This window comes from Janthinobacterium agaricidamnosum NBRC 102515 = DSM 9628 (genome assembly GCF_000723165.1).
Taxonomy (GTDB): domain Bacteria; phylum Pseudomonadota; class Gammaproteobacteria; order Burkholderiales; family Burkholderiaceae_D; genus Janthinobacterium; species Janthinobacterium agaricidamnosum.
Genome location: NZ_HG322949.1, coordinates 2,107,702 through 2,164,997 on the forward strand (window position 1 = coordinate 2,107,702; position 57,296 = coordinate 2,164,997).

General features: G+C 62.0%; 52 protein-coding genes (1 of these 52 running past the window's edge). 21 read left to right on the plus strand and 31 right to left on the minus strand.

Going from position 1 to position 57,296, the window contains the following annotated elements; genetic code table 11:
- Positions 1-728 precede the first annotated feature (728 nt).
- The 9 genes from GJA_RS08990 to fliE form a co-directional block, all read right to left on the minus strand.
- Positions 729-1,046 (minus strand): hypothetical protein, encoded by a 318-nt coding sequence (locus GJA_RS08990; protein ID WP_038491161.1) that lies wholly within the window; start codon positions 1,044-1,046, stop codon positions 729-731.
- Positions 1,039-1,428 carry a flagellar export chaperone FliS gene (fliS, locus tag GJA_RS08995; protein ID WP_038491166.1) on the minus strand — a complete coding sequence of 130 codons (390 nt, stop codon included), beginning with the start codon at positions 1,426-1,428 and terminating at the stop codon, positions 1,039-1,041. The genes GJA_RS08990 and fliS overlap by 8 nt, the downstream gene beginning before the upstream one ends.
- Before the next feature lie 63 nt (positions 1,429-1,491).
- Entirely contained in the window at positions 1,492-2,901 is a 1,410-nt protein-coding gene (gene fliD / locus GJA_RS09000) for a flagellar filament capping protein FliD (RefSeq protein ID WP_038491169.1), read from the minus strand.
- Between the two features lie 90 nt (positions 2,902-2,991).
- Positions 2,992-3,429: a flagellar FliJ family protein gene (locus GJA_RS09005; RefSeq protein ID WP_038491172.1), complete on the minus strand. Its 438-nt coding sequence runs from the start codon at positions 3,427-3,429 to the stop codon at positions 2,992-2,994.
- A 10-nt stretch (positions 3,430-3,439) separates the two neighbouring features.
- The gene (gene fliI, locus GJA_RS09010; RefSeq protein WP_038491174.1) at positions 3,440-4,750 is read right to left on the minus strand and encodes a flagellar protein export ATPase FliI; all 1,311 of its coding nucleotides are present in this window, start codon (positions 4,748-4,750) and stop codon (positions 3,440-3,442) included.
- Positions 4,747-5,430 (minus strand): flagellar assembly protein FliH, encoded by a 684-nt coding sequence (gene fliH / locus GJA_RS09015; protein WP_038491177.1) that lies wholly within the window; start codon positions 5,428-5,430, stop codon positions 4,747-4,749. Before fliH ends, fliI begins: the two co-directional genes overlap by 4 nt.
- Entirely contained in the window at positions 5,427-6,461 is a 1,035-nt protein-coding gene (locus GJA_RS09020; RefSeq protein ID WP_038491180.1) for a flagellar motor switch protein FliG, read from the minus strand. Before GJA_RS09020 ends, fliH begins: the two co-directional genes overlap by 4 nt.
- On the minus strand, positions 6,445-8,193 hold the full coding sequence (gene fliF / locus GJA_RS09025) for a flagellar basal-body MS-ring/collar protein FliF (protein ID WP_038491183.1): 1,749 nt from the start codon (positions 8,191-8,193) through the stop codon (positions 6,445-6,447). The genes GJA_RS09020 and fliF overlap by 17 nt, the downstream gene beginning before the upstream one ends.
- Before the next feature lie 19 nt (positions 8,194-8,212).
- The gene (gene fliE / locus GJA_RS09030; protein WP_038491186.1) at positions 8,213-8,554 is read right to left on the minus strand and encodes a flagellar hook-basal body complex protein FliE; all 342 of its coding nucleotides are present in this window, start codon (positions 8,552-8,554) and stop codon (positions 8,213-8,215) included.
- A gap of 656 nt (positions 8,555-9,210) precedes the next feature.
- Here fliE and GJA_RS09035 point away from each other — a divergent pair.
- From GJA_RS09035 to GJA_RS09065, 7 genes are read left to right on the plus strand one after another with little or no spacing between them, the layout of a single operon-like run.
- Entirely contained in the window at positions 9,211-10,095 is an 885-nt protein-coding gene (locus tag GJA_RS09035) for a FliM/FliN family flagellar motor switch protein (protein WP_038499227.1), read from the plus strand.
- Positions 10,096-10,102: 7 nt separating this feature from the next.
- Positions 10,103-10,462 carry a FliM/FliN family flagellar motor switch protein gene (locus GJA_RS09040; protein ID WP_197539833.1) on the plus strand — a complete coding sequence of 120 codons (360 nt, stop codon included), beginning with the start codon at positions 10,103-10,105 and terminating at the stop codon, positions 10,460-10,462.
- Positions 10,459-11,229 (plus strand): flagellar type III secretion system pore protein FliP, encoded by a 771-nt coding sequence (gene fliP / locus GJA_RS09045; RefSeq protein WP_038491192.1) that lies wholly within the window; start codon positions 10,459-10,461, stop codon positions 11,227-11,229. The genes GJA_RS09040 and fliP overlap by 4 nt, the downstream gene beginning before the upstream one ends.
- A 2-nt stretch (positions 11,230-11,231) precedes the next feature.
- A complete protein-coding gene (locus tag GJA_RS09050; RefSeq protein WP_038491195.1) occupies positions 11,232-11,504 on the plus strand; it encodes a flagellar biosynthetic protein FliQ in 273 nt (90 codons plus the stop codon).
- A gap of 12 nt (positions 11,505-11,516) precedes the next feature.
- Positions 11,517-12,314: a flagellar biosynthetic protein FliR gene (locus GJA_RS09055; RefSeq protein WP_038491198.1), complete on the plus strand. Its 798-nt coding sequence runs from the start codon at positions 11,517-11,519 to the stop codon at positions 12,312-12,314.
- Positions 12,307-13,446: an EscU/YscU/HrcU family type III secretion system export apparatus switch protein gene (locus GJA_RS09060; RefSeq protein ID WP_038491200.1), complete on the plus strand. Its 1,140-nt coding sequence runs from the start codon at positions 12,307-12,309 to the stop codon at positions 13,444-13,446. Before GJA_RS09055 ends, GJA_RS09060 begins: the two co-directional genes overlap by 8 nt.
- Entirely contained in the window at positions 13,443-15,530 is a 2,088-nt protein-coding gene (locus GJA_RS09065; protein ID WP_038491203.1) for a flagellar biosynthesis protein FlhA, read from the plus strand. Before GJA_RS09060 ends, GJA_RS09065 begins: the two co-directional genes overlap by 4 nt.
- A gap of 230 nt (positions 15,531-15,760) precedes the next feature.
- Here GJA_RS09065 and GJA_RS09070 read toward each other — a convergent pair whose 3' ends face one another.
- The 11 genes from GJA_RS09070 to GJA_RS09120 form a co-directional block, all read right to left on the minus strand.
- Positions 15,761-16,849 carry a hypothetical protein gene (locus GJA_RS09070; protein ID WP_174525956.1) on the minus strand — a complete coding sequence of 363 codons (1,089 nt, stop codon included), beginning with the start codon at positions 16,847-16,849 and terminating at the stop codon, positions 15,761-15,763.
- A 113-nt stretch (positions 16,850-16,962) separates the two neighbouring features.
- Entirely contained in the window at positions 16,963-17,835 is an 873-nt protein-coding gene (locus GJA_RS09075) for a flagellin N-terminal helical domain-containing protein (protein ID WP_038491206.1), read from the minus strand.
- A 191-nt stretch (positions 17,836-18,026) separates the two neighbouring features.
- The gene (locus GJA_RS09080) at positions 18,027-18,671 is read right to left on the minus strand and encodes an acetyltransferase (RefSeq protein ID WP_038491209.1); all 645 of its coding nucleotides are present in this window, start codon (positions 18,669-18,671) and stop codon (positions 18,027-18,029) included.
- A gap of 29 nt (positions 18,672-18,700) precedes the next feature.
- The gene (locus GJA_RS09085; protein WP_038491211.1) at positions 18,701-19,465 is read right to left on the minus strand and encodes an SDR family NAD(P)-dependent oxidoreductase; all 765 of its coding nucleotides are present in this window, start codon (positions 19,463-19,465) and stop codon (positions 18,701-18,703) included.
- A 9-nt stretch (positions 19,466-19,474) separates the two neighbouring features.
- Complete coding sequence (locus tag GJA_RS09090; RefSeq protein ID WP_051780541.1) at positions 19,475-20,533, minus strand: 3-oxoacyl-ACP synthase III family protein; 1,059 nt, start codon at positions 20,531-20,533, stop codon at positions 19,475-19,477.
- Positions 20,534-20,535: 2 nt separating this feature from the next.
- On the minus strand, positions 20,536-20,760 hold the full coding sequence (locus tag GJA_RS09095) for a phosphopantetheine-binding protein (protein WP_038491213.1): 225 nt from the start codon (positions 20,758-20,760) through the stop codon (positions 20,536-20,538).
- A 144-nt stretch (positions 20,761-20,904) separates the two neighbouring features.
- Entirely contained in the window at positions 20,905-21,939 is a 1,035-nt protein-coding gene (locus GJA_RS09100) for a ketoacyl-ACP synthase III (RefSeq protein WP_038491216.1), read from the minus strand.
- A 22-nt stretch (positions 21,940-21,961) separates the two neighbouring features.
- Entirely contained in the window at positions 21,962-22,687 is a 726-nt protein-coding gene (locus GJA_RS09105; protein ID WP_038499236.1) for an LbetaH domain-containing protein, read from the minus strand.
- Positions 22,688-22,722: 35 nt separating this feature from the next.
- The gene (vioA, locus tag GJA_RS09110) at positions 22,723-23,877 is read right to left on the minus strand and encodes a dTDP-4-amino-4,6-dideoxy-D-glucose aminotransferase VioA (RefSeq protein WP_051780544.1); all 1,155 of its coding nucleotides are present in this window, start codon (positions 23,875-23,877) and stop codon (positions 22,723-22,725) included.
- Complete coding sequence (locus GJA_RS26085; RefSeq protein ID WP_081905306.1) at positions 23,874-27,080, minus strand: tetratricopeptide repeat protein; 3,207 nt, start codon at positions 27,078-27,080, stop codon at positions 23,874-23,876. Before GJA_RS26085 ends, vioA begins: the two co-directional genes overlap by 4 nt.
- A gap of 234 nt (positions 27,081-27,314) precedes the next feature.
- A complete protein-coding gene (locus GJA_RS09120; RefSeq protein ID WP_174525955.1) occupies positions 27,315-28,991 on the minus strand; it encodes an electron transfer flavoprotein-ubiquinone oxidoreductase in 1,677 nt (558 codons plus the stop codon).
- A gap of 232 nt (positions 28,992-29,223) precedes the next feature.
- Between GJA_RS09120 and GJA_RS09125 the strand changes: the two genes are divergently transcribed.
- Complete coding sequence (locus tag GJA_RS09125) at positions 29,224-30,000, plus strand: SDR family oxidoreductase (protein ID WP_038491221.1); 777 nt, start codon at positions 29,224-29,226, stop codon at positions 29,998-30,000.
- 78 nt (positions 30,001-30,078) lie between these two features.
- Here GJA_RS09125 and GJA_RS09130 read toward each other — a convergent pair whose 3' ends face one another.
- Positions 30,079-30,645, minus strand: coding sequence for a LuxR C-terminal-related transcriptional regulator (locus GJA_RS09130; protein WP_038491225.1), 567 nt, complete (start codon positions 30,643-30,645; stop codon positions 30,079-30,081).
- A 177-nt stretch (positions 30,646-30,822) separates the two neighbouring features.
- Here GJA_RS09130 and GJA_RS09135 point away from each other — a divergent pair, with 177 nt between their 5' ends.
- Entirely contained in the window at positions 30,823-31,521 is a 699-nt protein-coding gene (locus tag GJA_RS09135) for a CoA transferase subunit A (protein ID WP_038491229.1), read from the plus strand.
- A 27-nt stretch (positions 31,522-31,548) separates the two neighbouring features.
- Positions 31,549-32,199, plus strand: coding sequence for a CoA transferase subunit B (locus GJA_RS09140; protein ID WP_038491232.1), 651 nt, complete (start codon positions 31,549-31,551; stop codon positions 32,197-32,199).
- 200 nt (positions 32,200-32,399) lie between these two features.
- Here GJA_RS09140 and GJA_RS09145 read toward each other — a convergent pair whose 3' ends face one another.
- From GJA_RS09145 to GJA_RS09155, 3 genes are all read right to left on the minus strand, one after another.
- Positions 32,400-32,804 (minus strand): DoxX family protein, encoded by a 405-nt coding sequence (locus tag GJA_RS09145; protein ID WP_038491235.1) that lies wholly within the window; start codon positions 32,802-32,804, stop codon positions 32,400-32,402.
- 162 nt (positions 32,805-32,966) lie between these two features.
- Positions 32,967-33,971 (minus strand): oxidoreductase, encoded by a 1,005-nt coding sequence (locus GJA_RS09150; RefSeq protein ID WP_038491238.1) that lies wholly within the window; start codon positions 33,969-33,971, stop codon positions 32,967-32,969.
- Positions 33,972-34,087: 116 nt separating this feature from the next.
- The gene (locus tag GJA_RS09155; protein WP_051780549.1) at positions 34,088-34,732 is read right to left on the minus strand and encodes an NAD-dependent epimerase/dehydratase family protein; all 645 of its coding nucleotides are present in this window, start codon (positions 34,730-34,732) and stop codon (positions 34,088-34,090) included.
- A gap of 273 nt (positions 34,733-35,005) precedes the next feature.
- Here GJA_RS09155 and GJA_RS09160 point away from each other — a divergent pair, with 273 nt between their 5' ends.
- Positions 35,006-35,929 carry an AraC family transcriptional regulator gene (locus tag GJA_RS09160; protein WP_038491241.1) on the plus strand — a complete coding sequence of 308 codons (924 nt, stop codon included), beginning with the start codon at positions 35,006-35,008 and terminating at the stop codon, positions 35,927-35,929.
- Between the two features lie 134 nt (positions 35,930-36,063).
- Here GJA_RS09160 and GJA_RS09165 read toward each other — a convergent pair whose 3' ends face one another.
- Positions 36,064-37,371: a dicarboxylate/amino acid:cation symporter gene (locus GJA_RS09165; protein ID WP_038491244.1), complete on the minus strand. Its 1,308-nt coding sequence runs from the start codon at positions 37,369-37,371 to the stop codon at positions 36,064-36,066.
- A gap of 343 nt (positions 37,372-37,714) precedes the next feature.
- Here GJA_RS09165 and GJA_RS09170 point away from each other — a divergent pair, with 343 nt between their 5' ends.
- The 3 genes from GJA_RS09170 to GJA_RS09180 are packed head-to-tail and all read left to right on the plus strand — an operon-like array spanning position 37,715 to position 41,278.
- Positions 37,715-38,596: an alpha/beta fold hydrolase gene (locus GJA_RS09170; protein ID WP_038491246.1), complete on the plus strand. Its 882-nt coding sequence runs from the start codon at positions 37,715-37,717 to the stop codon at positions 38,594-38,596.
- A gap of 57 nt (positions 38,597-38,653) precedes the next feature.
- On the plus strand, positions 38,654-39,004 hold the full coding sequence (locus tag GJA_RS09175; RefSeq protein WP_038491249.1) for a RidA family protein: 351 nt from the start codon (positions 38,654-38,656) through the stop codon (positions 39,002-39,004).
- A gap of 15 nt (positions 39,005-39,019) precedes the next feature.
- On the plus strand, positions 39,020-41,278 hold the full coding sequence (locus GJA_RS09180; RefSeq protein WP_038491252.1) for a RelA/SpoT family protein: 2,259 nt from the start codon (positions 39,020-39,022) through the stop codon (positions 41,276-41,278).
- 21 nt (positions 41,279-41,299) lie between these two features.
- On the opposite strand, the gene GJA_RS09185 is transcribed toward GJA_RS09180, so the two are convergent.
- The 3 genes from GJA_RS09185 to GJA_RS09195 all read right to left on the minus strand — a co-directional run bounded on the left by GJA_RS09185 (position 41,300) and on the right by GJA_RS09195 (position 43,900).
- Positions 41,300-42,256 carry a cation diffusion facilitator family transporter gene (locus tag GJA_RS09185; protein ID WP_038491255.1) on the minus strand — a complete coding sequence of 319 codons (957 nt, stop codon included), beginning with the start codon at positions 42,254-42,256 and terminating at the stop codon, positions 41,300-41,302.
- 124 nt (positions 42,257-42,380) lie between these two features.
- Positions 42,381-43,247, minus strand: coding sequence for a pirin family protein (locus GJA_RS09190; RefSeq protein WP_038491258.1), 867 nt, complete (start codon positions 43,245-43,247; stop codon positions 42,381-42,383).
- Between the two features lie 53 nt (positions 43,248-43,300).
- Positions 43,301-43,900, minus strand: a complete 600-nt coding sequence (locus tag GJA_RS09195; protein ID WP_038491261.1) for an FMN-dependent NADH-azoreductase — start codon at positions 43,898-43,900, stop codon at positions 43,301-43,303.
- Positions 43,901-44,042: 142 nt separating this feature from the next.
- Here GJA_RS09195 and GJA_RS09200 point away from each other — a divergent pair, with 142 nt between their 5' ends.
- Positions 44,043-44,948 (plus strand): LysR family transcriptional regulator, encoded by a 906-nt coding sequence (locus tag GJA_RS09200; protein ID WP_038491263.1) that lies wholly within the window; start codon positions 44,043-44,045, stop codon positions 44,946-44,948.
- 28 nt (positions 44,949-44,976) lie between these two features.
- Here the strand turns inward: GJA_RS09200 and asd are convergent, their stop codons facing one another.
- Positions 44,977-45,822: an archaetidylserine decarboxylase gene (gene asd / locus GJA_RS09205; RefSeq protein ID WP_051780551.1), complete on the minus strand. Its 846-nt coding sequence runs from the start codon at positions 45,820-45,822 to the stop codon at positions 44,977-44,979.
- Positions 45,823-45,948: 126 nt separating this feature from the next.
- Positions 45,949-48,810 (minus strand): TonB-dependent receptor domain-containing protein, encoded by a 2,862-nt coding sequence (locus GJA_RS09210; protein ID WP_144241465.1) that lies wholly within the window; start codon positions 48,808-48,810, stop codon positions 45,949-45,951.
- Between the two features lie 289 nt (positions 48,811-49,099).
- Between GJA_RS09210 and GJA_RS09215 the strand changes: the two genes are divergently transcribed.
- The 5 genes from GJA_RS09215 (at position 49,100) to GJA_RS09235 (ending at position 55,449) form a co-directional block, all read left to right on the plus strand.
- Positions 49,100-51,289: a TonB-dependent receptor plug domain-containing protein gene (locus tag GJA_RS09215; RefSeq protein WP_242404494.1), complete on the plus strand. Its 2,190-nt coding sequence runs from the start codon at positions 49,100-49,102 to the stop codon at positions 51,287-51,289.
- A 117-nt stretch (positions 51,290-51,406) separates the two neighbouring features.
- Positions 51,407-52,648, plus strand: a complete 1,242-nt coding sequence (locus GJA_RS09220) for a DEAD/DEAH box helicase (protein WP_038491269.1) — start codon at positions 51,407-51,409, stop codon at positions 52,646-52,648.
- A gap of 58 nt (positions 52,649-52,706) precedes the next feature.
- The gene (locus tag GJA_RS09225; protein ID WP_038491272.1) at positions 52,707-53,321 is read left to right on the plus strand and encodes an LON peptidase substrate-binding domain-containing protein; all 615 of its coding nucleotides are present in this window, start codon (positions 52,707-52,709) and stop codon (positions 53,319-53,321) included.
- A 251-nt stretch (positions 53,322-53,572) separates the two neighbouring features.
- Positions 53,573-54,370: a polysaccharide lyase family 7 protein gene (locus GJA_RS09230; protein WP_038491275.1), complete on the plus strand. Its 798-nt coding sequence runs from the start codon at positions 53,573-53,575 to the stop codon at positions 54,368-54,370.
- A 272-nt stretch (positions 54,371-54,642) separates the two neighbouring features.
- Positions 54,643-55,449 carry a polysaccharide lyase family 7 protein gene (locus GJA_RS09235; protein ID WP_038491278.1) on the plus strand — a complete coding sequence of 269 codons (807 nt, stop codon included), beginning with the start codon at positions 54,643-54,645 and terminating at the stop codon, positions 55,447-55,449.
- 56 nt (positions 55,450-55,505) lie between these two features.
- Here GJA_RS09235 and GJA_RS09240 read toward each other — a convergent pair whose 3' ends face one another.
- Positions 55,506-56,660, minus strand: coding sequence for an alginate lyase family protein (locus GJA_RS09240; protein ID WP_051780553.1), 1,155 nt, complete (start codon positions 56,658-56,660; stop codon positions 55,506-55,508).
- Positions 56,661-56,985: 325 nt separating this feature from the next.
- On the opposite strand from GJA_RS09240, the gene GJA_RS09245 reads away from it, so the two are divergent.
- Positions 56,986-57,296, plus strand: partial view of a DNA-binding protein gene (locus GJA_RS09245; RefSeq protein WP_038491281.1) — the start only. 445 nt of this gene lie beyond the right edge of the window; 311 of the gene's 756 nt are visible here — the first part of the coding sequence; the start codon lies at positions 56,986-56,988; its stop codon lies beyond the right edge, outside the window.

Below are 57,296 nucleotides of genomic sequence, written 5' to 3' on the forward strand. Positions count from 1 at the left end.
CGCAGCGGCCGTCACTGGCACCGGCGCGGCAACGCTCTGGGCGGCCGCCAGCGGCAGGCTGAAACCGCCCGTCGCCGCTGGCGCGCTAGTGGTGTTGCCGGCCTGGCCAGCACCGGAAGCGGCGCCGGCATCGGTGTCGCCCGGCTTGGCGGCGGCCAGCGCTTCGCGCAGCAAATGGCTGGCGGCCGGCGCTGGCGCGGCGCCGGCGCCGTTGAGCGCGATGGCGGCCGGGTTCAAGCTGATAGTCAAGGCCGGATTGGCTTGGGCCGGGCTGTTTTGCAGCGCGCTGGCGGCGGCCTGGCCGGCGCCGTCGGGCGCGCCGTCGGCGGGCGCCGCGGCTGGCGCTGGCGGGGTCAATCCGGGCGCCATCGGCGCAATCAACGGCGCGCTCATCGCGGCCAGCAGCGCATCGTTGGCGCCTTGCTGGGCGGCTTGCGCGATATCCGCGGCATCGCCCGCATCAGCCGGCTTGGCCGGAGTGGCGGTCGCCGCGTCGTCATCGCGACCGTCGTTGGCGGCGTCGGCCAAACCGAGCAGGCGCGCAAATAGCGGCAATGGCGGCGGCAGCGGGGCAGGATTCGGCGCCGCTGAAGGCTGCGGCTGCGGCTGCGCGCCAGCCGGCGCGGCGCCGGACGGATCGAGCGGCGCAGCAGCGCCGGCCAGGATTTGCGCGGCGCCAGGGGCGGACGCCGCTGTTGCTGTATTGGAACTGATATTGGAACTGATTATCATGCTTGAATCCCGTCTGCATCGATTGCGCCATTGAGGGCGTAGGCGATCCATCCTTCTTTATTTGCCTGCAATGAACCCAGATGTTTTTCCAGGCGGTCTTTTTCTTCAGAGCAAATTTTAACCGCTTGCGCGAATATTTTGCGCAATTGCAACAAAACTGTTTGTTCGGCGTCATTCCAGCCGCCTTGCGCGGCCAGCAGCGGCAAGCTCCCGGCCAGTTCCTGGTTCAGCGTTTCCAGCGCAGTCCAGTCGGCTTGCGCGCTGGCGGCGGCCAGCCGCCGGGCCAGGCCCAGCAACTCGGGGCGCCTATCCATGGTTGGCCTGTACGCCGAGCCAGCCGCGCTTGATGGTGGTCATCAGCGTGGTCACTTCGTCGATCAGCGTCGGATCGAGCTTGATGCCGGCGGTGTACAGGCGCGCCACGCAATAGTCGTACAGGCGCGCCAGATTGACCACCACTTCGCCGCCATCGTCGAAATTGAGCGAACTCGACAAGCCATTGATGATTTGCGTGCATTTGTCGAGGCTGATTGCCTTTTGCTCATAGCGCTTGCCGACGATGTGGCCGCGCGCGCGCGCCAATTCTTCCAGCAGGCCATCGGTCAGCACCAGCACCAGTTCGACCGGCGTGGCGCGGGCCGTCTGGGCGTCCAGGTTGACCGCATGGTAATTGCCGTAAGCATCATTATTTAACATTTTTTATCATCTCACTGTCAAAAACGAGGCAGCGCGCCGGCATCGGTGTCAGGCACGCTATCCTCAGGATTTATTGCTTCCAAACATGGCGTCGAACATGTCGAGCGTCTTTTGCATATTGGCTTGCAATACTTGCAGGCGGGTAAATTGGTCCAGGTAACGCAGGCGGTTACTTTCGTACACGTCATCCAGGTGATCCGAGGTCTGGCCGTACTCTTTTTGCAGTTTCGCGTTGCCGGCCAGGCGCTGGGTAATCTGGCCCTGGGTGTCGCTGCTCCACTGGTTCATCAGCTTGTCGAGCGAGCCCAGCACGCCGGTTTGCCGGCCGATGGTGTTATTGCCGAACAAACTATCCAGGTTGCCCGGCGAGTTGGCCAGCCTGGCGGTCAGCTTGCCGGCATCCAGGGTCAGGCTGCCGTCGCGCGCGCTGGTGATGCCGTAGTCCACCAGCGACACGCCGCCGACGTTTTGGCGCAGCAACTGGCCGATGCTGTTGCGCAGCGAAGCCATGCCCGAATCGCTGTAAAAGATTCCTGGAGCAACACCTTTTTCAGGCTTGCCGGGCGAGGTCAGCGTGTCCAGCGTCGTCTTGAGCTTGTTATAGGCGTCGACGAAGGCTTGCACATTGGCCGTGGTGGCGGTGGAGTCGGTCGCCACCGCCAGCGTAACCGGCGCGTCGCCGTCGGCCATCGCCTTGGTGAAGGTGATCTTGACGTCCTGCAGGTTGGTGAAGGTGTTGGACGCTTGCTGGATGCGGGTGCCGGTGCCTTTCGCGCCCAGCCATACCACCGCGTCCCTGGCCTGCACCACTTGCTTGATATTGGTCGCCGCGTCGGTCACCAGCGCCTTGGTCAGCGCGCTGTTGGTGACGCCGCTGGCGTCCAGCGACACCGCGTTGGCGGCGCCGGTGCTGTTCGATGTCAAAACCAGTTGCGCCTGGTTATCGACGGTCACGATCGAGGCCGTGACCCGCGAGTTATTCTTGCTGCTGGCATTGATGGCGGCCGCGATTTCCTGCGGCGTCAGGGTGCCGTCGCCATTCTTGTCGGCGGCCGACAGGTCGATGTCGAAGCGGTTGTTGCCGGTGCCGTCGCCGATCTTGACGGTCAGCGTGCCGCTGCCGGCCGCCGGGGAGCTGCCCAGGCCGCCATACGAGGTCTGGCTGGCGGTGGCCAGCTGTTCCACGAAGAAGCTGTAGGTGCCCGGCGCCGCCGTCACGCCGGCGGTGGCGCTGCCGTAGGCCGTGTTGCCGAAGGTCGCGGACTGGCTCAGTACCGATTTGTTCTTGCTCATCGCCGTCATCGCGGCCTGGAACGTGGCCATCGCCGACTTCAGGTCGTTCAGCGCCTTGTCGGTCTTGGTCGCCAGGTCGGTCTTGGCTTTTAATGCGTCGACTTGCGCCTGGACGGACAGTGCCGCCAGTTTTTTTGCGGTATCGACCGGGTCGTAAACCGGTGAGGTGATGCTGGTCATGTCGAACTCCAATGGAAGGGGATATGCCTTGATAAGGCGACCCGGATTCCGGTTTTGTGAAGTTTTCCTATAAGAAATTTATAGCAAAACTTATTTTACTTGCCCGCGAAACCAGAATTGGGTAGCCAGCTCATCCTGGCGCTTGGCATCGCGTCGTTGTTGTTCGTTGGCCACATCCTTCTGTTTGCGTGTCAGCACCTGGTCCAATACCTCGCGTTTGGCCCAGGCCGCGTTCAGCGCGCGCTGGGAAATCGCCATATTGGCTACGTGCAGGTGCAAATCGGTGCGGTGCTGGTCGGCCAGCTGCATCACCGCCTGTTTGAAGTCGCCGCAATTGACCGACAGCGCCAACGGCAGCGCGCCGCTGGCGCCGCTGCCGGTGTACAGGCCGGTCAGCCGCTCCAGGTTTTTCTGGTAGCGCTCGCGCACCGCGGTCTGCGCCGCCATGTCGCTTTGCAGGCGTTCGACTTCGGTGCTGCGCAAGTCGACCAGCGTGGTCAGGTTGCGGATCGTGTGTGTCTGGCTCATCGTGCGGCTTTCATGCCATGATCTGTTCAAGTTGTTCGATGCAGCGGGCCAGCGGCGCGTCTTCCTTGGTGCCCTGGCACAGGAATGCCTCGATCTGCGGATGCAATTGCACCGCGCGGTCGGTTTGCGGATCGGCGCCCGGCACGTACGCGCCCAGCGGAATCAGGTCGCGCACCCGGGCGTGGCGCGCCATCGCCGCCTTCAGCGCGCGCGCCGCCAGCATATGCGCCGGCGGGATCACTTGCGCCATGCAGCGGCTGATCGACGCGGCCACGTCGATCGCCGGATAATGGCCCCGTTCGGCCAGTTCGCGGGTCAGCACGATGTGGCCGTCGAGGATGGCGCGGGCCGTGTCGACCACCGGGTCCTGCTGGTCGTCGCCCTCGGCCAGCACGGTGTAGATGGCGCTCATGCTGCCTTCCGGGTGGGCGCCGTTGCCGGCGCTTTCGACCAGTTGCGGCAAGTTTGAAAAGACCGACGGCGGATAACCGCGCGTGGCCGGCGGTTCGCCCAGCGCCAGCGCCACTTCGCGCAGCGCCATCGCGTAGCGGGTCAGCGAGTCGACCAGCAGCAGCACGTGCTTGCCCTGGTCGCGGTAATGGGCGGCGATCGAGTGGCACAGTTCGGTCGCCATGATGCGCATCAGCGGCGATTCGTCGGCCGGCGCGATCACCAGCACGGCTTTTTTGAGGCCGTCCTCACCGAGCGATTTTTCGACGAATTCGCGCACCTCGCGGCCGCGTTCGCCGATCAGGCCGACCACCACCACGTCGGCCACGGTTTGCCGCGTGATCAGACCCAGCAGCACGCTCTTGCCGACGCCGCTGCCGGCCATCAGGCCGACGCGCTGGCCTTTGCCCAGCGTCAGCATGCTGTTGATGGCGCGTACGCCGACGTCGAGCGGTTCCGAGACCGGCTGTTTTTTCAAGGGATTGATGCGCGGCGGCGTCACTTCCAGCACATGCTCGCCGCCCAGCCGGCCCAGGTCGTCGATCGGTTCGCCGAGGCCGTTGACCATGCGGCCCAGCCACGACGGGCCGATTTGCAGGCTGGCCTTGTCCGGCAGCGGCAGCACGCGCGCGCCGGTGGTCATGCCGACGGCTTTCTTGAACGGCATCAGGAAGGATAACTTGTCGCGGAAACCGACCACTTGCGCATCGAGCCATTCGCCGCCGACGGTCTCGATTTGACAGCGCTGGCCGGTATGCAGGCGGCAGCCCGCGCTTTCCAGCAGCAATCCCGACGCGCCGACCAGGCGGCCGGTGGGCGTCGCGACCGGCACCGCGCCGATCTCGAGATTGCGCAGTGTGTCGGCTATCATGGGGCCGCGCCTTCGTCGGCGTGGTCGGCGGCCAGTTGCAAATGGCTGCTGACCTGTTCCATGCAGGCGGCCAGGCGCTGGTGGCAGCCGGCGTCGACTTCATTGTCGCCCGCCTTGATGCGGCATTCGCCCGGGTCGAGGCGGGAATCGGCGATCAGATTCCAGCGCTTGGCGCGCTTCGGATCGAGCTCGCTGATGCGTTTCAGTTCTTCCGGATTCAGGAAGACGTCGATTTCTTCGCGCGTCGGCGGCATCGAGGCCAGCGTTTCATCGACCAGCGCCAGCAATTGCACCGGCTGCAAGGCCAGTTCGGCGCGGATCACCTGGCGCGCCACCTTGGCCACCAGGTCGACCACTTCCTTGCGCTGCGCGGCGCGGTAATCGGCGCGCACCTGGCGCAGGTTTTTCAGGATCGCATCGACCGGACGGGCCAGCTTGTCGAGCGCCACCATGGTTTCGTTGCGGCCTTCTTCGCGGCCGCGCGCCATGCCGTCGCTACGGCCGGAATCGTAGCCGTCCTGCTGGCCGCGCACCAGGCCGACCTCATAACCGTCGCGCTGGCCCTGTTCAAAACCTTCCGACACCGACGCCTGCCACTGGCCGTCGGTATCTTCGGCGCGCTGGCCGGCGGCGATGAATTGCGACAGCGGCGGAAAACGATAGGAGCGGAAGTGCTTCATTCCACCACCGCTTCGGCGAACAGCTGCACTTCGATTTCGCCGGCGTCGGCCAGGCCCTTGACGGTGGCCATGATTTCCTGGCGGGTCTGTTCGATGCGGCTCAGCGGCACCGGTCCGGAGCGGCGCATCATGTCTTCGAAACTTTGCGCCTGGCGGCGCGGCATGGTTTTCAGGATCGCGTCGCGCACCGCCGGTTCGGCGCCCTTCAGCGCAATCGCCCACTGTTCCAGCGGCACGTCTTCCAGGATGCGGGTGATCGCCACTTCGCTCTGGCGCGACAGGATGAAGAAGTCGTACATGCTCAATTCGATTTCCGACACCACTTCCGGATCGTGCGCGCGCAGCAGCTCGACCAGCGCGGCGCGGTTGCCCGGCATGCGGTTGAGGATTTCGGCGACCTGGCGCACCCCTTCGACGCTGGTGCTCTGGGTGTCCAGCGTCGACAGGCAGCGGCCCACCAGTTCATCCAGCTCGACCAGCAGGTCGCGGTCGATTTCATCCAGCCGGGCCAGGTTCAGCAGCACCAGGTCGCGGCCTTCGACCGGCAGCGCGTCGAGGATCTGGCCGGCCAGCGCCGGCGGCAGGAAGGCCAGGAACACCGCCTGCATCTGCACGTGTTCGTTGACGATGTATTCGGACAGCCATTTCGGCGACGCCCATTGCAGCCGCGCCATCTTGGGGCGGATCGCATCGCCGTAGATATTATTGAGCACGCTGTTGGCGATGTCGCTGCCGAGCGCCATGTCGAGCGAGCGCTTCAGGTAGCTGCGCGACGCGCCGTGCACGCCGCTCTGTTCGCGGTAATCGTCGAAAAAGGTTTGCATCGCCTGTTTCACCGACTCGACCTTGATGCCGCTCATGCGCGACATCACTTGCGTCACTTCCAGCAATTCTTCGCGCGACAGGCAGCGCAACACCGCAGCGGCCTGTTCCTCGCCTATGCTGAGCAGCACGATCGCGGCCTGTTCGACCGGCGTCAGGGTGCTGCTTTCGGACTCTTCCGAGTCCAATATGTTATTGAGTTCGGCCATTTTTCTGCATCCATTGTTTGACGACTTCGGCGACCCGCTCGGGTTCTTTTTCAGCCAATACCTTGAGGTGGTCGACCATCACGTCGACCGCCGAACCGGCTGGCGGCAAATCATAATTTTCCAGCAGCGGCACCACCGGCATCGCGCCGGGCTGCGCCGCGCCGCCCGCCAGTTGCGCCTGCGCCTGCGGGCCGCCCAGCGTGTGCATGCCGGCGCCGCCGGCCAGCGTCGCGGCAGCCGCGCCGGCGCCGCCCAGCGCCAATGGATTGTCGGCGTGCAGCAGCGGCGCGCCGCCGTAACGGTTGTTCAGCAGGCGCAGCAGCGGACGCACTACCAGGAAGTAGCCGGCCAGCGCGCCGCCCAGGTACATCAGCCACGCGCTCATGTCGGCCAGGTTGTCGCGTTCTTCCCACCACTGGGCCGGCGCGACCTTGGCCGGGAAGGCCAGCGCCGATACGGCCAGGTTGTCGCCGCGTTCGGTGCTGATGCCGAGGCCGCTGCGCAGCATCTTGTCGATATTCGCCAGTTCGGCCGGGGTCCAGCCGGTTTTCGGGGCGGGCGCGGCGCCGCTGTTGAGCACCACCGCGACGCTCAGTTTCTGCAGGCGGCCGCGGCTGCGCTTGATCTGGGTGATGCTGCGGTCATACGCATACTGGCGCGAGGTGGCGTTCTTGCGGGCCGTGCCGTCGTCCGGCTTGGCGCCGTCGCCGCCTGGCGCGCCGGGCGCGGCGGCCGCCGCATCGGTCGGGACCGGCGCGGCGGCCGCCGGCGGCTTGTTGCTCAAGGTGCCAGGCACGCCCAGCGTCATGCGGTTGCGTTCCTGTTCTTCGCGCATCGCCTCGCTGGTCACTTTCGGGTCGGCGCCGTATTTTTCCAGCGTTTCCTCGACCCGGTCGTTATCCACCGCGGCGGTCACGCTGACCTTGAAGTTGTCTTCGCCGATCACCGGCCCCAGCAATTCGCGCACATTGCGCCGGATCTCATCCTGGTAGCGCTTGGCGCTTTCGTTGCCGTTGCTGGACGCGTCGAAACCATCCGTCAGGTCGATATGCGACGACAGCAGGTTGCCGGCCTGGTCGACCAGGCTGACCCGCTGCGGCTGCAGGCTGGCGACGCTGCCCGACACCATGTTGATGACGGCGGCGATTTGTTCCTGGTTCAGCGTGCGGCCGGTTTTCAGCGCCACCACCACCGAGGCCGACGATTTGTCGCCGTCGCTGGAAACGAAGGAGCTCGACTTGGCGATCGACAGGTGCACCCGCGCCGACCCGATCGCGTCCAGCGTCATGATGCTTTGCGCCAGCTCGCCTTCCAGGCCGCGCCGGAAGCGCACGTCCTGCACGAATTGCGATACGCCCAACGGGTCGTTCTTGTCCATCAGCTCCAGGCCGGCCGGCAATTGCGCGGTCACGCCTTTCGACGCCAGCAGCATGCGCACCTTGCCCAGCATCGATTCCGGCACCAGCACCTGGCCGCTGTCCGGATGCAGGCGGTAAGGGATATGTTCGGCGTCCAGCGTCGCCATCATGTCGGTCACGGCGACTTTTTCGCGCGCGCCGAAGACCGGCTTGTAGTTGGATTGGTCGTGCCAGAAATACATCATCACCATCGCGGTGATGCCGATTGCCAGCACCAGCATGGGCAGCAGGGTTTTCAGCAGGGCAGGCGACAGCAGCGGCGACGGGGCGTTCGCACGCCAGCGTGCGTAGGCAGACTTCAGGGGGGTAATCACGTGGAGGGCTTTCGGGGACTTAGAGTGGCAGCTTGATCAATTCGTCGACCGCGCCCATCACTTTATTGCGCACTTGCATCAACATGGAAAAGGACAGACTGGCTTCCTGGCTGGCCAGCATGGCGCCGACCAGGTCGTCGCTCTTGCCGCTGTCGACATCGCTCATGCGCTGTCCCGCCAGCCGGTCGTCGTTGTTGACCTTGCCGATCGCGTCGCGCATGCTTTGCGCAAATGAAAAACTGGCATCGGCATGGCCGCCGATCTGCATGGCAGGCGCGACCGCCGACGCATTCAGGCTGTTGGCGCTATTGTTCAGCGCGGCCAGGTCGGCCTTGATCAAGCCTGCGAGTTGATTCCCCATCTTGCCCTCTACTTTCTGCAACGTTGGCTATCATGTTTGGTTGCCGTCTCTTGCGAGCCGGCGCATCGGTAATGCCCGCTTGCATCACCCCAAAAGCTTATGTATCGCTCAGCTTATGTCGGGCTCATCGGTCTCATTCAGCGGCCTCATTCAGATATGTCACGCACAGCAGCCAGTCGGGTACAAACAGAATTGAATTAAGCAACTTTATTCAAGTAAACTTATTTCAAGCAAGATTATCCCGCGCAGGGAACCATCAATTGCAGTCACTGCTTGCACGCGGCCGGCGGCATGTAAGTCCGAGTATCCATAATAAAAAACCGGCCTGAATACTCACGCGCTACCACTTTTTTATATTATTTGCCAAAGCGGTGTGCGGGAGTTGATACGGGGCGCTGCAAATCGGAATGTTATCGGAGTAAGCTTACCTTGTAGCAACTATAAAGTAAAGACTCCATTGCTGCTAAGAATATTGATACTTGGCAATATTTTGTGAATTGCTGTATCGTTTACTATCGGAAGCGTCATGCTTTAAGTTACCATTCGAGTTGCAATGCGTAAATATAATGGGCTTTCATCGCAAAGACGGGCTGACTTGATTTCGCGCGATCCGTATAATGCCGAGCGCAGCAGAAATGACCGGACATGACTATTACATGACAACCCTTACCAAGACAGATCAAAAGCCCCATCAAGTACTCGATTCCTGTCTGCTCGGACGTCCTGTCCATTTGCTGCACGTATTCGCGGCGCAATTGCGGGACGACCTGGCGGGCGCATTGCGCCTGCCGATGAACCGCCGCTACTGGGGCGCGTTCCAGATCGATGCGGTCGAATTTTCGCGCGTCGAGCAAGACCGGCACCAGGCGCGCTGGCTCAGTTTCGGCGCGGCGCCAGGGCAGGTCGGCTTTGCGCTGGAGCGTGCGATCTTGCTCAGCGTACTCAATTACCGTTACGGCAGCGCCGGCGCCAAGGCGGGCGCGGCCGCCATCCCGAGCGTCGATCCGGCCAGCGTGCGCGTGACCGCCACCGAAGAGCGGCTCGCTGTGGTGCTGGGACAACAATTAACCGCCAGTTTGCTGCTGCGGGTGCGCCATAACCTGGCGGCCGTCGGCAAGGCGGCCTTGCCGCCGCTGGGCGAGCTGAAGGCCCAGCCGGGCGTGTTCCCGGCGCGCGGCGGCTGGATCGTCACGGTCAAGGTCAGCGATGTCGCGGCCGGGCAGCAAGGCGAGTTCTGGTTTTCGCTGGACAAGGCCACCATGGCGCAAGTGTTGCACGGCTTGCTGCCGGAGCGCGCACAGGCCAAGAAGGCGCTGAAGAGCGTGCGTCCGCTGGCGTCGCGCCTCGAAGTGACGCTGGAAGGCCGGCTGGTCAGCAAGGAAGTGCAGCTCGGCAGCCTGTTCGACTTGCGGGTGGGCGACGTCATCCCGATCAGCCTGAGCCGCACCGATGTGCTGCTGGCCGATTCGCGCCTGTTTACGGCGGCGGTATCGGAACACAAGGGCAAGCTCTGTCTAACCTCATTTGAAGACGTCGAATAATATGAATATGAACGTAAACGAAGACACCATGCTGGACGATATCGGCGACGACATGATCATCGACAATCTCGGCGATGGGATCAGCGACGTCAGCCCGGCGCGTCCGCGGCGCGACATTCCGCAAATGATGCGCAAGATTCCCGTCACGCTGACGCTGGAAGTCGGCTCGGCCCGCATTTCGCTGCAAGAATTGATGGCGATCGGTCCCGACAGCGTCATCGAACTCGACATGCTGGCCGGCGAGCCGCTGGTGATCAAGGTCAACGGCACGCCGATCGGCCGCGCCGAAGTGGTGGTGGCGGGCGAGAATTACGGCCTGAAAGTGATCGACCTGGATGGCTTGAATCTCGATATGATGACAGCATGAAGCTGGCGGTACCCGGTTTGACCCGGCGCCGCGGCGCGCTCGCGGCGGCGCTGGCCGTGCCCGTGCTGCTGCTGTGCTGCGCACCGGCCGACGCGGTCGATTTGCTGGCGGGCGTGGTGCCTGGCGCCAAGACCGACCTGACCGTCAAGACCCAGATCCTGGTGGTCATGACCTTGCTCGGCTTGCTGCCGGTGATGGTCATGATGATGACCAGCTTTACCCGCTTCGTGATCGTGCTGTCGCTGCTGCGCCAGGCGCTCGGCCTGCAGCAGGGACTGCCGAACCGTATCGTCACCGGCATCGCGCTGATCCTGACGCTGCTGGTGATGCGGCCGGTCGGCGAGCAGATCTGGAAAGATGCGTTTGTCCCGTATGACAAGGACCAGATCGGCATGCAGCAGGCGCTGGCAATCGCCGAGGCGCCGCTGTCGCGCTTCATGCTGGCGCAAACCAGCAAGCCGGCGCTGGCCCAGATTGCGCACCTGGCCGGCGAGCCGGCCACGCTCAAGCCGCAAGACCATTCCTTCACCGTCAAGCTGGCGGCCTTCGTGCTGTCCGAATTGAAGACCGCGTTCCAGATCGGCTGCATGCTGTTCATCCCGTTCCTGATCATCGACCTGGTGGTGGCGTCGGTGCTGATGGCGATGGGCATGATGATGTTGTCGCCGCTGGTGATTTCGCTGCCGTTCAAGCTGCTGCTGTTCGTGCTGGTCGACGGCTGGACGCTGACCGTCAATACCCTGGTCACCAGCATACAGGCGTACTGACCATGTTTACCCCTGAAGTCGCGGTCGACCTGGTGATTGAAGCGCTGCATATCGTGATGCTGCTGGTGGTGATCGTGGTCGTGCCGGGCTTGCTGACCGGCTTGCTGGTGGCGCTGGTGCAGGCGGCCACCCAGATCAACGAACAAACCCTGAGTTTCCTGCCGCGCCTGCTGGTCACGCTGCTGGCGGTGATCCTGAGCGGGCGCTGGATGGCCGGCTACCTGATGGATTATTGCGTGTCCGTTTTCCAGCGCGCGGCCAGCCTGGTCGGTTAGCGCGCCGTCTCCATGGAACAGTTATTTACCCAGACGCTGCCGTTCCTGATGGCCGTGTGGTGGCCGTTTTGCCGCATCCTGGCGATGCTCAGCGCGGCCCCGGCGGTCGGCGACGCGCTGGTGCCGGCGCCGGTGCGCATCCTGCTGTCGCTGGTGCTGGCGGTGCTGATGCTGCCGGTGATGCAAGCCACCGGCGACAGCCGCATGCTGACCCGCATCGATCCATTCTCGCTGCACGCGGTGGTGGCCACGCTGGAACAGGTGGTGATCGGCTACGTGCTGGGACTGGCCTTCCATTTCAGCACGTCGGCTATTTCCGTGCTGGGCTACCTGGTGTCGAGCCAGGTCGGTTTTTCGATGGCGGTGATGAACGATCCGTTGAACGGCACCTCGTCGGACGTGATTTCGGGCTTGCTCAGCATTATGTGCATGATGGTGTTTTTCGCCATCGACGGCCACCTGGTGCTGGCCGGCGTGCTCGGCGCCAGTTTCAAGGCCTGGCCGGTGGGCCAGGGCTACGGCCCGCTGCTGCTGCAGACGGTGGCGTTCAACGTGGCGTGGATCTTCGCCGCCGCCATGCTGCTGGCCTTGCCGATCGTGCTGTCGACCATGGTGGTGCAGCTGGGGTTCGGTTTCCTGAACCGGGTGGCGCCGTCGCTGAACCTGTTTTCGCTGGGTTTTTCGATGATCACCATCTTCGGCTTGCTGATGCTGACCCAGATCGCGCGCTTCGTGCCGGCCCATTACATCGCCATGACCAACCGCGTGCTGGACATGCTGCAACAACAGATGCGGGTGGCCCATGGCTGAAGGCAGCAATGGCGACAAGACAGAAAAGGCCAGCGCCCAGAAACTCAAGAAGGCGCGCGAAGAAGGGCAGGTGGTGCGTTCGCGCGACCTGTCGACCGCGCTCGGCATCCTGATCAGCATGAAGCTGTTCATTTATCTGTTGCCTGGCTACCTGGACACCCTGCGCAGCCTGTTCGCGATGTCCTTCATGCCGCTCGCTAGCGAGGGCGCGCTGGACAACGCCATGTCGATGGCTTTCACGACGGCGGTGGGCTTGCTGATCAAGATGATACTGCCGCTGTTCGTGGTGCCGCTGTTCGTCGTGCTCGGCTCGCTGCTGCCGGGCGGCTGGGTGGTCAGCACCAAGAACTGGATGCCGAAGCTGAGCCGGCTCAGCCCGGCCGCCAACCTGGGCCGGTTGTTCACGCCCAAGCACGCGTTCGATTTTGCGATTTCGGTCGCCAAGGCGGTGGTGCTGGGCATGGTGCTGGTGCATGTCAGCCGTTCCAGCCTGTCGCAGTACGTCGATTTGCAGCAGCGTCCGCTGGAGCAGGCGCTGCTGCAGGGTTCCGGCATGATGGTCGACGGCCTGATGGCGCTGATTTCGGTGTTCGTGCTGTTCGCGGTGATCGACGTGCCGGCCCAGGCCTTCTTTTTCGCGCGCAATCAGCGCATGAGCAAGCAGGACGTCAAGGAAGAGCACAAGAGCAGCGAAGGGCGTCCCGAAGTACGTCAGCGCATCCGCCAGTTGCAGCAGCAGATCGGCCGGCGCAGCGTGCGCAAGACGGTGCCGACCGCCGACGTGGTGATCGTCAACCCGGAACATTATGCGGTCGCGCTGAAATACGACCAGGACCGCGCTGCGGCGCCGTTCGTGGTCGCCAAGGGCGTCGATGAAATGGCGCTGTACATCCGCCAGGTGGCGCGCGAACACAAGATCGAGACGCTGGAAATGGCGCCGCTGGCGCGCGCCATCTATAACACCAGCCAGGTGCAGCAGCAAATTCCGGTGCAGCTGTACCAGGCGGTGTCGCAAGTGTTGAATTATGTGCTGCAATTGCAGGCTTTCCGTACTGGGCGGCGCGCCGTCCAGCCCCCATTTCCCACCGAGGTGGTCGTGCCATCTCATCTGAGCGAGGTCGTACCTTCATGAATTTCCTGAACCGCGTGGTTGCTGAAATGCGCCGCCACAAGTTCGCCACGCCGCTGTTCCTGCTGGTGATACTGGCGATGATCATCTTGCCGCTGCCGCCGGTGCTGCTCGATATCCTGTTCACCTTCAATATCGTGCTGGCGCTGATCGTGATCCTGGTCAGCGTGTCGGCCAGGCGGCCGCTGGATTTCTCGGTCTTCCCGACGGTGATCCTGGCCACCACCATGCTCAGGCTGACATTGAACGTGGCGTCGACCCGGGTGGTGCTGCTGCACGGCCATAGCGGCGCCGACGCGGCCGGTAAAGTCATCGAGGCGTTCGGTAATGTGGTGATCGGCGGTAACTTCGTGGTCGGTATCGTGGTGTTCGTGATCTTGATGATCATTAACTTCGTGGTGGTGACCAAGGGTTCGGAACGGATTTCGGAAGTGTCGGCGCGGTTTACGCTCGATGCGTTGCCGGGCAAGCAGATGGCCATCGACGCCGATTTGAACGCCGGCTTGATCAACCAGGAAAAAGCCCAGATGCGGCGCAAGGACGTGGCCGCCGAAGCGGATTTTTATGGCGCGATGGACGGCGCCTCGAAATTCGTGCGCGGCGACGCGATCGCCAGCATCCTGATCCTGATCATCAATATGGTGGGCGGCGTGGCGATCGGTTCGCTGATGCACGACCTGTCGTTCGGCGACGCGTTCCGTCAATATGCGTTGCTGACCATCGGCGATGGCCTAGTGGCGCAAATCCCGGCGCTGCTGCTGTCGGCGGCGGCGGCGATCCTGGTGACCCGCATCAGCGATTCCGGCGATTTCGAGCAGCAGGTGGCGGGCCAGGTGTTGACCTCGCCGACGGTGATCTTCAGCGCGGCCGGCATGATGGTGGCGCTGGCGCTGATCCCGGGCATGCCGTGGCTGATGTTCATGACCTTTGCGGCGGTGCTGGGTTTTGTCGCCTGGCGGCTGAGCCAGCGGGTCAAGGCGCCCGACGCCAGCGGCATGGCGGCGATCGAGGCGGCCTTGCGCGACGACCGGCCGGCCGAACTGGAATGGCAGCAATTGCCGGCGGTGCATCCCCTGATGGTGATGCTCGGTTATAAGCTGGTCGGCATGATCGACAAGACCCAGGGCGAGCCGTTGAACAAGCGCATCAGGGGCGTGCGCCAGAGCCTGTCCGAGGCGATGGGCTTGCTGCTGCCGCAGATCGGCGTGCGCGACGACCTGGCGCTGAAGCCGTCGCAATATGCGATCGTGCTGTCCGGCAGCGTGGTGGCGCAGGCCGATGTGATGGCCGATCACCTGATGGCGATTCCGTCGCCGAGCGTCTACGGCCAGCTCGATGGCGTGCCTGGCGTCGAGGCGGCCTACGGCATGCCGGTGACGTGGATACCGCCGTCCGAAAAAGCCCATGCGCTGGGCCTCGGTTACCAGGTGATTGAAATATCGAGCGTGATCGCCACCCATGTGTCGAAAATCGTGCGCGAATATCTGCCGGAATTGTTCACCCATGAGGATGTATCGGCGATGATGGAACGGCTGACCGAATTGTCGCCGAAACTGGCGGCGGCGCTGGACAAGGCGCTGACCCACACCCAGTTGCTGCGGGTATTCCGTATCTTGTTGACGGAGAATGTGTCGCTGAAAGATATCGTGCCGATCGCCACCACCTTGCTCGACAGCGCGGAAACCACCAAGGATCCGATCTTGCTGGCCGCCGAAGTGCGTTGCACGCTGCGGCGCCAGATCGTCACCGGCCTGTTCGGTCAAAAGATGGAATTGCAGGCGTTTAATTTGGGCGGCGAACTGGAAAACATGCTGCTCGGTTCGCTGAACCAGGCCCGCCAGAGCGGCAAGATTACGCTCGACAATTATCCGATCGACCCGCACTTGCTGTCGCAACTGCAAGTCAACATGCCGGTCGCGCGCGAGCAGATGAAACAGCAGGGCACGCCGTCGCTGCTGCTGGTATTGCCGCAGATCCGGCCGCTGCTGGCGCGTTACGCGCGCCTGTTTGCGCCGGGACTGCATGTGCTGTCCTACAATGAAATCCCGGAAAACCGCGAAGTGAGCATTATCGGCACCGTCGGCTAAGAGCCTATCCCAGTAGTGAGCGTCTTGTTCTGGCCGCGCATCGGCAGCGCGGACCAGGCGTGAGGAGGACGCGTGGCGGGCCACGCGACGACGATCAACGCAGTCCCCGTTCCTGAGGAGCGCCAGAAGAGGGCGTATTCATCTACTGGGATAGGCTCCAAGGACGCCTCGACCGGGCTGCCGCGCCGCCAGTGCCGGCCAGGCGGCGCGCGGACTGGCCGCACAGGTTCTCAGTCCTGCTCGTCAATATCGTCAATCGGCGGCAGCAGTTCGGCCGGCGCCGGCAGCGCGAACACTTGTTCCACCTGGCCATCCGTCTCGTCTTGATACCACATCGGCGCCGCCACTTCCTTCGAGACGGGCTCGGGTTCGGGCGCGCCGATGGGCGCTGCCGTGGCGGCCGCCCGGGTGGCAGGTTCGAACGGCTCGTCTTCGGCCGGGCGCGACAGCAGCAGCGCCACTTCGGCCATCGCGCGGAACAGCGGCGGCGACAGCGCGGCGGCCGCCGCCTGCATCGGGAAGTTATTATGCACCCGGCTGGCGTGCAATTCGCGGTTCAGGCGGCAGCGCACGATGCGCAAGCCGGCCCGCTGCACCGCGGCGGCGATGTCCGGCAACACCAGCCGCAGGTGGCGCAGCGCGCCATCGGCGCTGGCCGCCAATTCCAGCAGCACACCGTCGGCCACCGGCTCCATCTGGATCAGCACCCGTCCCAGGCCTTCGAGCACCAGTTCCAGGCGCAGCGCGACCTTGCCGTGGCGCCGTTTCGGCGCCGCGTGCTGGTCGGCGTCGCTGGCCAGCACGCGCAGCATCAGGCGCTGGCCGGCCCAGCCGTAGACGGCGAAGCGCCACGCCTCGGCATCCATGATCAATGGCGGGCGCGGGCCTTCGCGCAGCAGCGCCGGCTGCTGGTCGGCCATGAACAGATTGCCCGGCACATGCTGGCCGCGCGCCTGTTCTTGCAGCGCGGCGTATTGTTCGCCATAGGTCTTGACCATCACGCGCCATGACGCGCCCAGCTGGGCCGCGTCGGGCGGGCGCCACACCAGTTGCCGGGTAAAGAATACTTGATTGGCCTGCATCGCGCTGCTGTCGCGCGCGGTGGCGCCCGGATCCGGCTTGACGCTGGCCGCCAGGCTGTCGAGCGCCTGTTGCGACAATTGCGCGGGGCCGGTGCCGGCGTCCGGCGATGGCGTCAGGTAGGGACCGAGCGGTACCGGCGGCGGCACCACGCCGGGCAGGGGCAGGGCATTGCTGACATCGGGGCGCTGGGTAATCAGCGGCGCCGGCATGCTGGCAGGGATGCGGTCTATCGCCATCGGTGTTGTTCTCGGTCTTGCGACCCGGAATGAAAAAGGCTAAAAAAAAGCCAACCGCACAAGCGGTTGGCTCTGCTGTTCCCGGCTGTCGCCAGGTTAGCGTGGCTGAGCCATTATTGCAACAAGGACATAACCATTTGCGAGATGTTGTTACTTTGTTTCAGCATCGCGTTACCAGCTTGCAGCAACATTTGGCTGGAAGTCATGTTCGAGCTTTCGGTCGCGTAGTCGGTGTCCATGATACGGCCGGTCGCTGCCTTGGTGTTGACGGCGATGTTGGACAAGTTGTTGTTGATGTGGTCCAGACGGCTGGTGGCCGCGCCCAGTGCCGAGTTGACGGTGCTGACATCGCTGATGGCTTTGGTCAGCGCGGTGATGGTCGCGTTGGCGTTGGCGGTCAGTTCGGTACCGACGGCGTTGCCGCTCGAGAAGTTCGAGCTGGCGCTGAACAGTGCCGCGTTCAGGGTCGACATGCCGCCCGACAGATCGACGTTCATGGTTTCGCTGGCGCTGGCGCCGATCTGGAAAGTCATCGAGGTCGACAGCGTGCCTGCAGCGGCGCCGGTACCGTCACCCAGCAGCTTGCTGCCGCCGAAGGTGGTGTTTTTCATGATGTTGAACAGCTCTTTGCCCAGTGCATCGAATTCGGCCTGGTTGGCTGTTTTGTCGTCGGCGCTGGACGAGGCATCGGCTGCGCTGGTGGCCAGATCCTTCATGCGGATCAGCATTTTGGTGACTTCGCTGAACGTGCCCATCGCCGTTTGCAGCAACGAGGTGCTGTTCTGGGTGTTGGTCATCGCCTTGTTCATGCCGCTGGTTTGTGCTTGCAGACGGGTCGCGATTTGCAGGCCGGCAGCATCGTCCATTGCCGAGCGGATACGTTTACCGGTGCTCAGGCGTGTCATCGAGGCCGACAGTGCGTCCTGGGTTTGGGAGATCGAATTTTGTGCGGACAGCGCAGCGTTATTAGTTAAAAGGCTCAGCATGGGGTAACTCCAGTTGGATGAATAAGGTTCCGAGCGACAATGCTATGCGCTCTCCCATGTACAAGACGACCACCCGATCCAGGTTATTAAGTGCTTTATAGAAATATTTTAAAAATAAATTTCGTGTGCGCTTTCGGTTGCACTTTTATTGAACGGCACCACTTACTGGTCGTGCAGGGTGGCGGTCCGCGTCATAATTTCTTTGCAGGCAAGGCATACACGGTCGTGCCGGGCGCGACGCGGCGCATCACCACCGCGCCGGCGCCGACGGTGGCGCCATCGCCGACCGCCACTCGCGGCAGTACCGACGCGCCGGAACCGATGAAGACTTGCTCGCCGATGCGGGCCGCGCCGGTGATGTCGACATGCGAGCTGAGCGTGCTGCCGGCGCCGACCACGGCGTCATGGCCGATGCTGGAATAGCTGTTGATGGTGACAAAATCGGCAAGGGTGATGTTGGCCGACAGCAGCGCGAACGGACAAATCACCGCTCCCTGGCCGATGCGGGCGGTGCGCGCGACGATGGCGCTGGGATGCACCAGCGTGTAAAAATGCGCGCCGCGCGCCTGCAGTTCGCGCGCGATGCGCAGCTTGTGCTGCGGCGCACCGATGGCCAGCAGCAATTGCTCGTCCGGCCCCGGCCGGTAATCGGCAATGCTGCCCAGCAGCGGATACGGGTAGTCGGCATCGAGCGCGGGCGCCGCGGCCAGCGTATCGTCGAGCAAGCCCTTGATGCGCAGCGGCGCGCCATTCCGGTCTTGATCGATGAGGTGTTCCAGCCAGCAAATCAATTCACGGGCAAAGCGGCCGGCGCCGACGATAATGATGTTTTTCATGCTGTTCCGTAGAATAAAATCGGCCGCTGTCAGCGCGCCAGGTAGCCGCCGTCGACGGCCCAGGTGGCGCCGCTGACCCAGCGCGCCGCCGGCGACAGCAGGAAGGCGGCCACCTGCGCGATATCGGCGGGGCTGCCGAAGCCGAGCGGATGGCGTTCCTGGTACGCCTGCAGCGCCGCTTCCGGCATGCTGTGGGCGAGCCGCTGGTGCATTTCGCTGTCGACCGCGCCGGCCGCGATGCTGTTGACGCGCATGCCGCGCGGTCCCAGTTCCACCGCCAGCGCGCGCACCATGCCGTCGATCGCGGCCTTGGCCGCCGCATAGACGCTCATGCCGGCCTGGCCGCTCCGGGCCGCCACCGACGACATGAACAACAGCGCCGCGCCATCGTGCATCACGCCGCGCAAGGCGGCGCCGCGCGCCAGCGCCAGGGCGCTGTTGATGCTCGACGAAAATACCTGCTCGACCTGTTCCGCCTTCGACAATTTGACGGGACGCACCATCTCAATCCCGGCCGCATGGAACAGGCCGGAAAACGGCGCGTCTTGCGCCCATGCCTTGAGGAAATCGGCGACCCGGTCGCTGCCGTCGAGTTCGAAAGCCTGGGCGCTATGGCCACTGCCGTCCAGTTGCCGCAGCGTCTGTTCCAGCCGCTGCGGGTCGCGTCCGGTGATCGCCAGTTGCGCGCCGCATTGCGCCAGCAGCAGCGCGCTGGTCCGGCCGATGCCGGACGAGGCGCCGGTCACCAGGATGCGTTGCCCCTGCAGCATGGTCGGATTGAAAATGGCGGTCATGGTGGTTTCCTACAGTTCGATGATGCGGTTGACGGCCAGCGGCGGCAGTTCGAGCAGCGCGGCGGCCCACGAATAACCGACGCCGAAGCCGAACATGGCGAGCGTCATGCCGTGCGCCGCGCCATGCTGCAACTGGTCGGCGATCAGCAGCGGAATCGAGGCGCTCGAGGTATTGCCGAAACGCGCCATGTTCAGCGGTGCGCGCTCCGGCGCTATTTTTGCTTTCTTGATGATGTGCTTCAGCATGAAAGTATTGGCCTGGTGAAACAGGAACGCATCGACCTGTTCGCGCGGCCGTTCGGCCAGCGCCAGCAAGTCCTGCACCAGCGGCGGTATGCTTTTCAGCGTGAAGTTGAAGATTTCGCCGCCATCCATGTACAGGCAGGCCGGATCGCGCTGCGCCAGGCGGGCATCGTCGCCGAGGTAGCGGCGGTAGCCGCTGGCCGGCATCATCAGGTGGCGTTCGCCGCTGCCGTCGGTGCCGAGGATAAAGTGGGCCGGCGCCGCGTTGTCGTCGAATTCCAGCGCGGTGGCCGAACCGGCGTCGCCGAACAGCAGCGCGGTGGCGCGGTCGTCCGGATCGACGGTCTTGCTGATGGTGTCGCCGACCAGCAGCAGCACGCGGCGCACCGCCAGGCCGTCGAGCAGCCTGGCGGCCAGCCACAAGCCGTAGGCGTAACCTGAACAGCCGAGGTTGACGTCGAACGCGGCGCAGGCCGGATCCAGCCCGAGGCGGCCGTGCAGCGCGCAGGCGGTGGCCGGCAGCGTGTAGTCGGGGGTTTGCGAGATGAAGATCAGCGCGTCGACGCTGTCCGCCGTCCATTTCAATCCCTCGAGCAAGTCTTGCGCCGCCGCCTGGCACAGGTCGGCGCTGGTTTGCTCCGGCACGGCGCGGCGCCGGGTGTCGACGCCGATCATCTTGCACACATCGGCCACGCCGTCGGCGCCGAATTTGTCGTGCAAGCTGGCATTGTCGATTTCTGTGCGCGGCAGCGCGCACACCAGTCCGCGCACGGCCAGGTTGGCGATTTTGAATGGCAAGCCGGATGCCAGGCGCGCACCGGCCATGTTCAAGCCTGCTTGACCGGCTCGATCAGCGCGACGATATCGGCCACGCTCTGGCAAGCGGCCAGCGCTTTGCCGTCGAGCATTTGATCGAATACGTCGTCTGCCAGCGCGATGGTGGAAATGATGGCCAGCGAATCCCAGGCGTAATCGGCCAGTTTCAGGGCCGGCGCCACTTGCGCCACGTCGATTTCCAGGATCTCGGCCAGGCCGTCGAAAAATTCTTGCATGATGGTTCCTTGGTTGAAGATAGCGATGCAATCAAATGATATATGGCATCTGACAAAACGTTCAGGACAAGGCGCATTGTCGCAGACAGTAGGAAACTACGGCAAGACAATGCCACGCCGCCCTGGGCGTTTTGTCGGACGCGCTTAAAACAGTGTGGCCAGCGTGCCGCCCCACGAGTAGCCGACGCCGAAACCGAGCAGCAGCGCCGTGTCGCCCGGCCGGATGCGGCCCTTGTCGCGCGCGCGGTCAATCGCGATCGGTATCGTCGACGACACCGTGTTGCCGACCGTGTCGAGTTCGACGATGAATTTTTCCGCCGGAATCTTGAGTTTCTTGCGCAAGGCTTCCAGCATGAACTGGTTGGCCTGGTGAAAAATCACATGGTCGATATCGTCCAGCGTCTTGCCCGACGTTTCCAGCAATTCGCGCATCACCCGGGGTACCGACGACAATGTGAATTGCATGATTTCGGCGCCGTCCATGAATAAATCGTTCAGGCTGCGCAGGTTGCCGGACGCATCGATGCTGTCGACCGCGGTGGCGGCACTGCGCGCGGTGCGCATGCCGCCGGCCGGCACCATCAGGTGGTTCGCGCCGGAACCGTCGCTGCCCAGCACGAACGGCCCCAGCGCGGCCGATCCATGGGGGTCCGGTGCGGCCGCGGCCGACACCAGCGTGGCGGCGGCGCCGTCGCCGAACAGCGTGCGCACGCTGCGGTCCAGCGGGTTGATCAATTTGCTATAGGTGTCGGCGGTCAGCAGCAGCACATTCCTGCGGATGCCGGCCTCGATCAGGCCCTTGGCCATCGCCAGCCCGTACACATAGCCTGAACAGCCGAGATTGATGTCCAGCGCGCCGCAGGAAGTCGGCAAGCCGAGCCGGTGCTGCAGGATGCAGGCGCTGGTCGGCAGCAGGTAGTCGGGCGTCTGGGTGCACAGGATCAGGAAATCGATGTCGCCGCGCCGCGCCTGGCCGGCATCGAACAGTTTGTGCGCCGCGTGACAGGCCAGGTCGGCGGCGGTTTCATCGGCCGCCGCGATATGGCGCTGCACGATGCCGGTCTTGTCGGCGATTTTCTGCGCGCTCCAGTCGCTGAAGGCGCGCGCCAGCTGATGGTTGTCCAGCGTGGCGCTGGGCAAGTGGCAGGCAATGGCGCTGAGGTGGGCGTAGGTTGGCATCGGGCAGGGCGGTGGTGTGGTGTCAGGCGGCCGGCGGATGTTCCGCCTGCCATTTTTGGCGGCTGGCGCGCAGTATGTCGATAATCATCAGCGCGCGGTCTTCGTCGTTGCTCATGTCTTCCAAAAAGAAGATATTGTTTTCGCGTATCCAGCCCACCGGCATTTCCCACCACGCCAGTTCCAGCAGCGCGGCGCGCACCTTTTCCGAAAAACGGTAGCGTATCAGGCGCGCCGGCGAGCCGGCATAGATGCCATAAGGTTCAGAGCGGAAATTCGGCGGCAGCAGCGAGCGGGCGCCGATGATGCAGCCGTTTTCAATGATGCCGCCGCCCAGCATCATCACTTCATCGCCGATCCACACATCGTTCTTGATGATGGAGTCGCCGTATTGCGGCGGCGCCACGTTTTCCAGGCCGATACCGTGCACGCTGAACATGCAGGTCGAGATGGTGTGTGTTTCATGTTGTCCGTTGAGTAAAAAACGCAGCCGCAAGCCACCCGACACAAAACTGCCGACCTGCAAGTTCTGTTTGCCGGCATCGTACTTGGCCAGCGAACCGACCCCGAACCCGGAACAGCGGCCGATGTGGAAGGTGCCGTGGCGCGCTTCCTGGTCGAGCCAGTCACGGAAGAAGTTGTGCGGAATGGCGCTGTGTTCGCCGCCCGCGTACATCATGATGGTGAATTGTCCGGCCAGCGGATGATTGGCGGCGACGCCTGTGTAATCGTTTTCTGTCGTAATTTGCATGGTGATCGGTATCAAAAACGGGTATCAAGACAGTGTCAGACCGCGGCCGCCGCCAGGCTGGCGGGAGTGAGCGCCGGTGGCGCGGCGGCGATCAGGGCGGCGATCTGGTCGACCTTGTCGAATTCCAGCGCCGGATAGATCGGCAGGCAAATCACTTGCTGCGCCGCCAGCCGCGCCACCGGCAGGTTGTCATGCGCCGCCGACGGCATGCCGCGGTACATCGGGAAATCGCTGATGAGCGGATAGAAATAGCGCCGCGCATAAATATTGTGCTCGCGCAAATGCTGGTACAGCGCATCGCGGCTGATGCCGTAGCCGGGCCGCACCAGGATAGGGAAATAGGCGTGGTTGGCTTGTTCCTCGCTGGCCGGGCGCAGGCAATCGATGCCCGGCACGAGCGCCAGCTGCTGCCGGTAGCGCGCATCGATGGCGCTGCGCCGCTGGCGTGCCGCATCGATGCCTTTTAATTGCAGCAAGCCGAACGCGGCGTTGATTTCGCTCATCTTGCCGTTGATGCCGGCCGCCACCACCGTCACTTCATCGACAAAGCCGAAATTCTTCAAATGGTCGATGCGCTGCTTGGTCTTGGCGTCGGGACAAATGATGGCGCCGCCTTCGAAGGTATTGAAAATCTTGGTGGCATGAAAGCTGAGCACCGACAAGTCGCCGTAATTGAGCACGCTGCCGCCCTGGTGGCGCACGCCGAACGCATGCGCCGCGTCATAGATCACTTTCAAGCCATAGTTGTCGGCGATTTTTTCGATCGCTTCGACATCGCAGGGCTGGCCATAACAATGCACCGGCATGATCGCCGTGGTGTGCGGCGTGATGGCGGCCTCGATGCGGGCCGGGTCCAGGTTCAGCGTGTGCGGATCGATATCGGCGAAGACCGGCTTGATGTTATTCCACAGCAGCGAATGGGCGGTCGCGACAAACGAGTACGGCGTGGTGATCACTTCGCCGTTGATGCGCAGCGCTTGCAGCGCCGTCATCAGCGCCAGCGTGCCGTTGCTGAACAGGCAGATATGCTTGACGCCCAGGTATGCGCACAGCGCCTGCTCCAGCTGCTGGTGGAACGGGCCGCCATTGGTCAGGATCTTGTTTTCCCAAATCGTTTCCAGATAGGGGATGAAATCCTGCAAGTCGGGCAGCAGCGGCTGGGTGACGTAGGTGGGCTTGGTCGGGCTCATGCTGTTTCCTGGCCGGCCAGCGCTTCGAACGGCGCCGCCGGCAAGCCGGCGCACCAGCGTTGCCACATGCTGCGCAAGCCGCTTTCCAGGCCGGCGGCGATCAGCGCCGGCTGGCCCATCGCGGATGCTTCCAGGCGTTGCCGCATGGTCAAACGCAATGTCGCGAGGAACATGATATTGTCAGCCACAAACTTTCCCTTGCGCACAAAATCGTCTTCATCCCGGGCCGCGAATGCTTCCAGTCCGGTGTGTTCGAGGATCGACGCGCCAGCCCGGCTCGGCAACGTCGGACCGGCCACGGTCAGCGTCGGCACGCCCATCCACAAGGCATGGAAACTGGTGGTGCCGCCGGTGTACGGGAAAGTGTCGAGGCAGACATCGACATGGCGGTGCAATTCCAGGTAGGTGCGGTTATCGGTGCGCAACTGGAAAGTGAGCCGCTCGGCGGCCACGCCTTCCTCGGCAAACCAGCCGCGCAGCGTGTCGCTGATGCGCTCGGACGGCATGGCGGCCAGGAACATGCGCGCATCCGGCACCGCGCGCAGCAATGTCGACCAGCGTGCGATGACGGCGCGGCTCAGCTTATTGGCCCGGTTGAAGCTGCCGAACGTCAGATAGCCATTCTGGAGCGCCGGCGCCGGGCTCATCGTCGGTGCTTCATGCGACGGCAGGAATGGCGCGCAGGCTGGCAAACTCAGCAGTTTTTCGCTGAACTGCTCGTCCAGCAGGCCGGGCGGGGAAAAGTGCCGGTCGGTCAGGTAATAGTCGACTGCCTGCAAGCCGGTCGTCAGCGGATAGCCGATCCAGCTCGCTTGCAGCGGCGCCGGCTTGCGCGCCAGCAGCGTCATGCGGTTGCCACCGGTGTGGCCGGACAGGTCGATCAGGATATCGATGCCGTCGTCGCTGATTTGCCGCGCCGCCTGCTGGTTCGACAGCTTGTCGATCTGACGCCACTGCGGCATCAGTTCGCGCAGCCGCGCCGTGATATGGTCGTTGCGCTGGTTGTTATAGTAGGCGTACAGGCTCAGGTCCGGCGATTTGACCAGGTTGTCGAGTACCGGCGTGATGAAGTGGGCCACCGCATGGTTGTTGAAGTCGGCCGAGATAAAGCCGATGCGCAGCTGGCGCTGCGGGTCGCGCGGATTCGGGTGCGCGGGCCAGCTGGCGATGTGCGGCGTTTCGAAGCGCTCCGCATACCGCCGGTGTTCGGCGAACAGCGCCGCCGGTTCCTGTCCGGCGCTATGGGCCAGCAAGAACAGCAGGTTGCTGTGCACGTCTTCCCAGCCGGGATTGATGTCCAGCGCCAGGCGGCAGCGCTGGATCGCGTCATCGATCCGTCCCATATTGCTCAGTACGGCGCCCAGATTGACATGCGCTTCGCGGTAGGCCGGTTCGATGTCCAGCGCCCGCAAGTAGCTGTCGATGGCCGCTTCCGGCTGGCCGAGTTCCGACAGGCAGGTGCCGAGATTGAAATGCGCGGCGGGGAAGCGCGCTTCCAGCTCCAGCGCCCGCATATAGCTCAGACGGGCCGCTTCCAGCAGCTTTTGCGCTTGTTGTGCCGAACCGATATTGCTATGGGCAATCGCCAGTCCGGGATCGATCTCCAGCGCCTGCGTGTAGGCGGCGATGGCCGCGTCGAACTGATTGTCTGCTTGCAAGGCCAGGCCGATACTGTGATGCACGGCCGCATCGGCCGCATCGATCAGCAGCGCGCGCCGGTATGACGCGATCGCTTCATCGTAGCGTTGCGAGGTTTTCAGGAAGTCGCCCAGGTTGACCAGCGCCTTGGCCGAGTCCGGCGCCAGTTCGACCGCGCGCAGATAGAGCGGATGCGCCAGTTCCGGCTGCTCGTTGCCGGCCAGCGCCAGCGCCAGCTGGCTGTGGGCATCGGCGCTGTCGGGTTGCAAGCGCAGCACTTCGCGATAGCTGGCGATCGCTTCCTCTTTGCGCTCCAGCAGGTACAGCACTTGCCCCAGATTGCTGCGCGCCGCGACATGCTGCGATTGCCATACGATGGCGCTGCGGTAGGCTTGCACGGCGTCGTCGAAGCGGTCCAGCGCTTGCAGGCATTGTCCCAATCCATTGTTGGCGTTGGCGTCGCGCGGCGCCAGGCGCAAGGCGTGGCGATAGCTGGCCTCGGCCTCGGCGTGGCGTTTTAGCTGGTGCAACGCGGCGCCGCTATTGCTGTGCGCCGCCACATAGGCCGGATCGAGTTCCAGCGCGCGGCGGTAGCTGTCGAGGGCCGCCGGGTAATCTTGCATCGCTTGCAGTGTATTGCCCAGGTTGCAATGAATTTCCGCATCGTCGGGCAACAGCAGCAGCGCGCTGCGGTAGCTGCCGGCAGCGGCGTCGAATTGTTGCAGTTCCTTCAGTGTATTACCCAGGTTGAAATGGGCCAGCGCATAATCCGGCCGGACCTGCAACGCGCGCCGGTAGCTTTCGGCGGCGTCCTGCAAACGGCCTTGCGCCAGCAGCGCGCCGCCCAGGTTGCTGTGCGCTTCGGCAAAATCGGGCTGGATTTCCAGCGCCCGCAAATAACAGTCGATCGCCGCGTCGAACTGGCCGGCGGCTTGCCAGGCGTTGCCCAGGTTGCCGTGCGCTTCGGCGTCATGCGGCGCCAGCGCTACCGTCTTTTGCAATGCTTGCAGCGCATCCTTGCCTTGCACTTGCAAGGCAGTCCCCAGCACGCTCCAGCCAAACGCCGATTCCGGATAGGCTTCCAGCAGGCGGCGCGTGGCGTTTTCCATTTGTGGATACTGGCCGGCATGGTACAGGCCGACGATTTCATCGATGTCTTGCTGGCTGGGCGCATCGGCCGCGGCATCGGCCGCCTGCTGCGCTTCCAGCCGCAACGCTTGCGAGGCCGGATTGTCGAGCCCGCGCGCGATCGCGGTGCTGACGATGTCGAGCGCCTCGGCCGGCTGGCCGGCTTTCAGCAAACCCGTGGCGTAGGACAGCCAGAACTGGCCCTCGTCGGGATTGACCGACAGCGCCTTGTGCAGATAGGGCAGGCCGGCTTGGTATTGGCCAAGCTGGCCGGCCAGCAAACCCAGGTTGTGGTTGGCAATTGCGTGAAACGGCTGCGCCTCCAGGATGCCCAGATACAGTTCCTCGGCTTGCTGATAGCGGCCGGCCTGATGTTCGGCGATCGCCTGTTCTAATGCTGCATCGAGGGGCAAGGCTGGGGAGACGGTAGCGCTCATGGAATAAATGCATGGAAATGTTTGCCAACAGGAATTGTAACTGTTGGACTTGAATAATAGAAACTTTCCGACAGCAATTCTTTTGAATGCTTGTGACGCGACAAATAATTGTTGCGCCAGCGCGCTTGCCCAGGCCTTGTCCTTGCCGGGCAAATGACAGCGGCGCGGTCCCGAAGGCGCCGCGCCGCTGCCTGGTGTCACTTTGGCGTTACTTTTGTGTTGCCTTAAAACCGCTTACATATTCGGATAGTTCGGTCCGCCGCCGCCTTCCGGCGTGACCCAGACGATATTCTGGGTCGGATCCTTGATATCGCAGGTTTTACAGTGCACGCAGTTTTGCGCATTGATTTGCAGGCGGTCGGCACCGTCGTCGGCCTTGATGAATTCATACACCCCGGCCGGACAGTAACGCGCTTCCGGGCCGGCATAGGTCGACAGGTTGACGTCGACCGGCACGCTGGCGTTTTTCAGGGTCAGGTGGATAGGCTGGTCTTCGGCGTGGTTGGTGTTGGAGATGAACACCGACGACATCTTGTCGAAAGTCAGCTTGCCATCCGGTTTCGGATACACGATCGGCGTCGATTGCGCGGCCGGCTTCAGGCATTCATGGTCGCCGTGGCTGTGGTGCAAGGTCCAGGGCGCCTTGCCGCGGAACACGATCTGGTCGATGCCGGTCATCAGGCTGCCCAGGTACAAGCCTTTCGACAGCCATGGCTTGACGTTGCGCGCGACATGCAATTCCTCGTGCAGCCAGGACGCTGCGAACGCCGTCGGATAGGCGCTCAACTCGTCGTGCTGGCGCTGTTCGCCGAGCGCGTCGAAGGCCGCTTGCGCCGCCAGCATGCCGGACTTGATCGCCGCGTGGCTGCCCTTGATGCGGCTCATGTTCAGGAAGCCGGCGTCGCAGCCGATCAGCGCGCCGCCCGGGAATACCAGTTTCGGCAACGATTGCAGGCCGCCGGCGGTGATCGCCCGCGCGCCATACGAAATCCGCTTGCCGCCTTCGAAGAAAGTGCGGATCGCCGGATGGGTTTTATAGCGCTGGAATTCTTCGTACGGCGACAGATATGGGTTTTCATAATTCAAGCCGACCACGTAGCCGACCATCACCTGGTTGTTTTCCATGTGGTACAGGAACGATCCGCCATAGGTTTTCGCATCCAGCGGCCAGCCGGTCGAGTGGATCACCAGGCCCGGCTGGTGCCGGGCCGGGTCGATTTCCCACAATTCCTTGATGCCGATGCCGTACGATTGCGGGTCCTTACCCTTGTTCAAGTCGTACTTGGCCATTAATTGCTTGCCGAGGTGGCCGCGCGCGCCTTCGGCGAACAGGGTGTACTTGGCGTGCAATTCCATGCCCAGCTGGAAATCCGCACCAGGCTGGCCATCGCGCTTGACGCCCATATTGCCGGTTGCCACGCCCTTGACCGAGCCATTCTCGTGGTACAGGATTTCCGCGGCCGGGAAGCCCGGGAAGATTTCGACGCCCAGCGCCTCGGCTTGCTGGCCCAGCCAGCGCACGACATTGCCCAGCGACACGATGTAATTGCCATGGTTTTCAAAACAGGCCGGCACCGCGAAGTTCGGCGTCTTGAGGGCCTTGGTTTCGGTCAGGAACAGGATGCGGTCTTCGCTCACTTCGGTGTTCAGCGGTGCGCCCAGTTCTTTCCAGTTGGGGATCAGTTCGGTCAGCGCCTTCGGGTCCATGATGGCGCCGGACAGGATGTGGGCGCCCAGTTCGCCGCCTTTTTCCAGTACGCAGACGGACACTTCCTGGCCCTTGTCGGCGGCCAGCTGTTTCAGTTTGATTGCCGCAGACAAGCCAGCGGGGCCGCCGCCGACGATGACGACGTCATACTCCATCGTGTCGCGCGGGCCGTATTGTTCAACAATATTAGTGGGCTGTGTCATGGTCTCGGATTCGAATTATGGTGAATGGGGAAATTTAAGCACGAGTGTGCTTGTTTTTGGCGCGAATTGCAACTTTCGCGCCATTTTGCGTGACATTATTAGACGCTGCAATCTAATCCTGATAATTTGTGTAATCATGGCGACTACTTTCGCGCGCGGCGAATAACGGCGGCTTGCCATCGTGCCGCGTGCTGCGCAGTAACTTATCAAAAACAAATACAGGGAGTAGCTCGTGGGCATAGAAGTCAACTTTGAGGGCAAGATCGCCCTGATCACCGGCGCGTCCAGCGGACTCGGCGCCCGTTTCGCCAAAGTGCTGGCCCAGGCCGGCGCGCAAGTGGTGCTGGCGTCGCGCCGTACCGAGCGGCTGAAGGAGTTGCGCGCCGAAATCGAAGCCGATGGCGGCGCCGCGCACGTGGTGGCGCTCGACGTCACCGATTACGCCAGCATCAAGTCGGCCATCGCGCATGCCGAAACGGAAGCGGGACCGATCGATATCCTGGTCAACAATTCAGGCGTCTCGACTACCCAGCGCCTGGTCGACGTCACGCCGGAAGACTACTCCTTCGTGATGGACACCAATTTGCGCGGATCGTTCTTCGTCGCCCAGCAAACCGCCAAGCGCATGATTGCGCGCGCCAAGGGCGACCCGAAAAAGCAGCACCGCATCATCAACATCGCATCGATGGCCGGCTTGCATGTGATGCCGCAAATCGGCGTGTATTGCATGAGCAAGGCCGGCATCGTGCACATGACCCGCGCCATGGCGGTGGAGTGGGGCAAGTACGGCATCAATACCAATGCGATTTGCCCGGGTTATATTTCGACCGAAATCAATGAAGATTATTTCGCCACCGAACAAGGCAAGAAATTGATCGAAATGCTGCCCAATAAACGTCCCGGCAAGCCGGAAGACCTGGATGGCCTGCTGTTGCTGCTGGCTGGCGAAGATTCGCACTTCATCAACGGCGCCATCATTTCAGCCGATGGGGGCATGACTTCTTTTTGATGCAGGTCAAAAAGAAGTCAACAAGAGCGTCTGACACAACGTTCAGCAGCGGCCGCTTGGCGGGATTGGCGGTTCGACTCAGCGCGGCAACTGCAATCCCACCAATTTATGCACCAGTTCCGACGAGGTCGCCGCCGCGAACTTGCGCATCAGCTTGGCGCGGTGCATTTCGACGGTGCGCGGACTGAGGTCGATCTGGCGCGCGATCAGCTTGCTGGTCTTGCCCTCCACTAACAGCGCGGCGATTTCGCGTTCGCGCGGCGTCAATTCCGCCGTCACCGGGCGTTTTTCGCTGACGTCCTCGAAGGTCCAGATGCCCGGCCCGAGCGGCGCTTGCGGCTTCATCGCGTGGCCGGTGACATGGCACCAGAATAATTCCCCATTGGAACGGCGCATGATGCGTTCGTCCGAATAACGTCCCTTGGCATTCATGATCGGAATGATGCGGTCGCCCGTGCGCAGGAATTCGTCCAGCGTAGGGTACAGTATCTGGAACGACAGGCCGACCAGGTCGCCGCGCGCATAACCGAACATCGCCGCCAGCGCTTCATTGCAGCCATGGATGATGCGGTTTTCCGAGATGCACATGCCGACCGGTGCGTGCAGAAAAATGCTCTCGTAATCGATGGCTTGCGGCAGATTCATGCGGGGCGATTTTTATCTGTTATAAAAAGAGTTGATCGGCGTGGTTCGTGGGGAACTTCCTGCGGCGGCACAGGTAGTTCTACGGTATTGTACTTTCGCTTGCCGTATTTTATGCTGACTTGCCGGGCGCATCCATGCGCCACGCGACACAGCTTAACAAAACAAGAAGGGACACGTATGAATAAAGTTTATCCTGACGCCGCTTCGGCGTTGGCCGGCATCGTCAAAGACGGTCAAACCATTGCCGTCGGCGGCTTCGGCCTGTGCGGCATACCGGAAGCCCTGATCGCCGCCCTGCGCGATTCCGGCGTGACCAATCTGACCGCGATTTCCAATAATGCCGGCGTCGACGGTTTTGGCCTGGGTCAACTGCTGACCACGCGCCAGATCAAGAAAATGATCGCCTCCTACGTGGGTGAAAACAAGGAATTCGCGCGCCAGTACCTGGCCGGCGAACTGGAACTGGAATTCACGCCGCAAGGCACGCTGGCGGAAAAGCTGCGCGCCGGCGGCGCCGGCATCCCGGCTTTCTTCACCAGGACCGGCGTCGGCACGATTGTCGCGGACGGCAAGGAAGTGCGCGAATTCGACGGCGAACAATATGTGATGGAACGCAGCCTGGTATCCGATGTGTCGCTGGTGAAAGCCTACATGGCCGACCGCGCCGGTAACTTGGTTTATCGCAAGACCGCGCGCAATTTCAATCCCAACGTGGCGATGGCAGGCAAGATTACCATCGTCGAAGTGGAAAAGCTGGTCGACATCGGTGAGATCGATCCGGACGACGTGCACACCCCGAGCATTTTCGTGCACCGCATCGTGGTCAACGCCAGCCCGGAAAAACGCATCGAGCAGCGCACGGTGCGCGCCGACTGATTCAGATAAAAGAATACGGAGATTATGATGGCATGGACACGTGATGAAATGGCCGCGCGCGCGGCAAAAGAGCTGCAAGACGGCTTTTATGTGAACCTGGGGATCGGCTTGCCGACGCTGGTGGCGAATTATGTACCGGAAAACATCGAGGTTTTCCTGCAATCCGAAAACGGCTTGCTGGGCATCGGCCCATTCCCGACCGATACGGAAGTGGACGCCGACGTGATCAACGCCGGCAAGCAAACCGTGACGGCCTTGCCGGGCGCGTCCTATTTCAGTTCGGCCGATTCTTTCGGCATGATTCGGGGCGGCAAGATCAACCTGGCCATCCTCGGCGCGATGCAAGTGTCGGAAAAAGGCGACCTGGCCAACTGGATGATTCCAGGCAAGATGGTCAAGGGCATGGGCGGCGCGATGGACCTGGTGGCCGGCGTCAAGCGGGTAGTGGTGCTGATGGAACACGTCGCCACCGCGAAAGACGGCACGACGTCGCACAAATTGCTGAAAAAGTGCGACTTGCCGCTGACTGGCGTCGGCGTGGTGGACGTGATCATCAGCGACCTGGGCGTGATCGAGGTCACCGACCAGGGCTTGAAGCTGGTGGAACTGGCGCCTGGCGTGACCAGGGAGCAAGTGCAGCAAGCCACTGGCGCGGAACTGGACGTCAGCGGCGTGTAAACGCTTGACGTGGGTCGGATCGACCCACGTCGCTGCTACTTAGAGCCTATCCCAGTAGATGAATACGCCCTCTTCTGGCGCCCCTCAGCAGCGGGGACTGCGTTGATCGTCGTCGCGTGGCGCGCCACGCTTCCTCCTCACGCCTGGTCCGCGCTGCTGATGCGCGGCCAGAACAAGACGCTCACTACTGGGATAGGCTCTTACGCCTTGCCGCGCAGCCCATCGATACTGAACGCTCCGGCGCCGGCCAGCGCGAAATACAGGAAAGTAAAGCAATACACCACGGCCAGTTCGCCGCCGTTGAGCATCGGCAAGAACGCTTGCGGCGCGTGCACCATGAAGTAGGCCACCGCCATCTGGCCGGACAGCAGGAACGCCACCGGACGCACAAACAAGCCGATCAGCAACAATGTGCCGCCGGCCAGTTCCAGCAGGCCCGCCGCACCCATCAGTGAAAACAATGGCAAGCCGTCGAACATGGCCTGGTAGGGCACATGGAACAGTTTCGCCATGCCGTGCTGCAAATACAGGAAACCGACGATGATGCGTAACACGCCAAGCAGGCGTGGCGTGTTGCTGGAAACGAAAGTGGCGGATGGGAACATGGCAATCTCCAATCAAAAAGAGGAAGAGTAAATGTCATGCTGCGCTGCCGATGATGTGGCAGCACAGGCACGATGGATCGTGATAAACACTATAATCATTCTCTTCAGGTTGATCATCGCCAATCTATTTGATGGATCATTTACGATTGGTTGATGATTCCCTTATTCCTCGAGATCCACACCGGTCAGTGCCACGCTCAGTTGCCACAGCCGGGCGGCGGCCTGCGGATCGAGCGCATGCGGCAGGACGCCGGTCTTGCGCGGGCCATTGCCGGTATACGGCTGGCGTGCGTCCTGCGCCGAGATGATGCTGCCGACCTCGGTATTTTCGCAATACAGGCCGCCCAGGCCGTCGAGTTGCGGGCTGGTTGCGCACCAGACGCTGGTCGATGCGCCTTGTTGCACGGTTTTCAGGTTGCGCGCAGCGTCGAGGATGGGATGGCCTTGCAGGTCGATGACGCCGGCCATGCGCAACTCTTCCTGCGTCAAATGTTTTTCCAGGCCGGTGCCGACGATGCTGCCCGGATGCAAGGAAAAGGCCCGTACGCCGTGCGCCTTGCCGCGCTGGTCCAGTTCCAGTGCGAACAGGATGTTGGCGGTTTTCGATTGTCCATAGGCGGCCCAGCGCTCGTAAGCGCGGCGCTCGAAGTGGGGATCGTCGAACACCACCGGCGAATAGCGGTGGCCCCACGACGATACCGACACCACCCGCGCGCCCCGGGCCTGGCGCAGCGCCGGCCACAGCCGCGCCACCAGCTGGAAATGTCCCAGGTGATTGGTGGCGAATTGCGCTTCGTAGCCGCGCGCATCGCGCGTCAGCGGGCAAGCCATGATGCCGGCACTGTTGACCAGCATGTGCAGCGGCTGGCCGGAATCGATGAAGCGGGCGGCGAAGGCGTCGATCGAGGCCGGGTCCAGCAAATCCATGGCCGCGATCTCGATACCGGCCAGGCCCGCCAGCGTTTGGGCGGCGCGGGCCGGATCGCGGGCCGGCGCGATGACACTGGCGCCGGCCGCGCTGAGCACGCGCGCGGTTTCCCGGCCGAGGCCGGAATAGGCGCCGGTGACGATGGCGGTCTTGCCGGCCAGGTTGATGCCGCCGATGACGTCGTCCGCGGTGGACGCGGCGCTAAAACCGGAGCCGATGGCTTGTTGTAATGGGGGCATGAGGTCTCTCTTGTGGCAATGTCAGCCCCTATTGTAGGTGGCCCGATCGGTACGAGGCATGCTTGAAAATTCGCATTACTGTCGTCTGAGTACGGATTTTTGCTGAACCGATCTTCTTATCGGTACTGGCGTATCGCCGCGTTGTCATAGATCCGCTGGCCGCCGCCGTTTTTGGCGACCCCGATCAGGCAGCGCGCCAGCGCGCCGGTATCGACGCTGAAACCGTCGGTAAAGTGGTCCACCACCCAGGCGACCGGTTCGAACAGCTTCGGTATCCAGGGCCGTGCCGTGCCTGGCCTCGCAGGCTTGATGAAGGCGGGGCGGAAAATGAAGACATTCGGGCTGAGCGCCGACAGGTGTTTTTCGGTGCGGCCCTTGATATTGCCTTGCAATGTCAGGCTTTTTTCATCCTGGTCGGAAGAGCGCCCGCTGACGAAGCAAAAGCGCAGCTGTGGATTGATCGCCAGCATCGCCCGCGCGGCGGCCAGCGCATAGTCGAAGGTGATCTTGATGTAGTCCTCCTTGCTGACTTCGGTTTGCGACACGCCCAGGCACCAGATGCACGCATCGGCTTGCAGGCTGGAGGTCAGCGCCGAGTAATCGAGAAAATCGTTGACGATGACTTCCTTCAATTTTGGATGCGCGACGCCCAGCCCGCGCCGCACCAGCGCGGTGACTTGATGGACGGCTGGATCGGCCAGCAATGCGCTTAATACTTCGCCACCGGCAAATCCGGTGGCGCCGGTCAGGATGATATTCATGAGTTTTCCTTTGACGTACACAAAGACTAAGAGCCTATCCCAGTAGTGAGCGTCTTGTTCTGGCCGCGCATCGGGAGCGCGGACCAGGCGTGAGGAGGACGCGTGGCGGGCCACGCGACGACGATCAACGCAGTCCCCGTTCCTGAGGAGCGCCAGAACAGGGCGTATTCATCTACTGGGATAGGCTCTAAGTAATGATGGCAACAAGTGTAATCCTGTTTGCCCGCACGGCGAATACTTTACAATCCGTATTAATTGCGCCATAGTCCCGAAATGATCGCCGACCCCTTTTCCGATATCCTCAAATTAGTCAGCGCTGAAACCGTCGTGTCGGGCGGCTTTTGCGCCGGCGGTTCGTGGGCGCTGCGTTTTCCGCCGCCGGACAAGATCAAGTTTTGCGTGATCGTCAAAGGAAGTTGCTGGGCCTGGCTGGACGGCGAAATACCGCTGCGGGCCGAGACCGGCGATGTGCTGCTGATCGCGGCGCGGCGCGCCTTCACGCTGGCCGGCGACCTGGATGCAGTGCCGATGGATGTCATGCGCCTGGCGTCCTGCATCGTCAACAATACCGCGCAAATCGGCGATGGCGCCGACTTCAGCCAGATGGGCGGCCATGTTCAGCTGGATCCGGTGAATGGCGCGTTGCTGGCCGACGTGTTGCCGCCGTGGATACATGTGCGGGCCGCTGCGCCGCAAGCTTCTGCCTTGCAATGGATACTCGGGCAATTGGTGCGCGAAAGCAGTGGCGAATTGCCCGGCGCCGGCCTGGCGTCGTCGCAACTGGCGCAACTGATGCTGATCCAGGTGCTGCGCGCCCATCTTGCCACGTCCGGTCCGTTGACCGCCGGCTGGCTGCGCGCCGTCAGCGACAAGCGGCTGGCGCCGGCGCTGCGCTTGCTGCATGGCGATCCGGGCCGTGCCTGGCAGCTGGAAGAGTTGGCCAAGGCGTCGGCGATGTCGCGCACTACCTTCGCCTTGCATTTCAAGACCGTGGCCGGCCTGGCGCCGCTGACTTACCTGACTGAATGGCGCATGCGCCTGGCCGAGCGCGCCTTGCGCGAAGAAAACATGCCAGTCGCGGTGCTGGCACGCTCGCTCGGCTACACTTCCGAAAGCGCGTTCAGCAACGCCTTCAAGCGCATCACCGGCAACGCGCCGAAACGCTATCGGATTGCCGCTCGGGAAGCTGGCCTGTAAACATTGCATGTCGCATATTGCGGGCCCTTGCATCGATTTCGAACAAGCATAAAAAAGGCCCCGGACATTGCTGCCTGGGGCCTTGAAACTACCGGTAAAACTGATTGTCGTTTTTGTCTGACAAATAGGATTTGTTAGCCATGCACTGCCGGCGCTACCGGGCTTGCCGCGGCAATTTCCTGCTCGCCGAAAGTCGGGTTGGCCAATTCTTTGCGCAGGTGCTCGACATCGAGTTCTTTTTCCCAGTTCGACACGACGATGGTCGCGACGCCATTGCCGACGAAGTTGGTCAGTGCGCGGCATTCGCTCATGAAACGGTCGATGCCCAGGATCAGCGCCATGCCGGCCACTGGAATGGTCGGTACCACGGCCAGCGTTGCCGCCAGGGTGATGAAACCGGCGCCGGTGATGCCGGACGCGCCCTTGGAGGTCAGCATCGCCACGCCCAGGATGGTCAGTTCTTGCCACAGGGTCAGGTCGGTATTGGTTGCTTGAGCAACGAACAATGCGGCCATGGTCATGTAGATGTTGGTGCCGTCCAGGTTGAAGGAGTAGCCGGTAGGAACCACCAGGCCCACTACAGGTTTCGAGCAACCCAGGCGTTCCAGTTTTTTCATCAGCGCAGGCAGCGCGCTTTCCGACGAACTGGTGCCCAGTACGATCAGCAATTCTTCCTTGATATACAGCAAGAAGCGGCCGATCGAGAAACCGGTCATGCGGGCGATGCTGCCGAGCACGATGAAGACGAACAGGAAGCAGGTCAGGTAGAACGAACCCATCAGTTTAGCCAGCGGCAACAGCGAAGCGATGCCGTATTTGCCGATGGTGAAAGCCATCGCGCCGAATGCGCCGACCGGCGCCGCTTTCATGATGATGTTGACCATGCCGAAAATCGCATGCGACAGGTCGTCGATCAGCTTGGTGACCGGACGGCCGCGCTCGCCCAGCAGCGACAGCGAGAAGCCGAACAGGATGGCGACCAGCAGCACTTGCAGGATATCGCCCTTGGCGAACGCATCCACGAAAGTTTTCGGGATGATGTTCATGATGAAATCGGTGGTGGTCAAATGCGTGCCGTGGGTGTACTGGGCGATCGATTTGACATCCAGCGTCGCCGGGTCGGCATTGAAGCCGGCGCCCGGTTTCAGGATGTTAGCGACCAGCAAGCCGATGGCCAGCGCAAACGTCGACACGATTTCGAAGTACAACAGGGCCTTGCCGCCGACGCGGCCGATTTTCTTGACGTCCTGCATGCCGGCGATACCGGACACGACGGTACAGAAGATGACCGGTGCAATGATCATCTTGATTAAGTTAATGAAGCCGTCGCCCAGTGGTTTCATGTCGACGGCATTGCCAGGGTAAAACACCCCGAGCAATACGCCGGCCACGATGGCGAACAGCACCTGTACATACAGGATTTTATAGAATGGCTTTTTCACGAGGTCTCCTCTAGCGGGTTGATGCCGCCATCATCTTCCCAATGATGGGGCGGCTCAATTGTGGATAACCGCAAATTTCTTAAGGAAACTTATGATTTTTACAGGAAATTAAAGCATCATGCTTGATTTATATCAGAAGTTGCCTGTAATAGAAGTTTATTTACCAAGACCCGATTGCAATTTGTTCATGTTCGGGGTGCCGTGGCAACGCCGATATCGGGTTGGTGCTGCACCGCTGCCTGCGCTACACTTCGTTTGTCCCGGTAAAATGGCATCCGCGCGCCATAAGTAATCTATCGGATCGCAGCAATACGTCGTCAGTCACCATCCACAAGGAAACGGCATGATCGAAGCAAAAGTAAAGTCTGTGCAATGTATTTCCCCCGCTGGCCTGCATCGCATGGCATATAAAGAGTGGGGCGATGCCGACAATCCGAATGTGCTGGTATGCGCGCACGGCGTGACGCGGGTCGGCGATGATTTCGACAGCATGGCGCGCGCGCTGGCTGGCGATTACCGCGTGATCTGCCCCGACGTGGTGGGCCGCGGCCGTTCCGGCTGGCTGCGCAATCCGCAGTTTTACCGCATCCCGCAATATGTCAGCGACATGGTGACGCTGCTGGCGCGCGTGCTGGCCAACGGCGAGCGGCAAACGGTAGACTGGTTCGGCACGTCGATGGGCGGCTTGATCGGCCTCGGCCTGGCGTCGCTGCCGGACAGCCCGGTCAGCAAACTGATCTTGAACGATATCGGCCCGACGCTGGCGCCGGAAGCGCTGCGGCGCATCGGCGACTATATCGGCCAGGATCTGCGTTTCCCGAGCTTCGAGGCCGGCGCCAAATTCGTGCGCGATGTATCCTTGACCTTCGGTCCGCACAGCGACGAGGAATGGCACAAGCTGGCCAGCGATGTGTTGCGCCAGGACAAGGATGGCCAGTGGGTACGCCACTACGATATGGGACTGGCCCTGCCGTTCCGTTCGGCCACGCCGGAATCGGCGGCGACCGACGAAGCGATGCTGTGGGCCGCCTACGACGCCGTGACATGCCCGACGCTGCTGGTGCGCGGTGCCGAGTCCGACTTGCTGTCGCGCGCTACCGCCGACATCATGCTGTCGCGCGGGCCGCAAGCGGAGCTGGTGGAAATCGCCGGGGTGGGCCATGCGCCGACGTTTATTCATGACGAGCAGATCGCGATCGCCAGGAAGTTTTTGCTGGGGCAGTAAGCTGGGGCAGTAAACAATACGCAATACCGATTTTGAAACGAAGGACTGAGAACTAGTATGGAAATTAAACGACTGCACGTAGGTAAACGCTTGTCCGAAGTGGCAATCCACAACAGCACCATCTATCTGGCGGGCCAGATCGCCGAAGATACGAGCCAGGACATCGTCGGCCAGACCCGCGAAGTGCTGGGCCATGTCGACCGCCTGCTGGCGGAATCGGGCAGCGACAAAAGCTGCATCCTGTCTTGCCAGATCTATCTCGCCGACATGCAGGATTTTGCCGGCATGAATGAAGTATGGGATGACTGGGTTGCTTCCGGCCACACGCCGCCACGCGCCACGGTCGAGGCCAGGCTGGCCAATCCGGCTTGCCTGGTTGAAATCGTCATTATCGCAGCCGAACGTTAGTGTTAAGGTTATCCCATGGTTTCTATCTCGGCCCCCAATAGCGCGACGTCGGAACAACTGGTACAGGGCTTGAGCGAGGCCGACAGCGTGCGCGTGCTGGCCGCGCTGGAGTACGCCACGCTTGCCTACGGCGACAAGCTGACCTTCGCCGGCCGCTCGGCGCTCGATTTTTCGATCGGCGTGGCCAATACCCTGGCGTTCTTGCGCAGCGATGCGGAAACCCGTATCGCCGGCCTGATGTTCGAACTGACGCTGATGGAGCCGGAGCAGGCGGCCGATATCGAGCCCCGCTTCGGCAAGCAGGTGTGCGACCTGGCCACCGGCGTGCGCCAGTTGATCCGCTTGCGCGCGCTGACCAACCAGGGCCAGCAGCAGGGGGCGCCGGCGGCGGGGCGCGGCAAGAATGCGGCGCAGCAAGCCGTGGCCCAGGTAGAAACCTTGCGCAAGATGTTGCTGGCGATGGCCACCGACATGCGCGTGGTGCTGGTGCGCCTGGCGTCGTGCGTGACCACCTTGCGTTACTTCGCGGAATTGAAATTGTTTAACGACATGACCCGCGATTACGGCAGGGAAACGCTGGACTTGTATGCGCCGCTGGCCAACCGGCTCGGCATCTGGCAATTGAAGTGGGAACTGGAAGACCTGTCGTTCCGCTTCATCGAGCCGGAAGCCTACAAGCGCATCGCCAAGATGCTGGAAGAAAAACGCATGATGCGCGAAGGTTTCGTGTCGTCGGCGATCCTGCGGCTGCAAACCGAACTGGCGTCGGCCGGCATCCAGGCCGAAGTGTTCGGCCGGCCCAAGCATATCTATAGCATCTGGAACAAGATGCGCGGCAAGGAACTCGATTTCACCGCGCTGTACGACGTGCGCGCGTTCCGTGTCATCGTTGCCGACGTCAAGACGTGCTACACCGTGCTGGGCGTGGTGCACAATATCTGGACCCCGATCCCAAAAGAATTCGACGATTACATTTCGCGGCCGAAACCGAACGGTTATCAGTCGCTGCACACGGTGGTCACGGCCGACGACGGCCGGCCGCTGGAAGTGCAAATCCGCACCAATGAAATGCACAGCTTCGCCGAATACGGCGTCGCGGCGCACTGGCGCTACAAGGAAGAGGGCGGTTCCAACTTCGCCGGCCAAAAGTACGATGAAAAGATCGCCTGGCTGCGCCAGTTGCTGGCGTGGAAGACCGAAGTCGCCGACGCGGTGGTCGGACAAGAGGAAATCCAGCGTGTCTGGGTCGAAAAACTGAAATCGGCCACGCTGGACGACCGCATCTTCGTACTGACGCCGCAGGCGCGGGTGCTGGAATTGCCGGTCGGCGCGACGCCGATCGATTTTGCCTACCACTTGCACAGCGATGTCGGCCACCGCTGCCGCGGCGCGCGCGTCGACGGCATCATGGTGCCGCTCAATACCCAGCTGAAAAACGGCCAGACCTGCGAAATCATCACCGCCAAGGGCGCGCCGGGCACGGCCGGGCCGTCGCGCGACTGGCTCAGCGCCGGCTACACCGTCAGCACCCGCACCCGTTCCAAGGTGCGCGCCTGGTTCCATGCGATCGACATGCAGGAAACCCTGTCGCATGGCCGGGCCATGGTCGAAAAATCGCTGCAGCGCGAAGGCAAGACCGCAGTCAACCTGGAAGCGCTGGCGCAAAAGCTGGGCTTTGCCAAGGTCGATGAATTGTTCTTGTCGGTCGGCAAGGATGAATTCAGCCTGCGCCACGTCGAACAAGCGTTGCACGACAATGGCGAAGCGCCGGTGCAGGAAGACGCGGTACTGGTCGGCAAGAGCCGCGCCTCCAGCGTCGAGCAGGGCGCCAAGTCCGGCGTGCTGGTGGTCGGCACCGAAGGCTTGATGACGGTGCTGGCGAAATGCTGCAAGCCGGCGCCGCCGGACAGCATCGTCGGTTTCGTCACGCGCGGCAAGGGCGTGTCGATCCACCGCTCAACCTGCAAGAACTTCGAGGAAATGCGCGCCAAGGCGCCGGAACGGGTGATTGTTACCGAGTGGGGCAGCGAAGGCCGCGACACGGTGTATCCGGTCGACATCTTCATCCTGGCCGGCGACCGCCAGGGCTTGTTGCGCGACATTTCCGAGATTTTCTCGCGCGAGAAAATCAATGTGATCGGCGTCAACACGCAAAGCGCCAAAGGGCAGGCGCGGATGACGTTTACCGCCGAAATCAGCGCCACCGCGCAACTGCAAAAAGCGCTGACGGTGATCAAGGATGTCAGCGGCGTGCTGGAAGCGCGGCGTAATTAAGACTGCTTGGCTGATCGCCGATCAAGCCAGCGTCCCGTGGGTCCCGTCATGCCGATGCAAACCGGCCATGCCGGCCGCTTCGGCCTGCAAGGTGATGTGGTCGATGCCGTGCTTGGCCAGCAGCATGGCCTTGATCTCGCGCAATACTTGCGGCCATTCCTGCAATTCGCGGATTTCGACATGGCCGATCAGCGCCGGCTGGCCGGGCGACATATCCCAGACGTGCAGGTCATGCACCGACAATACGCCGTCGATGTGCGCCAGATCGGCGCCGACCGCCAGGTAATCGATACCGTGCGGTACGCCTTCCATCAAGAAATGATACGACTCGCGCAGCACGCCGCAGGTCGACTTTAAAATCAGCAGCGACACCAGGATCGACAGCAGCGGATCGATCCGCATCCAGCCGGTCAGGTAGATCACGGCGCCGGCGACGATGGCGGCGATTGATCCCAGCAAGTCGCCCATCACATGCACCAGCGCGGCGCGGGTGTTCAAGCTGTTCTGGTCCTTCGACAAGACCCAGGCGACCACCAGGTTGATCAGCAGGCCGATGCTGGCGACGATGAAGACCATCGAACCATGTACGGTTTCCGGCGTGGAAAAGCGTGGTATCGCCTCGAAGATGATCCAGGCCACCACCGCCAGCATCACCAGGCCGTTGACGAAGGCGGCCAGCGCTTCCGAACGGCCGAAACCAAACGAGTGTTGCGCCGACGGCGGCCGCTTGGCGATGAATTGCGCCAGCAGCGCCAGGCCGAGCGCGGCGGCGTCGGTGACCATGTGGCCGGCGTCGGATATCAGCGCCAGCGAATTGGACATGAAACCGGCCACCACCTCGACGATCGCGAAGCTGACGGTCAGTCCCAGCGCCCATGCCAGGATGGACAGGCGGCGCTGTTCGAAAAAGTGTTCGTGCTTGGCGTCGCCCGCGCCGTGGGCGTGCAAATGGGCGGAAGAGTGGCGGTGTTCATGCATGGCGCGCTGTGCTTGGTATCGAGAACAATAACGCCAGTGTAATTCAAGTGACGGGTTAGTGTTGATCCGGAAAGAATCAACACGGGCGCCCGCTACTTGTTTGCCAGGTATTTACTGAGGCCGCTCACGCATGTTCGCCGAAGCGGCCGTCGCGGAAATCCTGCACGGCTTCGACAATCTCGGCCTGGGTGTTCATCACGAACGGACCGTATTGCGCGATCGGTTCATTGAGCGGCTGGCCGGCGACCAGGATCACCCGGCTCGCTTCGGCCGCATGGATTTCGACGCCGTCGCTGCCCGGCGTGTTGGCCAGGATCGCCATGCGCAGCGCCGGCACCGCCTTGTCGTCGACGCTGACGGCGCCGCGGAAGGTGTAGATGAAGGCGTTGTGGCCCGGCGGCAATTGCTGACTGAAGCTTGTGCCGGCCGGCAAGTCGATATCGAGGTAGACCGGTTCGGTCACTTCACGCTGCACCGCGCCGGCCACGCCGTGGCTGCTGCCGGCGATCACTTGCACCGTTACGCCGGCGTCGGTGCTGAAGCGCGGAATCTCGGCATTGCTGAAATCGCGGTACCACGGCTTGCGCATCTTGTCGCGCGCCGGCAGGTTCAGCCACAACTGGAAACCTTCCATCACGCCTTGTTCCTGTTCCGGCATTTCGGAATGGATCACGCCGCTGCCGGCGGTCATCCATTGCACGCCGCCGCTGTTCAGCAAGCCTTCGTTGCCGGCGCTATCCTTGTGGCGCATGCGGCCGGAAATCATGTAGGAAACCGTCTCGAAGCCGCGGTGCGGATGGTCCGGAAAACCGGCGATATAGTCGTTCGGCTGGTCGCTGGCAAAATTGTCCAGCATCAGGAACGGGTCGAGGCGCCGCTGCAGCGACTGGGTCAGCACGCGGTTGATCTTGACGCCCGCGCCATCCATCACGGCCTGGCCGGCGATCACGCGCTCGACGCCGCGCCCGTGTTTTACTGTGGTGTTATCCATGCTGTGCTCCTGTATGCAGCGACGCCGCGACGGCGCCGCATTCTGTTCGTCAGTTATACCAGGACCGCGTTGATCTCGGCGTCGGCCCGGGCTTGCGCCTTGGCGACCGCTTCCGGACCCAGTCCCATGCCTTCCGAGTATACGTATTGCACGTCCGTCAAGCCGAGGAAGGCGAGCATGGTATTCAAGTAGGGCACCTGGCTATCGCTGGCGCCGTCGCGATGCAAGCCGCCGCGCGACAGGCCGACATAGACTTTTTTGCCGGTCAATAAGCCGACCGGACCGTTCTCGGTGTATTGGAAGGTGACCCTGGCGCGGGCAATCGCGTCGAACCAGCTTTTCAATTGCACGGTGATGCCGAAATTGTACATCGGCGCGCCGATGACGATCACGTCCGCCGCTTGTACTTGCTGGATCAGTGCGTCATCCAGTGCGATCCGCGCCGCCTGTTCGGCAGTGCGCTGCTCGGCCGGGGTGAACAGCGCTTGCAGGGCCGCTTCGTCGAGTACCGGATGCGGTTCGGCGGCCAAGTCGCGGCGCACGACGCTGGCGCCGGGGGCGGTGACTTTGATGCGCGCCACCAGGGCGTCGGCCAGGCGGGTCGAGGCGGAACCGGTGCTGCGGGCGCTGGAATTGATTTGCAGGATGTTCATATAGTACTCCTTCAGTGAGTGTGAGCCAGGATGAGCAAGGGGTAATAACTGGCTCCCTTGCGATGTAAGAACTTTATCAGTTCCAAAAATCATCCAGAAGCCGTTAAAATGGATAACATTAATCCGCTAATGGAACAATCATATGGATATCGATCCTGGCGACCTGCTGTTGTTTGCCCGCATCGTCGACAGCGGCAGTTTCAGCCGCGCCGCCGAACGCGTCGATTTGCCGAAATCGACGGTGTCGCGCCGCATCTCGCTGCTGGAAGCGAAACTGGGCGAGCGTTTGCTGCAAAGAACCACCCGCAAGCTGGTGCTGACCGAGTTCGGGGCCAGCCTGCTCGACCATGCGCGCAAGGTGCTGGAACAAACCGAGGCGGCCGGTGCGCTGGCGCAGCACCGGCAACTGGCGCCCAGCGGCAGGTTGCGCATCTCGATGCCGGCCGATTTCGCCGATGCGCTGATGGGACAGGTGCTGACGGCCTTCATCACGCGTTATCCCGATATTGCGCTGGAACTGGATTTGTCGCCGCGGCGGGTCGATCTGGTGGCGGAAAATTTCGACCTGGCGATCCGCATGGGCGATTTGCCGGACGACGCCAGCCTGGCGGCGCGCCGTATCGGCTTCAGCAAGCTGGCGCTGTTTGCGTCGCCATGCTACACCAGCCTGCGCGGCTTGCCCGAACATCCCGACGATTTATACCGCCACGAATTGCTGAGTTTGCCGCGCTCGGTGCATGGCCTGGTACATTGGACTTTGATACGCGGCAAGACCCACTGGGAGCGCGACTTGCCGGCGCGGGTGCTGGCCAATTCGCCGGACTTGCTGGTGCGCATGGCATGCAGCGGTATCGGCATCGCGGCCAGCACCGAGCGCCTCGCCACCGCCTATCTGGCGACAGGAGAGCTGGTGCGGGTCTTGCCGGAATGGAGTTTTCCGCAGGTCAGCGGCTGGGCGGTGTTTCCGGGCCGGCGCCTGATGCCGGCCAAGACGCGCGCCTTTCTCGACATGCTTGCTGACATGTACCCGGCGGGGGAGTACGCGTAGCTGACTGCCGGCATCGGCTTGTGTCCGCTTATTTCAGCGTGGCCATGCTTTCGCCGAGGCGCACCGGACCGGCCGGCTGCCAGGCTGGATTGAAGGCCAGCGTGTCTTTCGGAAACAGCATGACGACGGTCGAGCCGAGCAGGAAGCGGCCCAGTTCGTCGCCTTTTTTCAGCACGATATGCTGGTCGTCATAGGTCCAGTTGCGTACTGCCGGCGAGCGGGGCGGATTGACCACGCCATGCCATACCGTCGCCATGCTGCCGACGATGGTGGCGCCGACCAGCGTCATGACGAACGGGCCGTTGGCCGTGTCGAACACGCATACCACCCGTTCGTTGCGGGCAAACAGGCCGGGGATGCCGCGCGCGGTGGTCGGATTGACGGAAAACAGTTCGCCGGGAATATAAATCATGCGTCTCAGGCGGCCATCGCACGGCATGTGGATGCGGTGGTAGTCGCGCGGGCTCAGGTACAGGTTGGCGAAGCTGCCGTGGCGGAACCTGGCGGCCAGTTCAGGGTCGCCGCCGACCAGCGCGGTGGTGCTGAAGTGATGGCCCTTGGCCTGGAAAATCTGCTCATCCTGAATGGCCCCGAACTGGCTGATGCGGCCGTCGACCGGGCAAATGAAATCGGCTGGCGCCAAGGGGCGCGCATCCGGGCGCAAGGCGCGCGTGAAAAAATCGTTGAAGCTGGCGTAATTGGCGATATCCGGATCGAGCGCCTCATCCATGTTGACGTTGTAGCGGCCGACAAACCAGCGTATCAGCCTGGTGGTCATGGCGCCGCCCTTGGCGCCGGCGACGCGCCCGGCGAAATTGGTCAAGACTCCTTTGGGGAGCAGGTATTGCGGCAGCACGGCTAGACGGTCGGACACGATAAGGGCCTCTGGAGATGGACAAAAAACACGGAAACGCATTATAGCGGCGCTGGCGCAGCGTGTAAGGGATAAAAAACGGCGGACGCCAGCGCCCGCCGTTGCATCACGGATGCCGCGTACCGTTTAGAAGAACTTGTATTCCGCCGTCAGGCGCAGGCTGCGGCCGCGCACGTCGTCGGTATTTTGCGGAATGATGCCGCTGCCTTCGCGAGCGAACTCCTTCAAGTCCAGCGGCGGCCGGCGGTTCAGCACATTGCGCACAAAGGCCGACAGCGTCAGGTTCTTGATGCCGGTGTAGCTGAAGTTGTAATCGAAGCGGATGGTCGAGCCGACGTCGCAGTCGGCGCGGGTCCAGCCACGGTTTTCGACGCAACCGGCGACGCTGTAGCCATCATCGAAATAATCGCCCTGCAAGCTTGTCGGGCTGCTGTAAGTCAGCCGCAAGCCATTGGTATAACTGCCCGATTGCAGCGACGCGCCGATATTGGCCACGGTCTTGGGCGTCGCATACTGGCCGGCCAGGTTGTCGCCGTACTGGCCGCTGCCCAGCGTGCTGGCGAAATTGCGCAATTCCAGCAGGTAGGTGGCGTTGCCGCTCAGCGTCAAGCGGCCCAGGCCGGTGTTCACCCGGCCTGACGCACCCACGTCGATGCCGCTGACCTTGGTTTTCGAGACGTTTTCAAACATGCCGAAGGTCGACGACAGCGGGCCTTGCGTGACGCCGTACTGGGCTTGCTCGGCCGGCGTAAAGGTGCGGTCTTGTGTCAATGGCAAGCGATTGACGGTGCCTGGCGCCAGCGACGATTCAGCGGCCAGCAACTCGGCGGTCGACTTGATGCCGATTTCATTGCGGCGCTCGATATACCAGTAGTCGAGCGACAGGTTGTAGCCCTTGACCGGTTCCAGTACCAACCCGACGGTGGCGCTGCGCGAAGTTTCCGGTTTCAGGTTCGGATTGTTGACCACGCTGCTGGCGACGCCGGTCGAACATTCGTTGATATACACCGAGTCTGCGCGGGCCAGCAATAATTGCTTGTTCGGATCGTTGGCCGGCAACGCGTTGGAGGCGGCGGTCAGCGCATCGGCCAGCGCCTGGGCTTGCGGGCAGCGCCGCGGATCGTCGACGCCATTGTCGAAGGCGAACTTGCTCGATTGCGCGCTTTCGGTCAGGTTGGGTGCGCGGAAACCGGATTCCAGCGTGGCGCGCAGCAAGAGTTCCTTGCTGGCTTCGTAGCGCAGCGCCAGTTTCGGTGAAAAATGCGCGGCGAAATCGGGATATTTATCGGCCCGCACGGCTGCCTGCAGATCCAGCTTGCTGGTCAGCGGGAAATTCAATTCGCTGAACAGCGCCACCGTATTGCGCGACGCATCGGCGCTCGATGCGCCATTGCTGACGATGTCGCCGGCTTGCAGGTTGGCGGTCGGCGTGATCTTGAAACTTTCGTGGCGGATATCGCCGCCGACCGCCAGCGAGACCGGCCGGCCTTGATAACTGGCGATCTCGCCGCTGATTTTGCCGTCCAGGAAGACCTGGGTAATCTTGCCGTCGTAACCGTTTTCGGGGAACAAGGTGTTCAGCACCGCATCGCTGTTTTTCTGGCCGATCTTGTAGTCGCGGTTGAAAAACAGCGGGTCATCTTGCGATGGATCGTAATTGCCGATCACTTGCTTGAAACCGCTGTCGCTGATGGCGCCGCGGCTGCGGTCGGTGGTCTTGCTGCCCATCACGCCGATCGCCGTTTCCCAGTCGTATTTATCCCAGGTGCCGCGCAAGCCGGTCAGCGCGCGGTACTGGGTGCTGTCCGATTTGCGGTAGGCCGGCGAATCGGCGAAACGGTAGCGCAGCGGCGCTTCGTCGCCGGTCTGATTGAGCGGATGATTGGCGGGCAGGTAACGCGACGTGTAGGTTTTTGCCTGGCCGGTGCGCGGATCGCCCCATACCGCATCGGCGCCTTCCGAATCGTAGATGCTGAAGCCGCTGGTGTAATCGGTCTTGGTATTCGAAAATAACACTTCTGAAAAGGATTGCACCTTGTCGCTGATATTTATGGTGCCCGACAACAGGAAGTTCAGCCGCTTGGCTTCCGGAATGGCCTCGAAGCGGCTGTAGCGGTCGAATACGCACAGGCCGCCGGCGTTCAGCGTCGGGCAGCCGGCGATCGGACCCTGGCCGATGATGTTGCCCGGATAGCTGTAGGTCGATGGCGAGCCGCGCTTGCCGAACATCAGGCCGCTGTTATCGGCCACGGCGCTGAATTTCTTGCCGTAATCGGGATTGATGTCGTCGACCACGCTGCGCCACATGACGTTGCCACGTTGAAATACTTCCAGGTTGGCCAGCACATTGTAGCGATCCTTGTCCAGGTCGCCGAAGCCGCCGGTGATGCTGGCGGTGCTGGTATGGAATGGGGAGTGCTTGAGCGACTGGTCGCGGCTGGCGCGCGCCTGCAAGCCCTGGTAGTTAGTGCGGGTAATAATATTAATGACGCCGGCCACCGCATCGGAACCATAGATCGCCGAGCCGCCGCTGCGCAAGACTTCGATGCGGTCGATCGCGTCCAGCGGCAGCGAATCCAGGTTGGTGAATACTTCATTGTAGTCGGCCAGCGCATACGGTGCGACACGGCGCGAATTGAGCAGCACCAGCGTCGATTGTTTGCCGAGGTTGCGCAAGTTGACCGACGAGGCGCCGCCGGCGAAGGAGTTGCTGCCGTTGGTGTCGGACAGGCTGCCGCTGGTCGACGAGGTCAGCGTGTCCAGCACTTCCTTGACCGAATTGACGCCGAGGCGCTGGATTTCATCGCGCTTGATGATCTGAATCGGCACCGCTGTTTCAGCTTCGATCTGCTTGATGTTGGAACCGGTGATGACCACTTTTTGCATCGGCTTGCTGTCGTCCGTTTCCTGCGCCAGTACCACCTGCGAGGAAACCAGGGTCAAGGCGACCGCGATGACGCTGGTTTTCAAGGCTATTGCTTTTTTCAAAATTCTCTCCCGTTATATAGGTATCGATAACTCTGATAAAGTTGTCATATAAAAATCAATGTCTTTTTTGTAAAAGATCATTTTTATTATAGTTACGTCGATGTTTTTAATGCATGAATTCGTTTGAATCCGGCTTGCCGGCCAAAAAAAACAGCGTATTTGTTGTAATTTTGCGATGCATATCCTTTACACTGCGGCACCATTTCATTTTCTGGCCCCTGTGCTGCCTCCGTTCCTGACCATGCATCATCGATATTTACCTTTTCAGCTGACGTTGGCCGGCGCCGTTTTGCTGACCGCTCCAGCACAAGCCCAGCAAGTTCAGCAAGCCCGGCCTGCCGCGCCGGCGGATCAGGAAATCAAGGCGGAGCCGTCGGCCCACGAAAAAACGCCCGAGCCGGCAGTACAGTCGGTTGAAGTGAAGGGTGCGCTGGCCAGCTATGATCCGCGCCGCGACGATACCGCCAGCAAGATCGTGGTCAACAGCGAAGAGATCCAGAAGTATGGCGACACCTCGATCATGGATGTGTTCAAGCGCTTGCCGGGCATTACCGTCAGCGGCGCGGCCGGGCGCAGCGGCGGCGAAGTGCGCATGCGCGGCCTGGGCAGCGGTTATACCCAGATCCTGCTGAACGGCGAACGCGCGCCGGCCGGCTTTTCGCTCGACTCGCTGTCGCCCGACGTGATCGAACGGATCGAAATCCTGCGCGCCGCCAGCGCCGAATTCAGCACCCAGTCGATCGCCGGCACCATCAATGTGGTGCTCAAGAAAGCCGTCAAGACGGCCCAGCGCGAGCTCAAGGCCAGCGTGGCCGACGGCAGGAATGGCGCATCGGGATCGCTGAGCTTGCAACTCTCGGATCGCCACGGCGATTTCTCGTACTCGATGTCGGGAAGTTATTACAACGGCAATTACCGCTACGATGCACCATACGATGAAAACGGCCTGGATGCACTGGGGACGCCGAATCTGTTGCGTTACAATCAAGGCTACAGCTCCGGCCGCTATGAAGGCGTCAACCTGGCGCCGCGCCTGAACTGGACCTTGAAGGGCGGCGATACGCTGACCGCGCAGTTTTTCATCAACGCCGGACGATCCGGCAATGATAGCGTGAGCGAAGCCGACACCGTGCTGGGCCTGCGGCCGGTCTACGATGTGAGCGTCAATAATTTTACGTCGCACAATGCGTTTGGGCGCGGCGACCTGACCTGGGTGCATAAGATGGCGGCCGGCGCCAAGCTGGAATTGAAGGTGGGTGTCAATGGCGACCGCAATACCAGCGACAACCGGCAAACCGGCGCCAGCCAGGGAGCAGGTTTGTTGCTCAACAGCAGCGTGGCGACGGTGGGCAGCGGCCGTGGCGTCAGTTCGACCGGGAAATATTCGACGCCGCTGTTCGACGGCCATGCGCTGTCGGCCGGCTGGGATGGCGCGTATGGCACGCGCGACGATGAACGGCGCCAGCGCGACGTCGATTTGCCGGGCAGCCATCCGGTCAACAGCGACGAAGGTTTTGACGCGGCCATCAGCCGGCTGGCCGTGTACGGCCAGGATGAATGGACCATCAACCAGCGCTGGTCGCTGTATGCAGGCTTGCGCTGGGAAGGGGTGCAAACGCGCAGCGCCGGCGACACTTTCGAGGCGGTCAGCCAGCGCAGCAGCGTCTGGAGTCCGTTGCTGCAAACCTTGTGGAAATTGCCGGATAGTAAAGGCGATCAGCTGCGCTTCGCGCTGACGCGCACCTACAAGGCGCCGTCGGCGTCCAACCTGATCCCGCGCCGCTTCACGTCGACCAACAATAGCCAGACCGATCCCGACCGCCAGGGCAATCCGGAGCTGAAGCCGGAACTGGCGCTGGGACTGGACGCGTCGTTCGACCATTATTGGGCCGAAGGCGCTCTGCTGAGCGCCAGCGCATCGATGCGCCGCATCGACGGCTACACCCGGCAAGGCTTGCTGTTGCTGGATCAGCGCTGGGTCTCGACTCCGGTCAACGATGGCCGCGCGACCACCCGCAGCATCGAGCTGGAAGCCAAGTTCCCGCTGCGCACTGTCATGCATCATGCGCCGGCCATCGATCTGCGCGCCAGCCTGAGCCGGAACTGGTCGCGGGTCGAAGCGGTGCCGGGGCCGGACAACCGGCTCGACCAGCAAACCCCGTTCAGCGGCAACCTCGGCATCGACTATAAAAGCGCCGGCGGTTCCTTGTCGGCCGGCGCCAGCTTCAGCTACCGGAACGGCGGTGCGGTGCGCATCACGGAAAACCAGCGCAGCTGGAGCACGCCGCGGCGCGACCTGGAAGTGTATGGGGTGTGGAAGTTCGATCCGAAAAACCAGCTGCGCATCGCCGTGTCGAACTTGCTGGCGCAGGATTATGCGTCGGACAGCAGTTACACCGATGCCAGCGGCACGCTGCGGCGCCACAGCGTGTCGCCAGGCTCGGCGCAGGTGCGCGCGACCATGGAAATGAAGTTCTGATCCGGCACGCGATGCACCGCATGGCCTATAATCGCGGCTGTCGGGCGGTGCGCCGTTGGCGTGTCGCGACGATCTGTTGATTACCGTAATTTTTTGCCTGCAAGGTTGTAGCTATCCATGACGTTTCTTTCCCTCGGCTTGATCGACCCACTCATCCGTACCCTTGACGAACTGGGGTATGCCAAGCCGACGCCGGTGCAGGCCAAGGCGATTCCCGCCGTGCTGGCCAGGCGCGACGTGATGGCCGCGGCCCAGACCGGCACCGGCAAGACCGCCGGTTTTGCCGTGCCGCTGTTGCAGCGGCTGACCATGGAAGGCCCGCAAGTGGCCGCCAATTCGGTGCGCGTGCTGGTGCTGGTGCCGACCCGCGAACTGGCCGAGCAAGTCTATGAAAGCTTCCGCACCTATGGTGGTAACTTGCCGCTGCGCAGTTTTGTCGCGTATGGCGGGGTCGCCATCGAACCGCAGTTGAACAAATTGCGCAAGGGCCTGGACGTGCTGGTGGCGACGCCGGGCCGCTTGCTCGACTTGCACGGGCAGGGCGCCGTCCGATTCGAGCAATTGCAGACGCTGGTGCTGGACGAGGCCGACCGCATGCTGGACCTGGGTTTTGCCGGCGAGCTGGAGCGCATCGTCGCGGCCTTGCCGAAGCAGCGCCAGACCTTGCTGTTTTCGGCCACGTTTTCGGAGGCGATCCGCAGCATGGCCGGGCAGTTGCTGCACGATCCGCTGAGCATCGAGGTGAGCCCGCGCAACAGCACGGTGAAAAGCGTCAAGCAATCGATGATGCCGTGCGATAAAAAACGCAAGCCGGAACTGTTTTGCCACCTGCTCAAGAAAAAACGCTGGGGCCAGGTGCTGGTGTTCGTCAAGACCCGCAAGGGCGTCGAACAATTGGTCGCCACTTTGCTGCAGCAGGGCATACGCGCCGATTCGATTCATGGCGACAAGACCCAGCCGAACCGCTTGCGCGCGCTGGCCCGTTTCAAGGCAGCCGAAGTGCAAGTGCTGGTGGCCACCGATGTGGCGGCGCGCGGCCTGGATATCGAACAGTTGCCGTTAGTGGTCAACTTCGACTTGCCGACCGTGGCCGAAGACTATATCCACCGCATCGGCCGCACCGGCCGCGCCGGCGCCACCGGCGAGGCGATTTCGCTGGTGTGCGCCGATGAAGTCGATTTATTGTCGGCGGTCGAAGCGCTGACACGGCAAAGTTTGCGCCGCGTGGAAGAGGCCGGTTTTGAAGCCGAGCACCGGGTGCCGGTCACCGGCCCCGGCGGCGCGGTGCAGAAAAAACCGGTCAAGTTGCTGACGCCGAAAGCGGCCGAGCGCGCGTCGAAGCGGCGCTTTTACAAATAAATCCGCCGCGCCGCTGTCCGTGTGCGGCAGGATGGCCCGGTTTATGCCATGATGGCGCATGGCTACCATACCGTTGTTCCCGCTCAATACCGTCCTGTTCCCGGATGGCTATCTGCCGTTGCAGATATTCGAAGTGCGTTATTTGAATATGGTGCAGAAATGCATCGCCGACGGCCAGCCTTTTGGCGTCGTGTCTTTGCTGGACGGAACCGAAGTACGCAAGCCGGGCATGCACGATACCTTGGCCGAAGTGGGGACGCTGGCGCAGATCGTCGACTGGTCGGCGCCGCTGGCCGGCTTGCTGCAAATTAAATGCAGCGGCAGCGGGCGCTTCCGGATCTTGTCCAGTGAACAGCTCAAGCATGGCTTGTGGATGGGGCAGGTGGAAATGCTGGACGACGACAAGGCGGTGCCGATCCCGCCCGACCAGGAAAACGTCGCCAACGCGCTCGGCGCCCTGATCCGCACCTTGCAGGAAGAGCATATCCCGGCCGACCAAATGCCGATGATGCCGCCATTCCGGCTCGACGAATGCGGCTGGGTGGCGAACCGCTGGTGCGAATTATTGTCGCTCGACCTGGCGCAAAAACAACGCTTGCTGGCCCAGCAAAACCCGATGCTGCGGCTGGAACTGATCCAGGACGTGCTGTCCGATAATGGCTTGCTGGATTAAGAAGCTATCCCGATAGACGCTAAAAATGGTATCGGATCAACGCAAGCCCCGCTGAGAAATCAGCGGGGCTTTTTCATTACCAATTCATTACAAATCCGGTTTGCTGAAAAATAGATTTCCTTTGTAATGTAAAGTGCTTTTGGGCAATTTTTAAAACCTGGTGACCCGCCCATCTCGTCAGATTGGATGCATGAGTTTGTATTCAGTTGTTCCGTGCTGTCTTGACGCCCTCATAAAAACAAGGAAAAAAAATGCAAAATAGAATCATCGCGAGTCTGCTCAGTACCGTGCTTGCCGGCATGCTTGCTGCCTGCGGCGGTGCCGGCGCGCATTCGAACGGGCAAGCGCTGGCCAGTGCCGTATCGGCCCTGCAAACCTTGAATCCCGCGCAGCCGCCCGGGTCGAATTTCAACCTGGCGCCGTTTACGCTGCAATTGCCGACCGGTTCGGCCGGCAAGGTCGACACCGTCAACGGTTCCAGTCTTGCCGCCGGTTATACGAATCCATATTATTTTTATACCGATAGCGTGGACGGCGCGATGGTGATGATGGACCCGACCCAGGGCCGGACCACGTCCGGCTCGTTGCATGCGCGGACGGAAATGCGTGAAAATGCGATCTGGAGCAGCAACGGCAGCAACAAGCTGGATGCGACGGTGGCGGTGACCAAGGTGCCGGGCAAAACCACGATCGGCCAGATTTTCCAGGGGACCGGACCGAGCAAGCCACTGTGCGAATTGCAAGTCACGTCTGGCGGTGCGGTGAATCTTTTGCTTGAGGATAGCAATCAAGGCGGCAGCGCGAAGGTCTATCCGATCACCAGCGTGCCCGTGGGAACCCTCTTCAATTATGAGCTGGGCCTGACCGGTTCCACCATCAGCGTCACGGTCAACGATACGGTCAAGACTTTTACGATGGATTCCAGTTTTAATGGGGAAAGTTTTTACTTCAAGGCTGGCGACTACGATCAAACCGCCGTCTCCGGTACGCCGTTGACGACACCCGGCACCATCGTCAAATTTTATGCATTGACGCTGACGCACCAGTAACGCCGGCATCGCGCATGTACGCTGCGCAACAACGCAGTGTTGGCCGAGGCAATCGAGCCCTGATGAAGCATCATCAGGGCTTTTTCGTTACAAGTTAAATATTGTTAAAAATGGAATTGCAGAGTAGTGTTAAGTGCCTACAGGCAATTTTTTAAAGTCGGTGACCGCATATAACCGCATATGCCGCCAGATTTGATACTGCAACCTGTCGCCGTCCGTACTACCAGTCGTCCTTTGCTGTCTTTCAACCATTCATATGAACAGGGAAAAAAATGCAAAAGAGAATAGTGACGGGTTTGACGAGTACTGTATTGGCAGGCATGTTGTCGGCATGCGGTGGCGGCACTGGCGCTTCTCCAGATACGCAAATGCTGGCCAACGCCAATGCCGAGGTCGTGACGCAAGCGTTGAGTCCAAGCAAGGCGCCCGGGGCGAATTTTAATCTGGCGCCATTTACGTTGCAGTTGCCGACCGGTTCGTCCGGCAAGATCGACACCGTCAGCGCTAGCAGTCTGGCGGCCGGCTACACGAATCAATATTATTTCTACACCGATAAATCGGACGGCGCGATGGTGATGATGGACCCGGCACAGGGCTGGACCACGTCCGGCTCCAGGCATCCGCGCACGGAATTGCGTGAAAATGCGATCTGGAGCACCAAGGGGCGCAACAAGCTGAATGCGACGGTGGCGGTGACCAAGGTGCCGAAGAATACCGCGATCGCCCAGATCTTCCAGGGTACCGGGCCGAGCAAGCCGCTGTGCGAATTGCAGGTGACCTCGGGCGGTCTGGTTCAGTTTTTCCTTGAAGATACTAATCAGGGCGGCAGCGCGAAGACCTATCCCATCATTACCATACCGTTGGGAACGCGCTTTAATTATGAGCTGAGCCTGACCGGTTCCACCATTACCGTCACGGTCAATAATACGGTCAGAACCTTCACGATGGATTCCAGTTTTATCGGGACAAGTTTTTACTTCAAGGCCGGTAACTACGATCAAAGCGCCGTCGCCGGTCCGCCGTTGACGACGCCCGGCACCGTCGTCAAATTTTATGGATTGACGTTGACGCACCAGTAACACCGGCATCTGTCCAGCCCCCTGCATGCCGGCGCAGGGGGCTGGACGGGAACAGTTCAAGAATAATAGCGCTGCGAAAACATCACTTGCAGCCATGCGGGGGACGGCGCCAGACGGGCGCCCACTTGCTCGTAGCGCTTGTCGAGCTTGCATGCCAGCCAGCAAAGGGACGACGCCTGGTTGCGGTCCCATGTTCCAGAGTAACCCTTGACACCGGCATCGGCGCGGCGCGCGTCGAACGGCACCTTGCTGTGCACGAATTCGTCGTGCATCCGCTGGCCCAGGATGTAGGGCCGCATCCATTCGACCGCCTTGGCCAGGCGTCCCTGCGCCTCTTCGGCGCCATACCAGTCCTGGCCATGGGCCGCCGCCATGCAGGCTGTCATCAGCAACGGTTCCAGCGTGTAGGTGACATAGTGCAAGGCATCGCGTTCGGCGAAGTCGTAGGTCTTGCCGTCGGCATCGATATTGCGCATCACCTGGTGCATGAACGCGATGCGGGCCGTCTTGATCAGCTTTGCGTCGCCGCTATAAAAGGCCGCCGCCGTGCCGATCTTGACGCGGTGGCTTTGCCAGTTGTTCACGCTGGTCGATTTGGGACCATTGATGATGTCGCTGGACAGATAGCCGCGCGCCAGTTGCACGCACCAGCGCTGGCCTGCCGCCACCAGGTCAGCCGGCATTTGCTCGGCCAGCAAGTCCGCCGCCCATAACATGCTGGGCAGCTCGGTTTCATCGATAGGATTGAAGGAGGGCTGGTATTTGCCCAGCCATGTATCCAGGTAGCGCAAGGCGGCGTCGGCACAGGCGCGCCGGCCCGACAGCCGGTAAGCCAGCGCCTGCAAACGCGCCTGGCGCCAGTCTTCCTGGGCGTCCAGGCTGGCTGCGCGCTGGCCTTCGCCGTCAAGCAAGCCTTCGGTATGGACCCGGCTCATGAAATGCGGCTGCCGTTCCAGTGCCCGCTCGGCGCTGTTGCCCAGTTGACGCGCCAGCACCGCCGTGGCGCCGGCGGCCAGCGAGGCGGCGCGGGTCGCCGGCATCAGCGCGAACGTGGTTGGCGGGGCCGGATTTGCCGCGAGCGCCCAGCGCAGCGGCAGCATGCCGGCGGCGGCCGCGCCCAGCAGGCGCCGCCGGTGGATGTGCGGTGGAGTTGCTAGCCGGGTCTGGCGCTGAGACAGCTGGCTTTGTTGTTGTAGATGCTGGTCGATCACGCCGGTTTCTCTGTTGGTTGAATAGGGAGCCAGTATATTGAAATACTATCGTATGGAAATTATATCCGGCTTAAGGCGATTGGCGGCGGCGCGGAATCCGCGCTACGCCAGATCAAGTTTTCTGTTGTGTAATCATACTTTCTCTTGGGAAAACTTTACGTGCAATGTTTCCTTATATAACATAGCGGGCTCTATCAACATGAAGAGCGTCGGACAAAACGTTCAGGGCAACGCGCATTGCCGTAGGCAATACGAATGGCCGGCAAGGCAATGCAACGCCGCCATCGACGTTTTGTCCGGCGCTCCCAATAACACTAAAGAGTACATGATGGGACGTGAAGCCAGGGTAAGCCCCGAACAAGTCAATAGCGCCGCCGATGCGATGGTGGCGGAAGGCGTCAAGCCGAGCGCGCGCGCGGTGCGCGAACGCCTGGGCAATATCGGCTGCCTGGGAACCATCAGCAAGTTATTGCAACGCCGCAAGGCCGGCCAGCAGCGCCAGGTTGCCGCGGTGGCCGACTTGTCGCCGGTATTACAGCGCGCGATACTCGATTTTGTCGGCCAGGAAATCAGTGCCAACAATACTGAACACGAAGCGGAATCCAGCGAGCAACAGCAAGAGCTGAGCGACCTGGC

Coding starts and splice junctions, on each gene's coding strand:
- GJA_RS08990 (WP_038491161.1), bottom strand. CDS start 1,046: ATGGATAGGCGCCCCGAGTTGCTGGGCCTGGCCCGGCGGCTGGCCGCC.
- fliS (WP_038491166.1), bottom strand. CDS start 1,428: ATGTTAAATAATGATGCTTACGGCAATTACCATGCGGTCAACCTGGAC.
- fliD (WP_038491169.1), bottom strand. CDS start 2,901: ATGACCAGCATCACCTCACCGGTTTACGACCCGGTCGATACCGCAAAA.
- GJA_RS09005 (WP_038491172.1), bottom strand. CDS start 3,429: ATGAGCCAGACACACACGATCCGCAACCTGACCACGCTGGTCGACTTG.
- fliI (WP_038491174.1), bottom strand. CDS start 4,750: ATGATAGCCGACACACTGCGCAATCTCGAGATCGGCGCGGTGCCGGTC.
- fliH (WP_038491177.1), bottom strand. CDS start 5,430: ATGAAGCACTTCCGCTCCTATCGTTTTCCGCCGCTGTCGCAATTCATC.
- GJA_RS09020 (WP_038491180.1), bottom strand. CDS start 6,461: ATGGCCGAACTCAATAACATATTGGACTCGGAAGAGTCCGAAAGCAGC.
- fliE (WP_038491186.1), bottom strand. CDS start 8,554: ATGGGGAATCAACTCGCAGGCTTGATCAAGGCCGACCTGGCCGCGCTG.
- GJA_RS09035 (WP_038499227.1), top strand. CDS start 9,211: ATGACAACCCTTACCAAGACAGATCAAAAGCCCCATCAAGTACTCGAT.
- GJA_RS09040 (WP_197539833.1), top strand. CDS start 10,103: ATGAACGTAAACGAAGACACCATGCTGGACGATATCGGCGACGACATG.
- fliP (WP_038491192.1), top strand. CDS start 10,459: ATGAAGCTGGCGGTACCCGGTTTGACCCGGCGCCGCGGCGCGCTCGCG.
- GJA_RS09050 (WP_038491195.1), top strand. CDS start 11,232: ATGTTTACCCCTGAAGTCGCGGTCGACCTGGTGATTGAAGCGCTGCAT.
- GJA_RS09055 (WP_038491198.1), top strand. CDS start 11,517: ATGGAACAGTTATTTACCCAGACGCTGCCGTTCCTGATGGCCGTGTGG.
- GJA_RS09060 (WP_038491200.1), top strand. CDS start 12,307: ATGGCTGAAGGCAGCAATGGCGACAAGACAGAAAAGGCCAGCGCCCAG.
- GJA_RS09065 (WP_038491203.1), top strand. CDS start 13,443: ATGAATTTCCTGAACCGCGTGGTTGCTGAAATGCGCCGCCACAAGTTC.
- GJA_RS09070 (WP_174525956.1), bottom strand. CDS start 16,849: ATGGCGATAGACCGCATCCCTGCCAGCATGCCGGCGCCGCTGATTACC.
- GJA_RS09075 (WP_038491206.1), bottom strand. CDS start 17,835: ATGCTGAGCCTTTTAACTAATAACGCTGCGCTGTCCGCACAAAATTCG.
- GJA_RS09080 (WP_038491209.1), bottom strand. CDS start 18,671: ATGAAAAACATCATTATCGTCGGCGCCGGCCGCTTTGCCCGTGAATTG.
- GJA_RS09085 (WP_038491211.1), bottom strand. CDS start 19,465: ATGACCGCCATTTTCAATCCGACCATGCTGCAGGGGCAACGCATCCTG.
- GJA_RS09090 (WP_051780541.1), bottom strand. CDS start 20,533: ATGGCCGGTGCGCGCCTGGCATCCGGCTTGCCATTCAAAATCGCCAAC.
- GJA_RS09095 (WP_038491213.1), bottom strand. CDS start 20,760: ATGCAAGAATTTTTCGACGGCCTGGCCGAGATCCTGGAAATCGACGTG.
- GJA_RS09100 (WP_038491216.1), bottom strand. CDS start 21,939: ATGCCAACCTACGCCCACCTCAGCGCCATTGCCTGCCACTTGCCCAGC.
- GJA_RS09105 (WP_038499236.1), bottom strand. CDS start 22,687: ATGCAAATTACGACAGAAAACGATTACACAGGCGTCGCCGCCAATCAT.
- vioA (WP_051780544.1), bottom strand. CDS start 23,877: ATGAGCCCGACCAAGCCCACCTACGTCACCCAGCCGCTGCTGCCCGAC.
- GJA_RS26085 (WP_081905306.1), bottom strand. CDS start 27,080: ATGAGCGCTACCGTCTCCCCAGCCTTGCCCCTCGATGCAGCATTAGAA.
- GJA_RS09120 (WP_174525955.1), bottom strand. CDS start 28,991: ATGACACAGCCCACTAATATTGTTGAACAATACGGCCCGCGCGACACG.
- GJA_RS09130 (WP_038491225.1), bottom strand. CDS start 30,645: ATGAATCTGCCGCAAGCCATCGATTACGAGAGCATTTTTCTGCACGCA.
- GJA_RS09135 (WP_038491229.1), top strand. CDS start 30,823: ATGAATAAAGTTTATCCTGACGCCGCTTCGGCGTTGGCCGGCATCGTC.
- GJA_RS09140 (WP_038491232.1), top strand. CDS start 31,549: ATGGCATGGACACGTGATGAAATGGCCGCGCGCGCGGCAAAAGAGCTG.
- GJA_RS09145 (WP_038491235.1), bottom strand. CDS start 32,804: ATGTTCCCATCCGCCACTTTCGTTTCCAGCAACACGCCACGCCTGCTT.
- GJA_RS09150 (WP_038491238.1), bottom strand. CDS start 33,971: ATGCCCCCATTACAACAAGCCATCGGCTCCGGTTTTAGCGCCGCGTCC.
- GJA_RS09155 (WP_051780549.1), bottom strand. CDS start 34,732: ATGAATATCATCCTGACCGGCGCCACCGGATTTGCCGGTGGCGAAGTA.
- GJA_RS09160 (WP_038491241.1), top strand. CDS start 35,006: ATGATCGCCGACCCCTTTTCCGATATCCTCAAATTAGTCAGCGCTGAA.
- GJA_RS09170 (WP_038491246.1), top strand. CDS start 37,715: ATGATCGAAGCAAAAGTAAAGTCTGTGCAATGTATTTCCCCCGCTGGC.
- GJA_RS09175 (WP_038491249.1), top strand. CDS start 38,654: ATGGAAATTAAACGACTGCACGTAGGTAAACGCTTGTCCGAAGTGGCA.
- GJA_RS09180 (WP_038491252.1), top strand. CDS start 39,020: ATGGTTTCTATCTCGGCCCCCAATAGCGCGACGTCGGAACAACTGGTA.
- GJA_RS09185 (WP_038491255.1), bottom strand. CDS start 42,256: ATGCATGAACACCGCCACTCTTCCGCCCATTTGCACGCCCACGGCGCG.
- GJA_RS09190 (WP_038491258.1), bottom strand. CDS start 43,247: ATGGATAACACCACAGTAAAACACGGGCGCGGCGTCGAGCGCGTGATC.
- GJA_RS09195 (WP_038491261.1), bottom strand. CDS start 43,900: ATGAACATCCTGCAAATCAATTCCAGCGCCCGCAGCACCGGTTCCGCC.
- GJA_RS09200 (WP_038491263.1), top strand. CDS start 44,043: ATGGATATCGATCCTGGCGACCTGCTGTTGTTTGCCCGCATCGTCGAC.
- GJA_RS09220 (WP_038491269.1), top strand. CDS start 51,407: ATGACGTTTCTTTCCCTCGGCTTGATCGACCCACTCATCCGTACCCTT.
- GJA_RS09225 (WP_038491272.1), top strand. CDS start 52,707: ATGGCTACCATACCGTTGTTCCCGCTCAATACCGTCCTGTTCCCGGAT.
- GJA_RS09230 (WP_038491275.1), top strand. CDS start 53,573: ATGCAAAATAGAATCATCGCGAGTCTGCTCAGTACCGTGCTTGCCGGC.
- GJA_RS09235 (WP_038491278.1), top strand. CDS start 54,643: ATGCAAAAGAGAATAGTGACGGGTTTGACGAGTACTGTATTGGCAGGC.